General features: G+C 60.8%; 38 protein-coding genes and 1 pseudogene (1 of these 39 only partly in view). 27 read left to right on the top strand and 12 right to left on the bottom strand.

What is annotated here, in order from left to right:
• Positions 1-371: the beginning of a M48 family metalloprotease gene (locus KUV41_RS06450; RefSeq protein WP_224851853.1), read on the bottom strand. The gene continues 1,141 nt to the left of window position 1, outside the view; 371 of the gene's 1,512 nt are visible here — the first part of the coding sequence; its start codon is at positions 369-371; its stop codon lies beyond the left edge, outside the window.
• Between the two features lie 161 nt (positions 372-532).
• Between KUV41_RS06450 and KUV41_RS06455 the strand changes: the two genes are divergently transcribed.
• Together KUV41_RS06455 and KUV41_RS06460 are read left to right on the top strand one after the other, a co-directional pair.
• Entirely contained in the window at positions 533-775 is a 243-nt protein-coding gene (locus KUV41_RS06455; protein ID WP_206940041.1) for a sulfurtransferase TusA family protein, read from the top strand.
• Positions 772-1,875 (top strand): AI-2E family transporter, encoded by a 1,104-nt coding sequence (locus KUV41_RS06460; protein WP_206940039.1) that lies wholly within the window; start codon positions 772-774, stop codon positions 1,873-1,875. Before KUV41_RS06455 ends, KUV41_RS06460 begins: the two co-directional genes overlap by 4 nt.
• Before the next feature lie 68 nt (positions 1,876-1,943).
• Here KUV41_RS06460 and KUV41_RS06465 read toward each other — a convergent pair whose 3' ends face one another.
• Entirely contained in the window at positions 1,944-2,420 is a 477-nt protein-coding gene (locus KUV41_RS06465; RefSeq protein ID WP_222161649.1) for a peroxiredoxin, read from the bottom strand.
• A 213-nt stretch (positions 2,421-2,633) separates the two neighbouring features.
• Here KUV41_RS06465 and dapA point away from each other — a divergent pair, with 213 nt between their 5' ends.
• The 8 genes and pseudogenes from dapA to KUV41_RS06500 all read left to right on the top strand — a co-directional run bounded on the left by dapA (position 2,634) and on the right by KUV41_RS06500 (position 24,009).
• Positions 2,634-3,518 (top strand): 4-hydroxy-tetrahydrodipicolinate synthase, encoded by an 885-nt coding sequence (gene dapA / locus KUV41_RS06470; RefSeq protein WP_206940035.1) that lies wholly within the window; start codon positions 2,634-2,636, stop codon positions 3,516-3,518.
• A 60-nt stretch (positions 3,519-3,578) separates the two neighbouring features.
• Entirely contained in the window at positions 3,579-4,544 is a 966-nt protein-coding gene (locus KUV41_RS06475) for a lipoprotein-34 (RefSeq protein WP_222161650.1), read from the top strand.
• Positions 4,544-5,344 (top strand): MBL fold metallo-hydrolase, encoded by an 801-nt coding sequence (locus KUV41_RS06480; protein WP_222161651.1) that lies wholly within the window; start codon positions 4,544-4,546, stop codon positions 5,342-5,344. Before KUV41_RS06475 ends, KUV41_RS06480 begins: the two co-directional genes overlap by 1 nt.
• A 55-nt stretch (positions 5,345-5,399) precedes the next feature.
• Positions 5,400-6,113 carry a phosphoribosylaminoimidazolesuccinocarboxamide synthase gene (purC, locus tag KUV41_RS06485; protein WP_206940029.1) on the top strand — a complete coding sequence of 238 codons (714 nt, stop codon included), beginning with the start codon at positions 5,400-5,402 and terminating at the stop codon, positions 6,111-6,113.
• 565 nt (positions 6,114-6,678) lie between these two features.
• The gene (locus tag KUV41_RS06490; RefSeq protein ID WP_222485051.1) at positions 6,679-11,745 is read left to right on the top strand and encodes an Ig-like domain-containing protein; all 5,067 of its coding nucleotides are present in this window, start codon (positions 6,679-6,681) and stop codon (positions 11,743-11,745) included.
• Between the two features lie 1,640 nt (positions 11,746-13,385).
• Positions 13,386-13,520 (top strand): annotated as a pseudogene (locus KUV41_RS19695) (hypothetical protein); the annotation flags it as partial.
• Positions 13,521-13,559: 39 nt separating this feature from the next.
• A complete protein-coding gene (locus tag KUV41_RS06495) occupies positions 13,560-23,228 on the top strand; it encodes a hypothetical protein (RefSeq protein ID WP_222485053.1) in 9,669 nt (3,222 codons plus the stop codon).
• A 67-nt stretch (positions 23,229-23,295) separates the two neighbouring features.
• A complete protein-coding gene (locus KUV41_RS06500; RefSeq protein WP_222485056.1) occupies positions 23,296-24,009 on the top strand; it encodes an SH3 domain-containing protein in 714 nt (237 codons plus the stop codon).
• A gap of 93 nt (positions 24,010-24,102) precedes the next feature.
• Here the strand turns inward: KUV41_RS06500 and tsaA are convergent, their stop codons facing one another.
• A complete protein-coding gene (tsaA, locus tag KUV41_RS06505) occupies positions 24,103-24,822 on the bottom strand; it encodes a tRNA (N6-threonylcarbamoyladenosine(37)-N6)-methyltransferase TrmO (RefSeq protein ID WP_222485057.1) in 720 nt (239 codons plus the stop codon).
• A gap of 234 nt (positions 24,823-25,056) precedes the next feature.
• Here tsaA and KUV41_RS06510 point away from each other — a divergent pair, with 234 nt between their 5' ends.
• Positions 25,057-25,578, top strand: coding sequence for a GNAT family N-acetyltransferase (locus KUV41_RS06510; RefSeq protein ID WP_222485059.1), 522 nt, complete (start codon positions 25,057-25,059; stop codon positions 25,576-25,578).
• A gap of 157 nt (positions 25,579-25,735) precedes the next feature.
• Here the strand turns inward: KUV41_RS06510 and nadC are convergent, their stop codons facing one another.
• Positions 25,736-26,593 carry a carboxylating nicotinate-nucleotide diphosphorylase gene (gene nadC, locus KUV41_RS06515; RefSeq protein WP_222485061.1) on the bottom strand — a complete coding sequence of 286 codons (858 nt, stop codon included), beginning with the start codon at positions 26,591-26,593 and terminating at the stop codon, positions 25,736-25,738.
• A 102-nt stretch (positions 26,594-26,695) separates the two neighbouring features.
• On the opposite strand from nadC, the gene ampD reads away from it, so the two are divergent.
• From ampD to KUV41_RS06545, 6 genes are all read left to right on the top strand, one after another.
• Entirely contained in the window at positions 26,696-27,265 is a 570-nt protein-coding gene (gene ampD, locus KUV41_RS06520; RefSeq protein ID WP_315900560.1) for a 1,6-anhydro-N-acetylmuramyl-L-alanine amidase AmpD, read from the top strand.
• Between the two features lie 343 nt (positions 27,266-27,608).
• Positions 27,609-30,281: a pyruvate dehydrogenase (acetyl-transferring), homodimeric type gene (aceE, locus tag KUV41_RS06525; protein ID WP_222485065.1), complete on the top strand. Its 2,673-nt coding sequence runs from the start codon at positions 27,609-27,611 to the stop codon at positions 30,279-30,281.
• A gap of 74 nt (positions 30,282-30,355) precedes the next feature.
• Entirely contained in the window at positions 30,356-32,395 is a 2,040-nt protein-coding gene (gene aceF, locus KUV41_RS06530; protein WP_222485067.1) for a pyruvate dehydrogenase complex dihydrolipoyllysine-residue acetyltransferase, read from the top strand.
• Positions 32,396-32,708: 313 nt separating this feature from the next.
• Complete coding sequence (gene adk / locus KUV41_RS06535; protein WP_222161672.1) at positions 32,709-33,365, top strand: adenylate kinase; 657 nt, start codon at positions 32,709-32,711, stop codon at positions 33,363-33,365.
• A 195-nt stretch (positions 33,366-33,560) separates the two neighbouring features.
• The gene (gene tsaB / locus KUV41_RS06540; protein ID WP_222485069.1) at positions 33,561-34,280 is read left to right on the top strand and encodes a tRNA (adenosine(37)-N6)-threonylcarbamoyltransferase complex dimerization subunit type 1 TsaB; all 720 of its coding nucleotides are present in this window, start codon (positions 33,561-33,563) and stop codon (positions 34,278-34,280) included.
• A complete protein-coding gene (locus tag KUV41_RS06545) occupies positions 34,277-35,023 on the top strand; it encodes a class I SAM-dependent methyltransferase (RefSeq protein WP_374107033.1) in 747 nt (248 codons plus the stop codon). Before tsaB ends, KUV41_RS06545 begins: the two co-directional genes overlap by 4 nt.
• Here the strand turns inward: KUV41_RS06545 and plsB are convergent.
• A complete protein-coding gene (gene plsB, locus KUV41_RS06550) occupies positions 35,007-37,442 on the bottom strand; it encodes a glycerol-3-phosphate 1-O-acyltransferase PlsB (protein WP_261395933.1) in 2,436 nt (811 codons plus the stop codon). The genes KUV41_RS06545 and plsB overlap by 17 nt on opposite strands.
• Positions 37,443-37,678: 236 nt before the next feature.
• On the opposite strand from plsB, the gene KUV41_RS06555 reads away from it, so the two are divergent.
• Positions 37,679-38,803 (top strand): phospholipase D-like domain-containing protein, encoded by a 1,125-nt coding sequence (locus KUV41_RS06555; protein ID WP_222237139.1) that lies wholly within the window; start codon positions 37,679-37,681, stop codon positions 38,801-38,803.
• A gap of 110 nt (positions 38,804-38,913) precedes the next feature.
• Here KUV41_RS06555 and KUV41_RS06560 read toward each other — a convergent pair whose 3' ends face one another.
• Complete coding sequence (locus tag KUV41_RS06560; RefSeq protein ID WP_222485071.1) at positions 38,914-39,615, bottom strand: YecA family protein; 702 nt, start codon at positions 39,613-39,615, stop codon at positions 38,914-38,916.
• 96 nt (positions 39,616-39,711) lie between these two features.
• Between KUV41_RS06560 and KUV41_RS06565 the strand changes: the two genes are divergently transcribed.
• From KUV41_RS06565 to KUV41_RS06575, 3 genes are all read left to right on the top strand, one after another.
• Positions 39,712-40,296, top strand: a complete 585-nt coding sequence (locus tag KUV41_RS06565) for a SprT-like domain-containing protein (protein WP_222485073.1) — start codon at positions 39,712-39,714, stop codon at positions 40,294-40,296.
• Between the two features lie 166 nt (positions 40,297-40,462).
• Complete coding sequence (gene acs / locus KUV41_RS06570) at positions 40,463-42,412, top strand: acetate--CoA ligase (RefSeq protein WP_222237142.1); 1,950 nt, start codon at positions 40,463-40,465, stop codon at positions 42,410-42,412.
• A 258-nt stretch (positions 42,413-42,670) separates the two neighbouring features.
• On the top strand, positions 42,671-43,333 hold the full coding sequence (locus KUV41_RS06575) for a LuxR C-terminal-related transcriptional regulator (RefSeq protein WP_206939996.1): 663 nt from the start codon (positions 42,671-42,673) through the stop codon (positions 43,331-43,333).
• Positions 43,334-43,531: 198 nt separating this feature from the next.
• On the opposite strand, the gene KUV41_RS06580 is transcribed toward KUV41_RS06575, so the two are convergent.
• A complete protein-coding gene (locus KUV41_RS06580) occupies positions 43,532-44,497 on the bottom strand; it encodes a LysR family transcriptional regulator (protein ID WP_222483472.1) in 966 nt (321 codons plus the stop codon).
• Positions 44,498-44,728: 231 nt separating this feature from the next.
• Between KUV41_RS06580 and KUV41_RS06585 the strand changes: the two genes are divergently transcribed.
• Entirely contained in the window at positions 44,729-46,228 is a 1,500-nt protein-coding gene (locus tag KUV41_RS06585) for a CoA-acylating methylmalonate-semialdehyde dehydrogenase (RefSeq protein ID WP_222485075.1), read from the top strand.
• Between the two features lie 216 nt (positions 46,229-46,444).
• Positions 46,445-47,119 (top strand): peroxidase-related enzyme, encoded by a 675-nt coding sequence (locus KUV41_RS06590; protein ID WP_222485077.1) that lies wholly within the window; start codon positions 46,445-46,447, stop codon positions 47,117-47,119.
• 96 nt (positions 47,120-47,215) lie between these two features.
• Here the strand turns inward: KUV41_RS06590 and KUV41_RS06595 are convergent, their stop codons facing one another.
• From KUV41_RS06595 to KUV41_RS06610, 4 genes are all read right to left on the bottom strand, one after another.
• A complete protein-coding gene (locus tag KUV41_RS06595; protein ID WP_222485079.1) occupies positions 47,216-47,887 on the bottom strand; it encodes a hypothetical protein in 672 nt (223 codons plus the stop codon).
• Between the two features lie 353 nt (positions 47,888-48,240).
• A complete protein-coding gene (locus KUV41_RS06600; RefSeq protein ID WP_222161679.1) occupies positions 48,241-49,386 on the bottom strand; it encodes a GGDEF domain-containing protein in 1,146 nt (381 codons plus the stop codon).
• A 335-nt stretch (positions 49,387-49,721) separates the two neighbouring features.
• On the bottom strand, positions 49,722-50,390 hold the full coding sequence (locus tag KUV41_RS06605) for a hypothetical protein (protein WP_222485081.1): 669 nt from the start codon (positions 50,388-50,390) through the stop codon (positions 49,722-49,724).
• 324 nt (positions 50,391-50,714) lie between these two features.
• Positions 50,715-51,002 (bottom strand): XRE family transcriptional regulator, encoded by a 288-nt coding sequence (locus tag KUV41_RS06610; protein ID WP_206939980.1) that lies wholly within the window; start codon positions 51,000-51,002, stop codon positions 50,715-50,717.
• A gap of 357 nt (positions 51,003-51,359) precedes the next feature.
• Between KUV41_RS06610 and KUV41_RS06615 the strand changes: the two genes are divergently transcribed.
• The 4 genes from KUV41_RS06615 to KUV41_RS06630 all read left to right on the top strand — a co-directional run bounded on the left by KUV41_RS06615 (position 51,360) and on the right by KUV41_RS06630 (position 56,820).
• Positions 51,360-52,793, top strand: coding sequence for an APC family permease (locus KUV41_RS06615; RefSeq protein WP_206939978.1), 1,434 nt, complete (start codon positions 51,360-51,362; stop codon positions 52,791-52,793).
• 290 nt (positions 52,794-53,083) lie between these two features.
• Positions 53,084-54,046, top strand: a complete 963-nt coding sequence (locus KUV41_RS06620; protein ID WP_206939977.1) for a TAXI family TRAP transporter solute-binding subunit — start codon at positions 53,084-53,086, stop codon at positions 54,044-54,046.
• A gap of 32 nt (positions 54,047-54,078) precedes the next feature.
• The gene (locus tag KUV41_RS06625; protein ID WP_206939975.1) at positions 54,079-54,657 is read left to right on the top strand and encodes a DUF1850 domain-containing protein; all 579 of its coding nucleotides are present in this window, start codon (positions 54,079-54,081) and stop codon (positions 54,655-54,657) included.
• Between the two features lie 159 nt (positions 54,658-54,816).
• Positions 54,817-56,820, top strand: coding sequence for a TRAP transporter permease (locus tag KUV41_RS06630; RefSeq protein WP_222483476.1), 2,004 nt, complete (start codon positions 54,817-54,819; stop codon positions 56,818-56,820).
• Between the two features lie 125 nt (positions 56,821-56,945).
• On the opposite strand, the gene KUV41_RS06635 is transcribed toward KUV41_RS06630, so the two are convergent.
• Complete coding sequence (locus KUV41_RS06635; RefSeq protein WP_222485084.1) at positions 56,946-57,656, bottom strand: YbaY family lipoprotein; 711 nt, start codon at positions 57,654-57,656, stop codon at positions 56,946-56,948.
• Positions 57,657-57,671: the final 15 nt, after the last annotated feature.

The following is a 57,671-nucleotide window of genomic DNA, read 5'->3' on the forward strand; positions in this document are numbered from 1 at the left end:
AAGGCATTGAGGGTCTTGTTGTCGACCAGGGTAACCGCGATATTGATCCCGCCCAGATCGCTGTAAGGCACCAGACGGCCTACCAGGGTTTCCACGTAGTGCTGGGCCAGCGGGTCCCGCCATTCCGGTACGTGGGCGCGAAACTGGCGTAGCCAGGCTCGGCCTAGGCGGGTTTCCTCACCGCTGATGGCGTTGCTGCCGGTGGACATCAGCGAGGGCAGGTCGAGCTCTCTGGGCTCATTCAGTCGAATGCCCTGGTCCAGGTACTGTGCCTGGGCGAGGGGCGCGGTCTGGGTCAGGGCCATAACGAGGATCAACCCCGCGCTGGGCAGGGGGCGAACGGTGGCGGCGAACAGCGATCGCTTGAGCATCGTGATCCTCGTCGATAGCGATGAAGGGGTTGCCTTGGGACATTGATTCGGCCGGAAAAGTGCCTTTAAATCAAAGTGCCTCAAATTTGCCAGCGGGGCTGTATGCCCATGGGGTGGCAACGCTTGGGGCGGACCAATATCGCATTCTCTCGGGAGAGATCATGGCAGTGCAACCTGACGATGTGCTAGATGCGTGCGGACTTCCCTGTCCGCTGCCGCTGCTGAAGGCGAAGCAGGCGCTTTCACGCCTGGCGCCTGGGCAGTTGCTGGAAGTCAGGGCGACCGACGCCGGCTCCTGGCGAGATTTCGAGAGCTTTGCCGAGCATAGTTCTCATGTGCTGGAAGGGCGTGAACAGCGCGACGATGTCTATGTCTATTGGCTGCGCAAGGCGGGTGACGCATGAGCCTGCGGACGGTATTCCGTAGCTGGGTAGACCACTATTTCTCGGATGAGGAAGCGGTTCTGCTGCTGGTGCTGCTGGTGGCCGGCTTTGCGGTGGTGATCTGGCTGGGCCAGATGCTGGCGCCGTTCCTCACCGCTCTGGTAGTGGCCTTTCTGTTGCAGGGCGCGGTCAACAGCCTGACGCGACGCAAGGTGCCGCATCTCGTCGCGGTAATGACCGTCTTCCTGGCCTTCGTCGGTGTGCTGCTGGCGATGGCGCTGGTGTTGCTGCCGCTGATCTGGAATCAGCTGGCGAGCCTGATACAGGAAGCACCAAGGATGTTCGCCGCCGGCCAGCAGATGCTGGATGACCTGCAGATGAGCTACCCCCAGCTGATCACTCCAGACCTGGTCCAGGACTGGATCGGGGTGCTGAGCCGTGAAGCAACGCAGTTGAGCCAGCGCGCGCTGACGCTGTCGCTGGCTTCCCTCGGCAACGTGCTGGGATTGATCATCTATCTGGTGCTGGTGCCGATTCTGGTGCTGTTCATGCTCAAGGATCGTGATCGCCTGGTGGGCTTCACGGTGTCACTGCTGCCGGCCAAGCGTGATCTGATGACGCGGGTATGGAAGGAGATGGACTGCCAGATTGCCAACTATGTGCGGGGTAAGGCGACGGAAATTGTCATCGTCGGGACGGTGACGTTTTTCACCTTCGCCTTTTTCGGTCTGCCTTACTCAGCGCTGCTGGCGGTGCTGGTGGGGTTCTCCGTGCTGGTGCCTTACATCGGCGCAGCGGTGGCGACACTGCCCGTGGCGGCAGTGGCAGGATTTCATTTCGGCCTGGGGGATCAGTTTCTGTATGTCATCGTCGCCTATGGGGTCATCCAGGCGCTGGATGGCAACGTGCTGGTGCCGGTGCTGTTTTCCGAAGCGGTCAACCTGCATCCGGTGTCGATCATTCTGGCGGTGCTGTTCTTCGGCGGCGTGTGGGGCTTCTGGGGGGTGTTCTTTGCGATCCCGCTGGCGACCCTGCTCAAGGCGCTGGTCTATGCCTGGCCACGGGGCATCAAGGAGCGCAGCATGGCCAGGCTACCGGGGAGTACCGGCACCGACGGCTGATCTCGCGCGTCGATGCCGGTCGGTCAGTGGATGCGACGGGTCGTCCCCGTCGCGGCCTGGCCCTGCTGCTAGCGCTGGGCGTTCAGTTCCTGCGCTGCTTCCAGCACTTCTTCCACATGGCCTTTCACCTTGACCTTGCGCCACTCCCTGGCCAGTCGCCCTTCAGCGTCGATCAGAAAGGTGCTGCGCTCGATACCCAGGTGTTCCTTGCCGTAAAGCTTCTTGAGCTTGATGACGTCAAATAGCTGGCAGACGGCTTCGTCCTTGTCGGAGATCAGCTCGAAGTTGAAGGACTGCTTGGCCTTGAAGTTCTCCTGGGCGCGGATGCCATCCCGAGACACGCCAACAACCAGCGTGTTGGCAGCATCAAAGTCGGCCTTGTGGTCCCGGAAGTCGCCCCCTTCGGTGGTGCAGCCGGGGGTGCTGGCCTTGGGATAGAAATAGACCACGACCTGGCGGCCACGTTGCTCGGCCAGAGAGAAGGTGGTGTCACCGGTGGCGGTGGCGCTGAAGTCGGGGACCTGTTCGCCAACAGTTACAGTCATGGGGGCTCCGAAATTGGCGTAGATGGATGTCCGATTACACGCAATGCAACACGCTATGTAAAGACGCGGCTGTACAGGGTATGGCCGCCTGAGTACCATTTGTGCTCTGGTCACGATCACGCTTCCCCGGGTCGCGACCCCCTTGGCCAACCACGCTTGCCGGAATCGCGGAAATCAGGTGTTTGGCAAGCCGACAACAGAGGAACAACGAGGATGATCACGGGCAGTATCGTCGCTCTGGCGACACCGATGAAGGCCAATGGCGATATCGACTGGGAAGTGTTGCGCAAACTGGTTAACTTTCACCTGGATAACGGTACCGATGCCATCGTGGCGGCGGGCACCACCGGTGAGCCCACGACCATGACCTTTGCCGAGCATTTCGATGTGATTCGCACGGTAGTGGAAGAGGTCAATGGCCGTATTCCCGTTATCGCAGGCACTGGCTCCAACAACACCACCGAGGCGGTGGAGCTGACCCGCTACGCCAAGGAAGTCGGTGCCGACTACTGTCTGACCGTGGCGCCTTACTACAACAAGCCGACCCAGGAAGGCTTGTACCAGCACTTCAAGGTCATCGCCGAGACCAGTGACTTGCCGGTGATCCTCTACAACGTGCCGGGCCGTACCTGCTCCGATATCTACAACGAGACGGTGCTGCGTCTGGCCGAGGTGGATAATATTATCGGCCTGAAGGACGCCACCGGTAACCTGGAGCGGGCAGAGGACCTGATCGAACGCCTCGAAGGCAGCGACTTCATGCTGTATTCCGGCGATGATGCCACGGCCTGTGACTTCATGCTGATGGGCGGCCACGGTGATATCTCGGTTACGGCCAACGTCGCACCCAAGGCCATGCACGACCTGTGTGTCGCCGCGATTGCCGGCGAGACGGAAAAAGCGCACCAGATCAACACGCGGTTGCTGCCACTGCACACCAATCTCGGCATCGAGGCCAACCCGATTCCCGTGAAGTGGGCGCTCAACCGTATGGGCATTATCGAGCCGGGGATCCGCTTGCCGCTGACCTGGCTCAGCGAGAAATACCACTCCACCATCAGCGAAGCGCTGCAGCTGGCGGGACTGATCGAGGACTGATGCTGCGGCATTCCTCTCGGTCGTGATGACGTGGACTCAATTATCAACCAAGGTGGACGCATGAATTCTGCGCTTAAAGGATTGCCGCTGGCGATGATCGCGGCACTGGCTTTGGCTGGCTGTGCCAAGGAAGGGCACTATCACGACCGCAACGAGGACTATGCTGACGCTCGGCAGGCCGCTCCTCTGACGCTGCCTGGCACCCGGGACCAGAGCCGCTACCGCGACATCATGCCGGTGCCTCAGGCGAGCGGCAGTTTCTATGCTCGCGAGGGTGACTTTGCGGCGCCCTTGCCTCAGACCTTGTCAGCCAGCACCGCGGTGGCTGCCGGTGATGTGGCGGTGCGAGAAACCGATGCAGATCGCTGGCTGGTGGTGGGTGCTGCGCCCGCGGTGGTTTGGCCAGAGCTTGAGCGCTTTGCCGAGCAGCGGGGACTCGAGATCACGCGCAGTGATAGCGCCGCTGGGGTTATCGAGACTTCCGACGCCAGCCTGTTGCTGCGTCAGGGGCTGCGCACGGGCACCAGCGAGATTCGCTGTGATACCGCAGGGCAGCTCAACCGTCTGTGCCTGAACTCGCTGCAGCGTCATTTCGAGGCTCGCAGCGCCTCCGCAAGTATCGCGTCGGCCTCGGCCCAGCAGGCGACGGATCGTCAGAGCATCCGCTTCGAGCCCCGCGGCGACGATTGGGTGATGGTGTTGCCCTTCGACATTGACCGGGCCTATGCCGAACTGGCGTTCCAGCTCGAGAATAACTTCGATATGGAAGATCGTCGCGAGCTGGTCTCTGCAGATGAAGCCAGCAAGCGGTTTGTCATCGACTACGTGACCGAAAGCGAGCGCACCCGCGGCTTCGTCGACTCGCTGATGTCCATGGACCTGACCGAGTCGATGCATCGCGTCGAGATGCGGCTGACGCCTCAGGGACAAGAGACATTGATGGAAGCTCGGGCAGTCGATGACGAGCCTCTGTCCGGTGACGACCAGCGTGAGCTGCTGCAGCGCATGGAGGGCTTGCTGCGCTGATGGGGGAAGGATCTACCAGCGAGTCGGTGCACCGAGGCCTTCGCTTTGCCTCTCTCGGGAGCGGTAGCAAGGGCAATGCGACCTTGGTGACCGACGGCGATGCGCTTTTGTTGGTTGACTGTGGTTTTGCGCTGAAGGAAGCCGAGCGACGCCTGGCTCGGCTAGGCGTTCACCCGCGGCAGATCGACGCCGTGCTGGTTACCCATGAGCACGGTGATCATGTGCGTGGTGTGGGCCCGCTGGCGCGCCGTTACGATCTGCCGGTGCACCTGACGCCCGGCACCTGGTTATCGGGAAAGCTGGGGCGCCTGCCTCGTACCCATTGGATCACTCCCCAGTCTCGGTTTGCGGTGAAGGGGCTGGAGGTCGATGCCGTCACGGTGCCTCACGATGCCAGAGAACCCGTGCAGTTCCGCATCAGCGCCAGCGATATTCGACTGGGATTGTTGACGGATCTGGGACACCCCACCGAGCACGTCCAGAGAGCGTTTCGCGGCTGCGATGCGCTCGTTCTCGAATGTAATCATGATGTCCAGATGCTCGCAGATGGCCCCTATCCGCCCAGCCTCAAACGTCGAGTGGGCGGGCATTGGGGGCACCTGGCCAATGCCCAGGCCTCGGCACTGCTGACCACACTGGGGCTGGACCGCCTTCAGCGTATCGTCTGCTCGCATCTGTCGGAGCATAATAATCGCCCCGAACTCGCTCTGGAGGCTCTGATGCCTCTGATGAGCGGCGATGAATCTCGCCTGACCGTGGCTGCCCAGGACGACGGCCTGGATTGGCAAGCGATCCATTGATTCAGGACTTCGGTCCTTTGACTAAGAACCCTTTTGATTGCCTGTGGAGGCACCCATGGAAAAGCGCGAAGAACTCTATGCCGGTAAGGCCAAGTCCGTCTACGCCACCGATGATCCTGATCGGCTGATTTTGCACTTCCGAGATGATACTAGCGCCTTCGATGGTCGCCGCATGGAATCGCTGGAGCGCAAGGGCAAGGTCAATAACCGCTTCAATGCCTTTATCATGGCGAAGCTGGAGGAAGCGGGCATTCCCACCCACGTCGAGACACTGCTGTCGGATACCGAGTGTGTGGTCAAGAAGCTCGACATGATTCCGGTGGAGTGTGTGGTGCGCAATATCGCCGCCGGTAGCCTGGTCAAGCGACTAGGGGTGGAAGAAGGTCAGGCACTCAATCCACCGACGTTTGAACTGTTTCTGAAGAATGACGAGCTGCATGACCCCATGGTCAACGAGTCGCTGGCCGAAAGCTTCGGCTGGGCAACCTCGGAGCAGCTTGCGGAAATGAAGGCACTGACCTTCAAGGTGAATGAGGTGCTGAAACAGCTGTTTGCTGATGGCGGCATGCTGCTGGTGGACTACAAGCTGGAGTTCGGTGTCTTTCACGGAAAGATTGTGCTGGGAGACGAATTCTCGCCTGATGGGTGTCGCCTTTGGGACGCCGAAACACGAGAAAAGCTCGACAAGGATCGTTTTCGTCAGGGGCTCGGCGGCGTCATCGAGGCCTATGAAGAAGTCGGTCGGCGTATCGGCATCGATTTCAGCTGATAGAGCTGCGCAGTCTCTCTTTTGCTCTGCCATATCGCGCATAGCGCCCGGACATTGGTCCGGGCGTTTTTTTTGGGTATGAATTTTTTGCGTCTTCCTAAAATCGGGGAAAGGGACTGATATTCAGGGGTAGGGCAAGGGGCAAGGGTGGGAGTCTATAAATTTATTAGCATTTTATTTTGAGATATGTCGGCATTATTAATGAGAAAGAAGTGAGATTATTCATGCTAGGCTGCAGCCTTTGTTAACTCGATTTGACATATAAACGATTCTCAATATAAGGGTTTTCTGCGTATAAAATGTCTTTCAATGTAACGGCAAAAAAATATCGTAATTATATGTTTTTAATGACTTTTAGTAATTTTTTATTGTCTGATTTGGTTCAAATGTGAGGCTTTTAAGAAATCATTATCAGCCATGTCTTAAATATTGTGCTTTTTCCATAAGTTTTCTCTTCCGAAATAAGTGTTGTGCACGTGAGTACAATGTTGTGCTGCAAAAGAGTCTCCTAGGCTGTAGGCGTGTAAAAAAATGTATCTCGTTTGTCGCTTAGGGAGCCTAACCAATGAGTTCGTCACAGAATGCAGATGCCACACAGCTTGTCAGCGCCGCCATCACGAGTAGCGACTCGGGCTTTGCTGATATCGCTCACCTCGATGAAGACGGTCTTGCTGGAGGATTGGTGGGGGGAGCCGCTGATGATGCGGGCAAGGCAGTGCTCTTTCAGGGCTCGTTGCCCTACGACTTCGGTGCGGCTGGCCCTGCCGATAGTGGCGCCTTTCAGTGGAGTGCAGATGGTCTTCCAACCCTGACGTCCCAAGGCGAGCCGCTGACTTTTCGTCGCTCGGCCGACGGTCAGGTCATTGCCGCCAAGACACCAGATAGCACACCGATCTTGCACATCACAGTGACAGACGTTGGGACAGGCGCCTACAAGGTGTACCTGCTGGGACCCTTGGATCACCCGGAATCCGGTGTGGAAGATAATCTGGTCTTCTCGGTGGGTTACACCATTACTGATAAAGACGGCAACCAAAGTTCAGCCCGTCTGGCTATTGACGTCGATGACGACTCTCCGATGAACAGGATTGACGCGCCTGACAGCGTGCAACCTGGGGATGTGGTAACCGGTACCTGGGCCGAGTCAGCTGGTGCTGATGGTATTCGTAGTAGCGTGGTGAGACTGCCCGGCGACAGTACCGAATATTCCCTTGGCAGCAACATCGAGACCGGTGCAGGCACTCTTATTGTGAACACCGATGGTACTTGGAAGTTCACGGCGAACGAGTTGGCGGCGGGTACGTTGCGTTTTGACATTGTCACCACTGATGGGGACGGAGACGGGGCAACGAGTAGCGCGACAGTAGAAATTGACTGTGGCTGTGGCGAGGGGCCGACGACGCCTGAAATTGACGATGATCCCGATTCAAAGCCGTCCCAGGCTGTTGTCGATGAGGATGGTCTGGCAGGGGGTATCGCAGGCGGTCTTCAGGACGTCCTGACCAACCAGACGGTGGCCGCGGGCAGTTTGAACTATGACTTCGGCGATGATGGAGCCGGCAGCTTTACCTGGAGCACTGACGGTTTGCCCAGCCTGACCTCGGGCGGTAGTGCGGTGAGCTGGTCGCTGTCGAGCAACGGAATGACCGTTACAGGCGTGGATGGCAACGGTGAGCAGGTCATTACCATCGAGCTGACCAACGTACTTGATGGCCTTTACCGCGTTGTATTGTCCAAGCCGCTGGATCATGTGAACCCGGCGGTGGAAGACGACGTTAAGCTCTACGTTCGCTACACCATCACTGACGCTGATGGGGAGACTGCCTCCGGCAAGCTCAAGGTGGTGATTGATGACGATCGTCCTGTGGTAGCCAATGAAACCGCCGAAACTCAAGCGGGTGAGGCGATCACCGTGAACGTGCTAGCCAACGATCGGTTTGGCGCCGATGGCGCAGGTGGTGTCCTTACCGCGTCTGTGGATGAAGGAGACCTTGTTGGCAGCGTGACGATCAATGCTGACGGTTCCTTGACCTTCCAGCCTACCGATGGCTATAGCGGCGATGCGGTGATCGACTACACCGTGGTTGACGGTGATGGAGACACGGTAGTCGGTCGCCTGTCTGTGTGGGTGGAAGGTGTTGATGGGACGCCTGTAACACCTGGTGGTGAAGGACAGCCTGGTAGCAACGTGCCTCTAGCAGTGGTAGATGAAGATGGATTGGCGGGTGGCGTAGCGGGTGGTATCAAGGATGTGCTGAAGAATAGCCCCGTGGCGACCGGGACGCTTGGCTACAGCTTCGGGGACGATGGTGCTGGCAGCTTCAGTTGGAACACCAGCGGACTTGCTAACCTGACGTCACAGGGTAAGAGCGTCAGTTGGTCGGTCAGCGCCAATGGACAAACGTTGGTGGGAAGTGCCAATGGGGCGCCGGTGCTTACGATTGAACTGACGGATCTCGCAAGCGGTGCTTACCAGGTGACCCTGGCGAAGCCGTTGGATCATGCGGTCGCAGGCATCGAAGACGACATCAAGCTGGATGTGGGTTACACCATCACGGATGCGGACGGCGATACGGCGGATGGCCAGCTGGGTGTGATCATCGACGACGACACCCCAGTGGTTCGCAATGACTCAGCAACGACCTCCGATGGCGAGTCAGTGACGGTAAATGTACTGGCCAACGACGGCACGGGGGCCGATGGTGCCCGTGTTACTGGTGCGAGTGTAGTGGGTGGCGCCAGCGTCGGGTCGGTGGTGATCAATGCCGACGGTTCTTTGACGTTCCAACCCGCTGATGGCTATAGCGGCGATGTGGTGATCGATTATACCGTAATTGACGGTGATGGAGACACGGCAGTCGGCCGCCTGTCGGTAGCCGTGGAAGGCACCGACGGCACGCCGACGACACCGGGTGGCGAGGGGAACCCCTCTGGCAAGGTACCTCTGGCGGTGGTGGACGAAGATGGGCTGGCGGGTGGCGTAGCGGGTGGTATCAAGGATGTGCTGAAGAATAGCCCGGTGGCGACCGGGACGCTTGGCTACCGCTTCGGAGACGACGGTGCCGGTAGCTTCAGCTGGAAGACTAGCGGGCTTGCGAACCTGACATCACAAGGTCAGAGCATCAGCTGGGCGGTCAGCGCCAATGGACAGACGTTGGTCGGAAGTGCCAATGGGGGGCCGGTGCTGACGATTGAACTGACGGATCTCGCAAGCGGTGCTTACGAGGTCACCCTGGCGAAGCCGTTGGATCACTCGGTGGCCGGCGTCGAAGACGACATCAAGCTGGACGTGGGTTACACCATCACGGATGCGGACGGTGATACGGCGAATGGTCAGCTGGGCGTGATCATCGATGACGACACCCCGATTGCCCGTGCTGATTCCGCCACGTCATCCGATGGTGAGCCTGTAACGGTGAATGTGCTGGCCAATGACGGTACCGGTGCCGATGGCGCTCGCATCACTGGCGCCAACGTGGTTGGTGGCGCGGGCGTGGGTTCCGTTGTCGTTAACGCTGACGGCACTTTGACCTTTACCCCAGCAGCCGGTTTTGATGGAAGTGCCCGCATTCGCTATACCCTCACCGACGGTGATGGTGATGCCGCGACCGCTGATCTTAGGGTGTATGTGACCCAGACCGCATCCAACGAACTGTTCGTGGGTGATAACAGCGACAATGGTGCGACTACCGGTGCCGGCGACGACGCTCTAGTAGGTGATCAGGGCGGCGTGATGACCACCTTGAAGCCGTCGACCAACTACAACATCTCGTTGATCGTTGATACCACTGGCAGCATGGCGGTGGGTTCAGGAACCGATGGCTTGACCAAGATACAGCTGGTGAAGCAGGCCCTGACAAAGCTCGTGGTCGACCTGGTTGGCCACGATGGCAAGGTCAATCTGCAGATCGTCGATTTCGACAGCAACGCCGTGCAGCATGTTGCGTTTGACCTGGGCTCCAGCGGTAGTGACATCAATTCAGTCATCAACTTCATCAATGGCCTGGACGCAGAAGGCGCTACCAACTACGAAGCAGGGATTCGCAAGGCCAGCGAGTGGCTGACGGCGCAGGATGCCAATCCGGCCTACAGCGACTATGAAGACCTGACCTTCTTCCTGACGGATGGTGCGCCCAACTATTGGCTCAATGACAATGGTGGCATCGTCAATGGCGGGGGGGCGGTCAACAAGAACGCCATCGTCGAGGCGGTTGAAGCCTTTGAAGAGCTTTCTTCCCTTAGCGAGGTCAACGCCGTTGGGATCGGTCGAGGCACGGTGACGGATGTCCTTCGCTTCTTCGACAACACCGACGTTCAGGGAACGGATGGGATTTCCTATACGGGTACGCTGGTCGAAACTGAGTACCTGGCCCGCTTCTTCGCCGGCTCCATGGAACCGCTGCGGGTCGAGGATTGGTTGCGCACCTCTGGTGATGGCACTAAAGCCTATCAGACCGCTGGCTTCTTCCGTATAGAAGACTGGAAGGCTGACGGTACTGCGGCTCAGGTCATTAGCCCCTCCTTTTTTGTGTCGGATACCGGCAGCGACAACCTCAAGACCGCATTGCGTTTCAGATACGGGACAGATGATATATCGCCGGAAGACTCGATCAGCTATACCATCGAAACCTTTGTTGGCGGTAGCTGGCAGTATTATTCTGGCTCGTCGCTCGGTGAGACGAGCAGTTGGGTCACCTGGGATGCGGGCTTCCTGGAGGCAGGGCAGTACCGTTTAGTCTTCGAGGTCGCGAACAATATTGGAGGTGATGATCGCCTGGATGTTGACGATATCCGGCTCGAAACTCGTTTGCTGGGCGATGACGACATGGCCAGCTACGGCCAGCTGGATATCGTCTATGACAGCGATGATCTAGACGCAGCCCTGGCAAATGGTGGCCAGATCGATGCGCTCAAGTCGTTGGGTAACGACAATCTGGAGGGCGGTGCGGGTAGCGACGTCATCTTCGGCGACACCATCAATACCGATCATCTGGTCTGGACCAATGGTGATACCGGTGAAGCCTTTACGGCCGCGGGGCATGATGGCCTAGGCTATGAAGGCCTGACCGAATACCTGAAGTGGGCGGTCAATGACGGTGTTACGGCGACAAGCGATCAGGTGAGTCAGTACATCAGTGACAACTACACCTCGCTGCTGGACTCAGCCCGCCAGGATGGTGGTAACGACACTCTGCGTGGTGGCGCCGGCGATGATGTGCTGGTGGGCGGCGGTGGCAATGATCTGCTGATCGGCGGTGCGGGCGATGACCTGCTGCTGGGGGGATTTGGTGCAGATGTGTTTGCCTTTGAGCAGGGAGATGCCAGCAGTACCGTCGCTAAGGACACCATCGCTGACTTTGGCCTGGGCAGCTTCATCGCCAGCGGCGAGGCGGACAAGCTCGACCTATCGGATCTTCTCGATGGTGCTGTCGAGAGCGATGTGTCCGACTATCTGGTGGCCAGCCAACAGGGTGCTGACACACTGATCTCGGTGAAATCCGACGGTGGTATCGCGTCTTCCGGGGCGAACGCGGATCAGACCATCCTACTGCAAGGTGTCAGCATGGGTGGGGACTCCAGCGGTGACTTCCTTAACCAACTGATTCAAAACGGTCAATTGGAGGTGCAGTGATAGTAGCCGCTCTCAAAGTATTGCTGGACTTGGATAAGGCTCGGCAGTCCAGGTAATGCTCACTTGAGATGGGCGTGTTGACGCTCATCTCGATGGTTAAGTGTATAGCGCCCGGTGAATACCGGGCGCTTTTTTTGATTCATCGTATATCTATGCGTGAGGAGGTGGGCAAGACCATTGCCTGCCGTCGTGTTGCCCCCATGTCGCGTTGCCAGTTAGCCCGCCTGCTAGGTGACTGTATGATGCAGGTGGCTGACTCTCTGTCCCGACGGCTGGCGGCAGCACCTGATGCAACCTAACTTCCTGATATCTCCTGTTGGCGACAGAGATAACCTTGTGGCCGCTCAATACCCCCATTGACTGCCTCGGTGCTCCATGCGTCTAGGAGGTTGATCTATGGCATTCTTCATTGTTTTTAATGAAGTATTATTAGGTCATGTGGCGGAGTCTTTATCCTGCGAGAATATGGTTTTTATTTGCGTTTTTCTTGATGGCTTACAAGGTCAATAGACTCAATGGGTTGCCCTACCTGCTCTTGGTGGATAATGAGTTCGCATTTTTGGGTTCAAAGTCCATATTTTTCATGCGGCCCGATTCTTTTTGTTTGATCTAATGGATCTAGTGTGCACGTTGTGATTTTAATGTTCATCTAAATGGCTGATTAACGAATCAATTATTTGGTTGATTGTCAGTAGGTATCAGCATTAGTCTTTGTGTAAGTGTTCGTATCTGCCTAATGTTACGCATTCTGTCCGCATTTTATGGTGAGCCAAGATGGTTGGTCGGTGTTGGCTTTGGCTGGCACGCAAATGTTTTTTTATGTCAGATGCATTTTAGGAGACGAATTTCGACACGCTGTGGTCGGGTGAATTAAGTGCATCTTTATTCGACGCTTGAGTGAGAATGTAGGTGACTATCTCCCTAGTGGCTTCCTGTTCCCTTGATCATGCTAGAGGCTCTTTTTCGGAGGGACGAGATCTTGTCTCAACGGAAAGATGGCGCTCGCTTATGAATACTGCTGAAGTTGGAGGATAGTGATAATGGAGTGTTATGCACTGGTTAGCGGGATTGGGCGGATACCCACGCGCTTAACACCTCTTGCGGATGCAATTAGAAGGGCAGGGCACGAGCACTCTGGCCGGACCCTTGTCACTTCACTCGGGTTAGTGGTGCTATTGAGCGCAGCTGGGCCAGTATTGGCGACCACGACGGAGACGACGACACCTTGTGAGAAGGTGGGTAGTGACGGTGTCTCTGTTGAGGTTGATGTGCTAGATGCGGAGAAAGAAAGTCTGGAGTGTGATGGCACTCAAATCTCTAGTAGTGACGACGCCGACCAAACGCAGCCCTATGCAAGTACCTTGATTTCTGCCAGTGGCGACAGTCGAACCAGCCGCCAACTGACACGGGCAACCACTACTGTCCAGGTCGGCGCTGGAGCCGTGGCAGGTGGCCCTGGATCCGTCGCAGTAGGCTATGCAGCGACGACAGGTAATAGCGCTCAGGCTAGCGTAGCAATTGGTGATCAGGCGGTCACTGATGGATCGGGTGGCGTGTCCATTGGCCGCTCCGCTTATACCAGCCATAAGAATGGCATCGCGATAGGTGGCGCCATGGCGGTATCCGGCACCATGGCTAGGATGGGGGGCGTTCAATCGCTCGCCGATAACGCAATCGCGTTGGGTGCCAATACAGATGGAGGCGCGCGCGCTACAGCGTTAAGTAGCATGGCGATGGGGGCAAGGGCTGAAGCTACGGGAAGTCAGTCTATTGCCATTGGTGCCGCTATTGACAAGCTGTTTAACGATGACACCTTGCAGACGCCTACAACGGCATCTGGCGTGGGCGCCATTGCTATGGGAAGCAATGCCGTCGCAGGAGCCCAGGCGACGGAAGACGGTGCCATCGCCTTGGGGGGAGAGTCTAGCGCCACTGGGGCGAAGGCCATCGCCATTGGCGAGGGGAGTACCTCTAGCGCTGATGGCGCGGTGAGTCTCGGCAGCGCACTGACCGCCAGCGCTGCAAATAGCGTGGTGATTGGCACGAATAGTTCTATCGGTGCCAACGCCGAGAGTGCGAACGCCATTGGTGACTCCAACACGATCAGCGACGCGTCGCAGTACTCCAGCGTTATCGGCATGAATAATGACGTGGACGGTAACGCAGTACGCGTGCTGGGCAACAACAACGATATCAGCGCAGATTTTGCAGGCGTTGCTGGATCCAGCAACACGGTGTCTTCTGCATCGAAACAGGCCAATGTTATTGGCAATAATGCCAATGTTGACGGGTTGGGAGCTACGGTTATCGGTAGCTCGGGAACCGCGAGCGCCGATCACACCATCGTGATGGGCACCAACGGTACCGCGTCTGCCCTGGAGGCTGTCGCTATTGGGCACGGGGCCAATGCCAGCGAAGCCTCGAGTGTTGCGCTGGGCAGTGGTACGACCACGGAGCAGGCCGTTGGCACGACTGATGCAACGGTAGCGGGGACCAAATACACGTTTGCCGGCACTGCGCCGAAGGGCACCGTTAGTGTTGGTTCTGCGGCGACGACAGATAGCGAAGGTAATGCCGTTGCCAGCACCGAACGTACGATTACCCATGTGGCGGCGGGTCGCCTATCCGCGACCAGCACCGATGCGGTGAACGGTAGCCAGCTCCACGCGAGTAATCTCGCCATTGATGGTAATAAGACCACCATCGATGGTCACACGGCGGCGCTTGCTGACCTTAAATCTGATGCCGACTACTATCAGGCCAACTCCACCGGCACAGCGGCGTCTGCCACCGGCGCCGACAGTCTGGCCATTGGCCCATCTGCGGTGGCGGACAAGGCCAATAGCGTGGCTATCGGCAATGGCGCCAAGGCCACGGTGGCAGACAGCGTCGCCCTGGGTAACGGTGCTACCACGTCGGCCATCGTGGATACCGCAAAAGGCACCGTGGCGGGTACCGAGCACACCTTCGCCGGTGGCGATGCCAAGGGCACCGTCAGCGTGGGCGCAGCGGGTAGCGAGCGCACTATCACCAACGTTGCGGCGGGCCAGCTATCCGCGACCAGTACCGATGCGGTGAATGGTAGTCAGTTGTTCGCTACGAATACAGAAGTGGCCAAGAACAGAGGTGATATCACCACGATCAATAGTGATATTGCCAATCTGACGACGGACGCCAAGTACTACCAGGCCAACTCCACTGGTGCCGTAGCGTCGGCCACCGGCGCTGACAGCCTGGCCATGGGCCCATCTGCGGTGGCGGACAAGGCCAATAGCGTGGCTATCGGCAATGGGGCCAAGGCCACCGTGGCAGACAGCGTAGCTCTGGGTAACGGTGCTACCACGGCTGCCATCGTCGATACCGCAAAAGGTACCGTGGCCGGTACCGAGCACACCTTTGCCGGTGGCGACGCCAAGGGCACCGTCAGCGTCGGTGCGGTGGGCAGCGAGCGCACTATCACCAACGTGGCAGCAGGACGCCTATCCGCGACCAGTACCGATGCGGTGAACGGTAGTCAGTTGTTCGCTACGAATACAGAAGTGGCCGAGAACAGGGGCGATATCACCACGATCAATAGTGATATTGCCAATCTGACGACGGACGCCAAGTACTACCAGGCCAACTCCACCGGTGCGGCAGCGTCGGCCACTGGCACCGATAGCCTGGCCATGGGTCCGGCGGCCAAGGCCAGCGCCACCAACAGTGTGGCTATAGGCAATGGGGCCAATGCCTCGGTAGCAGACAGCGTGGCCCTGGGTAGCGGTGCTACCACGGCCGCCATCGTGGATACCGCAAAAGGCACCGTGGCGGGCACCGAGCACACCTTCGCCGGTGGCGATGCCAAGGGCACCGTCAGCGTGGGCGCAGCGGGTAGTGAGCGCACCATCACCAATGTGGCGGCGGGCCAGCTGTCCGCGACCAGTACCGATGCGGTGAACGGTAGTCAGTTGTTCGCTACGAATACAGAAGTGGCCAAGAACAGAGGTGATATCACCACGATCAATAGTGATATTGCCAATCTGACGACGGACGCCAAGTACTATCAGGCCAACTCCACCGGCACGGCGGCGTCGGCCACCGGCACCGACAGTCTGGCCATGGGGCCATCTGCGGTGGCGGACAAGGCCAATAGTGTGGCTATTGGCAATGGCGCCAAGGCCTCGGTGTCCGACAGCGTGGCCCTGGGTAACGGTGCTACCACGGCTGCCATCGTGGATACTGCAAAAGGCACCGTGGCCGGTACCGAGCACACCTTTGCCGGTGGCGATGCCAAGGGCACCGTCAGCGTGGGTGCCGTCGGTAGCGAGCGCACCATCACCAATGTGGCGGCGGGACGCCTATCCGCGACCAGCACCGATGCGGTGAACGGTAGTCAGTTGTTCGCTACGAATACAGAAGTGGCCAAGAACAGAGGTGATATCACCACGATCAATAGTGATATTGCCAATCTGACGACGGACGCCAAGTACTACCAGGCCAACTCCACTGGTGCCGCAGCGTCGGCCACCGGCGCTGACAGCCTGGCCATGGGCCCATCTGCGGTGGCGGACAAGGCCAATAGCGTGGCTATCGGCAATGGCGCCAAGGCCACGGTGGCAGACAGCGTCGCCCTGGGTAACGGTGCCACCACGGCGGCAGTCGTCGATACCGCCAAGGGTACCGTGGCGGGCACCGAGCACACCTTTGCCGGTGGCGACGCCAAGGGCACCGTCAGCGTCGGTGCGGTGGGCAGCGAGCGCACTATCACCAACGTGGCAGCAGGACGCCTATCCGCGACCAGTACCGATGCGGTGAACGGTAGTCAGTTGTTCGCTACGAATACAGAAGTGGCCGAGAACAGGGGCGATATCACCACGATCAATAGTGATATTGCCAATCTGACGACGGACGCCAAGTACTACCAGGCCAACTCCACTGGTGCCGCAGCGTCGGCCACCGGCGCTGACAGCCTGGCCATGGGCCCATCTGCGGTGGCGGACAAGGCCAACAGCGTGGCTATCGGCAACGGGGCCAACGCCTCGGTGGCAGACAGCGTCGCCCTGGGTAACGGTGCTACCACGTCGGCCATCGTGGATACCGCCAAGGGCACCGTGGCGGGTACCGAGCACACCTTCGCCGGTGGCGATGCGAAGGGCACCGTCAGCGTGGGCGCAGCGGGTAGCGAGCGCACCATTACCAATGTGGCGGCGGGCCAGCTATCCGCGACCAGTACCGATGCGGTCAATGGCAGCCAGCTATACGCCACCAACCAGGCGGTGGGTGCCCTGGATGCGGGTGTGGTCAAGTACGACCTGGACGGAGACGACAATGTCGATACTGACAAGATCACCCTGGCCGGTGGGACTGATGGGACTACGCTGGCCAACGTGGCAGATGGAGGCCTGACGGCAGAGAGCAGCGATGCGGTGAATGGCAGTCAGCTCTTTGCCACTAACGAGCGAGTGAGCAAGAACGAAGGCGATATCACCAATCTGACGACGGACGCCAAGTACTACCAGGCCAACTCCACCGGCACGGCGGCATCGGCTACCGGCACCGATAGTCTGGCGATGGGGCCCTCTGCGGTGGCAGACAAGGCCAATAGTGTGGCTATCGGCAACGGCGCCAAGGCTACGGTGGCTGACAGCGTTGCCCTGGGTAACGGAGCGACCACGGCGGCTATCGTGGATACCGCCAAAGGCACCGTGGCGGGCACTGAGTACACCTTTGCCGGTGGCGATGCCAAGGGCACCGTCAGCGTAGGCACCAGCGGCGCCGAGCGCACTATTACCAACGTTGCGGCGGGCCAGATATCCGCAACCAGTACCGATGCGGTGAATGGCAGCCAGCTCTATGCCACGAATGCAGAAGTGGACAAGAACAGAGGTGATATCACCACGATTAATAGTGATATCGATGCGCTTGAGAACGGCAACAAATACTACCAGGCCAACTCGACGCTGAATGGCGCCGATGCCAGCGGCACGGATAGCCTGGCCATGGGCCCAGTGGCCAAGGCCAGCGCCACCAACAGCGTGGCTATCGGCAATGGTGCCAATGCCTCGGTAGCCGACAGCGTGGCCCTGGGTAACGGAGCGACCACGGCGGCCATCGTGGATACTGCCAAGGGCACCGTGGCGGGCTCTGAGTACGCCTTTGCCGGTGGCGATGCCAAGGGCACCGTCAGCGTAGGCACCAGCGGCGCCGAGCGCACTATAACCAACGTGGCGGCGGGCCAGATATCCGCAACCAGTACCGATGCGGTTAATGGCAGTCAGCTGTATGCCACGAATACAGAAGTGGCCGAGAACAGGGGCGATATCACCACGATCAATAGTGATATTGCCAATCTGACGACGGACGCCAAGTACTACCAGGCCAACTCCACCGGCACGGCGGCGTCGGCCACCGGCACCGATAGCCTGGCCATGGGGCCGGCGGCCAAGGCCAGCGCCACCAACAGCGTGGCTATAGGCAATGGGGCCAACGCCACGGTTGCAGACAGCGTGGCCCTGGGTAATGGGGCCACCACGGCTGCCATCGTGGATACCGCCAAGGGCACCGTGGCGGGCACCGAGCACACCTTTGCCGGTGGCGATGCCAAGGGCACCGTCAGCGTGGGCGCAGCGGGTAGTGAGCGCACCATCACCAATGTGGCGGCGGGCCAGCTGTCCGCGACCAGTACCGATGCGGTGAACGGTAGTCAGTTGTTCGCTACGAATACAGAAGTGGCCAAGAACAGAGGTGATATCACCACGATCAATAGTGATATTGCCAATCTGACGACGGACGCCAAGTACTACCAGGCCAACTCCACTGGTGCCGTAGCGTCGGCCACCGGCGCTGACAGCCTGGCCATGGGCCCATCTGCGGTGGCGGACAAGGCCAATAGCGTGGCTATCGGTAATGGGGCCAATGCCTCGGTAGCAGACAGCGTGGCCCTGGGTAACGGTGCTACCACGGCTGCCATTGTGGATACCGCCAAGGGCACCGTGGCGGGCACTGAGTACACCTTTGCCGGTGGCGATGCCAAGGGCACCGTCAGCGTGGGGGCAGTGGGCAGCGAGCGCACCGTCACCAACGTGGCGGCGGGCCAGCTGTCCGCGACCAGTACCGATGCGGTCAATGGCAGCCAGCTATACGCCACTAACCAGGCGGTGGGTGCCCTGGATGCGGGTGTGGTCAAGTACGACCTGGACGGAGACGACAATGTCGATACTGACAAGATCACCCTGGCCGGTGGGACTGATGGGACTACGCTGACCAACGTGGCAGATGGAGGCCTGACGGCAGAGAGCAGCGATGCGGTGAATGGCAGTCAGCTCTTTGCCACTAACGAGCGAGTGAGCAAGAACGAAGGCGATATCACCAATCTGACGACGGACGCCAAGTACTACCAGGCCAACTCGACTGGTGCCGCAGCGTCGGCCACCGGCGCTGACAGCCTGGCCATGGGCCCGGTGGCCAAGGCCAGCGCCACCAACAGCGTGGCCATCGGTAATGGGGCCAACGCCTCGGTGGCAGACAGCGTGGCCCTGGGTAACGGGGCGACCACGGCCGCCATCGTGGATACCGCCAAGGGTACCGTGGCGGGCACTGAGTACACCTTTGCCGGTGGCGATGCCAAGGGTACCGTCAGCGTGGGGGCAGTGGGTAGCGAGCGCACCATCACCAATGTGGCGGCGGGCCGCCTATCCGCGACCAGTACCGATGCGGTGAATGGTAGTCAGTTGTTCGCTACGAATACAGAAGTGGCCGAGAACAGGGGCGATATCACCACGATCAATAGCGATATTGCCAACCTGACGACGGACGCCAAGTACTACCAGGCCAACTCCACCGGCACGGCGGCGTCGGCCTCCGGCACCGATAGTCTGGCGGTGGGGCCCTCTGCGGTGGCAGACAAGGCCAATAGTGTGGCTATCGGCAACGGCGCCAAGGCTACGGTGGCTGACAGCGTTGCCCTGGGTAACGGAGCGACCACGGCGGCTATCGTGGATACCGCCAAGGGCACCGTGGCGGGCACCGAGTACACCTTCGCCGGAGGCGATGCCAAGGGCACCGTCAGCGTGGGGGCAGTGGGCAGTGAGCGCACCATCACCCACGTGGCAGCGGGCCAGCTATCCGCGACCAGTACCGATGCGGTGAACGGTAGTCAGTTGTTCGCTACGAATACAGAAGTGGCCAAAAACAGAGGCGATATCACCACGATCAATAGTGATATCGATGCGCTCGAGAGCGGCAACAAGTACTACCAAGCCAAGTCTACTCTTGATGGCGCCGATGCCAGCGGTACCGACAGCCTGGCCATGGGACCGGTGGCCAAGGCCAGCGCCAGTAATAGTGTGGCCATCGGCAACGGGGCCAACGCCAGCATTGCCAACAGCGTGGCGTTAGGTAACGGTGCCACCACGGCGGCAGTCGTCGATACCGCCAAGGGTACCGTGGCGGGCACCGAGTACACCTTCGCGGGTGGCGATGCCAAGGGCACCGTCAGTGTGGGTGCCGTCGGTAGCGAGCGCACCATCACCAACGTGGCAGCAGGTCGCCTATCCGCGACCAGTACCGATGCAGTGAACGGTAGTCAGTTGTTCGCTACGAATACAGAAGTGGCCAAAAACAGAGGCGATATCACCACGATCAATAGTGATATCGATGCGCTCGAGAGCGGCAACAAGTACTACCAAGCCAAGTCTACTCTTGATGGCGCCGATGCCAGCGGTACCGACAGCCTGGCCATGGGACCGGTGGCCAAGGCCAGCGCCAGTAATAGTGTGGCCATCGGCAATGGGGCCAACGCTAGCATTGCCAACAGCGTGGCGTTAGGTAACGGTGCCACCACGGCGGCAGTCGTCGATACCGCCAAGGGTACCGTGGCGGGCACCGAGTACACCTTCGCGGGTGGCGATGCCAAGGGTACCGTCAGCGTTGGCGCTGCTGGTAGCGAGCGCACTATCACCAATGTCGCGGCGGGCCAGCTATCCGCTACCAGTACCGACGCGGTCAATGGCAGCCAGCTTTACGCCACCAATCAGGCGGTGGGTGCCCTGGATGCGGGCGTGGTCAAGTATGACCTGGACAGTAACGACCATGTCGATACCGACAGTATCACCCTCGCCGGCGGAACCGATGGCACCAAGCTGACTAATGTGGCGAAAGGAAACCTGACCGCGACCAGCACCGATGCGGTGAACGGCAGCCAGCTATACGCCACCAACCAGGCGGTGGGGGGATTGGATACCCGTCTGGATACCGCCGAAGGCAACATCAGTACTAACACCGGCAATATCACCACCAATGCCGGAAAGATATTAACCAACGCCAGCAGTATTACTGCCAATGCGGGGGATATCACCAGCAACACCAATGCCATCAGCGATAACCACGATGACATTCAGGACAATATCGATGCCATCGGGGGCATAGAGGCGAACGCGCGCTACTACAAGGCCAACTCCACTGGTGACGTGTCTGTCGCCACAGGTGTGGATAGTCTGGCGATGGGGCCCTCTGCCAGCGCCATGGGTGACGACAGCCTCGCCATCGGTAAGGGAGCCACTGTCAGCGTCGCGTCCAGCGTCGCACTGGGCAGCGGGGCAAAGGCCGATCGCGTCATTGCTCCGGCTTCTGGGCAGTTTGCAGCGGGCTCAGGTGAGATCGCCTACAACACCGGTGACGGTACATTGTTGGGTGAAGTCTCCGTTGGCCGGACTGGCGAGTATCGACAGGTCACTCATGTTGCCGATGGTGTCGAGGACCATGACGCGGTGACCTTGCGTCAGCTCAAGGGGGCCATCGGCTCGCTATCGGATACCAATGCGCTGTTCTTCCATGCCAACGGCATCGTAAACGAGGACTCCGTTGCGTCAGGTGACAATGCCATGGCGGCAGGGCCTGGTGCAGTGGTCAATGCCGACGACGCCATCGGTGTCGGTTACCAAGCCAAGGTGGAAGCATCCGCAGCCGGGGCGATTGCCATCGGTGACCAGGCCCATAGTTCTCTGGCCGATGCGGTGACGATCGGCTCGTCGGCACAGGGTGGCGGGGAACAGTCCGTGGCCCTCGGTGCCGGGGCCAAGGCCACTCAGGCAGGTGCTGTTGCCCTGGGCGCGCAGTCCGTGACCGAGGATGCCGTGGCAACGAATACCGTCACCCTTCTTGGTCAGTCTCGTACAGTGGCAGGCGGTTCCCCCTTGGCGACGGTCAGTGTCGGTGCAGTGGGCAAGGAGCGCACGCTGACCCACTTGGCGGCGGGACGTGTGGCAGCGGATTCCACCGATGCCATCAATGGCAGTCAGCTCTTCGCGACCCATCAGGCGATGAACGAGCTGGTGGCCTACGACCGCATGGGCGATGGCAGCGTCAACTGGGGCCGGGTGACCCTCGGTGCCAAGACGAGGGCTGCGGGCGGAACGGTGCTGGATGGCGTGGCTGACGGCAAGATTGCCAGTGATAGCAAGGAAGCGATCAACGGCAGCCAGCTCAAGGACACCAATGACCGTGTGGCTCGGGTGGAAGGCGATGTGGATGGCATCGAGGACGTCATCGATGACATGAACGGCGATGTCGCAGCGCTGGCGGATAGCGCGGTGCAATATGACGCAGACGGTGACAAGGGTCAGATCACGCTAGGGGGCACTAGCGGTACGCTTATCACCAACGTAGCGGATGGCAGCATCAGCCAAGGCAGCAGCGAGGCCGTCAATGGCGGTCAGGTCTGGGACCTGATGGAAGACGTTGGCGATCTGCAAGTGTCGGCGCAGGACAGCAAGTACTTCCAGGCCAACTCCAGCGCTCCTGCCGCCCAGGCCAAGGGCGATGACAGTATCGCCATTGGCGGAGAGGCCGTCGCTGAGTCCAAGGGTGGCGTGGCTCTCGGCAGCGGGGCAATTGCCGATCGCAAAGGCATGAATGGCAAGCAGGAGGCTTTTTCTGACGTTGCGGTGGCATCGTCCCAGGGCGCGCTGTCGGTCGGGAGCGAAGGCAGTGAGCGCCAGATCATCCACGTGGCCGGTGGTACCGAAGACACCGATGCCGTCAATGTGCGTCAGCTCAAGTCCGTGCAGGAGGGCGCTGTCAACTATGACCGCAAGGATGACGGCAGCGTCGACTATGGATCTGTCAGTCTCGGTAAGGGTGATGAGCCTGTACAGATCCACAATGTAGCGTCAGGGACGTCGACCTACGATGCGGTCAACCTTGGCCAGCTGAATGCACTGGATAGCAAGTTCAACCACGCCTATGACCATCTCAGCGACAAGATCAATGAAGTCGAGCGTGATGCAAGCGGTGGCATCGCCGCCCTGGCCGCTATGGCGGATGCCCCTTATGTCGCGGGGAAGTTCACCTACCACATCGGTACTGGCTACCACAACGGCGAATCGGCCTTGGGTGTGAGCCTCCGGCGCACGGCAGATGACGGTCGCTGGAGTGTCGGGCTAGGGATCGGCGCATCCCATGGGGGGCCGACGGTGGGGCTGGGTGTCTCCGGGGTGATCGACTGAGAACGCATTCCCGCGTTGCATGGTGTGGGGTGTTGCATGGACACATGTTGGAAGAGGGTGTGAAGCAATGAAGCGATGGATAAGCGTAGTAGTGGGCTTGCTGCTGACGCCAGCAATGGCCCTGGCAAGCGTGCAAAGCGGCATCGATGCCTATGTCAGTGGCAACTACCCCGCCGCGTATGAACAGTGGCTGCCTCTGGCGCAACAGGGTGACAAGGACGCCCTGCATAACCTCGGCATCCTGTTTCTCGAGGGGCGAGGCGTCGAGCAGAACACCGGGCAAGCCATCTCCCTGCTGGAGCGAGCGGCAGAGCTCGGTAGCGTCTCATCAGCGCTTGAACTCGCCGGCCTCTATGAAGCGGGACGACTGGTCCCCCAGGATGCCGCCAAGGCGGCCGAGTGGTATCGCCAAGCCGCCGAGGCGGGCTCTCCGCTGGCCCAGAACAACCTTGGGTTGTTGTACCTTAAGGGGGCGGGAGTAGAGCGTGATATTGGCGAGGCCTTGAGTCGTTTCTCACGGGCGTCTTCAGCGGGTGTCGCCGTGGCCACGGAAAACCTCGAGGCCGTCCTGGCTAGGCTTGTGGTCAAGCAGATCAAGGTACGCGGAGCCAATGTGCGTGAAGGGGGCTCGACCGACTTCCCCGTGATTGAGTGGGCCGGCCAAGGTGAGCAGGTCCACGTGATCGGGGAGGTCGATGGCTGGAGTCACGTCTATGTCGATGATGATCGTGCAGTAGGCTGGGTGGCCAGTCGCCTGTTGCAGGCGGCGGATCCCAGCTGAGGGAAGCGCTCGCTGATGTCGTAGGATGTATTGGGTAGCGCAGCTCTTTAGGCAAGGCCGCAGTCACCTGAAAGCTCTGCGTTACTTATCGTGTCAGCTGTTCCGCTCCAGGGCGTCCACGCAGAAGCGCAGGGCGCCTTTTTCATGTTCATGCTCAACATGGAAGCGCACGTTGACGTCGCGCAGGCTGACGCCGTACTGGCGTTGGTCGTCATGACCTCGATAGGCCGGTCTAGGATCTTGGCTCAGGACCTGGACAATCAAGCGCCTAAGCGATGCCCCGTGTGGGTGATCATCTAGTGCAGCCTGCGCTTCGGAAGAAAAGGACACGGCATGCTGGATGGGGGCGGCGGGGGCGAACCCCGCCCTGGCATCGGGCTGGCTTTCGGTCCAGGGCAGGTATGGCTTGATGTCGACCACCGGGGTGCCATCCACCAGGTCCGCGCCCGCCAACAGCAAACTGACCCCCGCCGTGGTGTCGATGTCGAGGAGTTCGACCAAGGATAGCCCGAGTCGGTTGGGACGATGTGTGCTGCGGCTGGCGAATACGCCCATTCGGGCATTTCCGCCCAGGCGAGGCGGCCGAACCATCGGTTTCCACCGTTGCGGACTAAGGTGAAAGATGAATGTCAGCCACAGGTGGCTGAACTCATCGAGGCCTCTGACCGCCAAGGGGTCGGCAAACTCGCCCTCGAGTGTGAGCCAGGCTCTGGCGTCCTTGACCAGGCCCGGCTGCCTGGGGACACCAAACTTGTCGGGAAAGTCGCTGTGAATGGTGCCGATGGGGGTAAGCGTGAAGCTGGAGTCGGACATGCTCAGGCAGTGGCTCCGGCAAGGGGAACATGGTCGAGTGGCGTCGCAGGGAGGGCCGACGTACCGGTGATCAGCGGATGCAGGCATCGTGTCATGGCAAAGCAGTGGGGCATTATCTTCTCTCGGCTGGTATCAAGATGGAGCTGGCTATTGGACAGAGCTCGGCTTGTGGGTAGGCTTGGCGAACCTCGCCAGGCGAGGTTGATGGCTGCCAGTCCCCCAGGAGTGTCTTTCATGTCTGCCCCTCATCCAGCATCGCCCGCGCAGGAAGTCCGGCTTCCGCGTATCCGCTATCGCGAAGCCCTGGCGGATGACGCCTCGGACCAGGCGGAAGTGTTCTATCACGCGGTCATGACTGGTGCCAGCCGTCATTACAGCATCGAGCAACGTCATGCCTGGGCCTCGGCATTGCCCCGCGAGGGCGCCGCCTGGCGGGCTCGTCAGGCATTGTTTACGACCCTGGTGGCGGACTGTGACGGCCGCTGTGTCGGCTTTGTCGAGTACGACATCGCCCGTGCCAGAATCGAGACGCTTTACGTCTGGCCATCCCTGGCTGGACAGGGGATCGGCGGGCGTCTGCTCGAGCTGGCGGAGGAACGACTCAAGCAGGCGGGGGCCAGACGAATGATCATCGAGGCCAGCCTGCTGTCGGCCGAACCCTTGCTCAGGGCTGGCTGGGTATCCCATGGCGAAGAGTGGGTCGAGCGTAACGGGGAACGGCTGCCTCGCCTGTGTCTGAGCAAGGCTCTCAAATGACGCTGACATGGCTCTGACGTGGGCTCTGACGTGGGCTCTGACATTTCGCTGAGACGATGACCCGGCCGCACGCCTGCCAGCGTGCGGGGGTACGCTCTATAAGCCCTCTGTCAGCGATAGGCCCTCTATCCAGTAACGAGTCCGCCGTAAGCCTCTGTCAGCTAGCTGGGCCGTCTTCCACCATCCGCATGGACAGGTCAATCGCCTTGATGTCCTTGGTCAAGGCGCCGCTGGAAATGCAGTCGACGCCGGTGTCAGCGATCGCTTTCAGGGTGGTCTCATCGACATTGCCGGAGGCCTCCAGCGTGGCGCGACCGGCGACCTGGCGCACGGCTTCGCGCATATCGTCCAGCGAGAAGTTGTCCAGCATGATGACATCTGCACCGGCTGCCAGCGCCTGGTTGAGCTCATCAAAGGTCTCGACTTCGACCTCCACGGTGAGATCCTTGGCGATGCCGCGTGCTTCCTTCACTGCTCCGGCGATACCGCCGCAGGCCCAGATGTGATTTTCCTTGATCAGGAAGGCATCGTAGAGCCCAATCCGGTGATTGGTGCCGCCCCCGCAGGCCACCGCATATTTCTGCGCGACGCGCATGCCGGGTAGCGTCTTGCGGGTGTCCAGCAGCTTGACCCCGGTCCCTTCCAGCAGGTCCACATAGTGGCGCGTTCGGGTGGCCGTGGCAGATAGCGTTTGCAGCAGGTTCAGGGCGGCCCGCTCGCCGGTGAGCAGGCTCCTGGCGGGGCCAGTCAGCTCAAGAAACGGCACGTCGGGCGTCAGTCGATCACCGTCGGCCGCATGCCAGGCCAAGCTGACGCGTGGATCAAGGCGGCGAAACAGCTCGTCGACCCAAGCCACGCCGCACAGGATGGCCGGCTCGCGGCTGATGACTCGGGCGTGGCCCTGGTGTTTTTCGGGAATCAGCTGAGCCGTAATGTCCACCGGGCCGACATCCTCTGCCAGCAGGCGTGCGGCGCTGTTGCGGATCTCTTCGGCAAGGGCGTCCTGGAAATGCATGGATATCTCTGTATTGCGGCGCGTGGAGCCGACATTATAGGGGGGATAAGCCTCGGCGTCAGTGCCTGGGCGACAGACTCCGATACCGGCAAGGAGAGGCCAGTGACCTGTGTGAACGGATGGTTGAACGGTGCTCGCCAGGTGCCTTCACCGAACATCAATGAGCGGCCCGACCAGGAAGTGTCTGCGGTGGTGCTGCATTCCATCAGCCTGCCGCCGGGTGAGTTTGGCGGTGATCATATCGAAGCGCTGTTCTGTAACCGGCTGGTGCCAGAGGCCCATCCTTACTTTGCCAAGATAGCGGGGCTCAAGGTGTCCGCGCATCTGCTGATTCGACGAGATGGCGAGTGCGTGCAGTTTGCTCCCTTCGAGGCTCGCGCCTGGCACGCTGGGCGCTCGCGCTGGTTCGACGGGCATCGCATGCGTGACGAGCTGAATGATTTTTCCATTGGCATCGAACTCGAAGGTGATCCATCGACGCCATATCGAGAAGCACAGTACCGACGTCTGGCACAGGTGCTGCACGATCTGTTTGACGCCTATCCACTCATCACCCCCGAAAGGCTGACCAGTCATGCTCGAATCGCCCCTCTGCGCAAGGACGACCCGGGTCCGTCTTTTGACTGGGCTTATCTGCGCCGCTGTTTGCAGTGCCGTGAGTCGAGGCCATAGGCCAGCGTTCTTGCACAGTTTGGTCGCGAGCCGGGTGTCAAACGGTAGTTTGTTTACAAGTGGCTGACTTTCGTCACATAACTGGCAGAGGAGCGTGGCTAAGCCATTGTGTTGCAGTGCAATATAGCTGAATTGAAAAACATTTCCATAGCTGGTTCAATTGGCAGTGCAGGGCGATTGAGGTATCTTCTTGCCCAATCGTGCCCGGGTGGCACGGATAATCTCGTAATATTACTACATGCCTGACGCTGCGAGGCGGCCGGGGATTACTCCTCAATCCCGCTCGCTCATTGGCCTCGATCGCGGGGCAGTGGACCCCCATCGTCATTCGGAGAGACGTTCTATGAGTCTTGGTTCAAGAGAAGATCTCGATCCGGTCGAAACCCAGGAATGGTTGGATTCCCTGGAGTCAGTCCTGGATCGCGAGGGCGAGGATCGTGCCCGGTACCTGATGACACGGCTCGCCGACCGTTATCGCCAGGACGGCATGCAGGTGCCCTTCTCGGTCACCACCCCGCATCGCAACACCATTCCGGTGCACTGTGAAGCGCCGATGCCGGGCGACCTGTTCATGGAGCGTCGTATCCGCTCGGTGATCCGCTATAACGCCATTGCCCAGGTCATTCGTAATAACCGTGCCAAGCCAGGGCTCGGTGGCCACATCGCCAGTTTCATGTCCTCCGCGACGCTGTATGACGTGGGCTTCAACCACTTCTTCCGCGCCCCGAACGGAGACTTCGAAGGCGACCTGATCTATATCCAGGGCCACGTGGCGCCGGGTATCTATGCCCGTGCCTACCTTGAAGGTCGTCTGACTGAAGAGCAGATGGACAGCTATCGCCAGGAAGTGGACGGCAATGGCCTGTCCTCTTACCCGCACCCCTGGCTGATGCCGGATTTCTGGCAGTTCCCCACAGTGTCCATGGGTCTGGGCCCGATCCAGGCGATCTACCAGGCCCACGTCATGAAGTACCTGCACTCCCGCGAACTGCATGATATGCAGGACCGCAAGATCTGGTGCTTCATGGGTGACGGCGAGTGTGACGAGCCGGAATCCCTCGGTGCCATTCACCTGGCCAGCCGCGAAAAACTCGACAACCTCATCTTCGTCATCAACTGCAACCTGCAGCGTCTCGACGGCCCGGTGCGCGGTAACTCCCGCATCATCGACGAGCTCGAAGGTGTCTTCCGCGGTGCCGGCTGGAACGTGCTGAAGGTCGTCTGGGGACGCCACTGGGATCCGCTGTTCGAGAAAGACAAGAAGGGCATGCTGCAGAAGCGCATGGACGAGGCGGTCGACGGCGACTACCAGAATTACAAGGCCAACGGCGGCGCGTACACCCGGGAGCACTTCTTCGGCAAGTACCCGGAAACCGCCGACTTGGTCAAGGACATGTCCGACGAGGACATCTGGAAGCTCAACCGCGGTGGTCATGACCCGTTCAAGGTCTACGCGGCGTATCACGAGGCGACCACCAACGCCAACGGCCGTCCCACCGTGATCCTGGCGCATACCGTCAAGGGCTACGGCATGGGTGGCGGCGATGGTGAGGCGGCCAACGAAGCCCACCAGGTCAAGACCATGGAGTACGAAGCGCTCAAGCGGTTCCGTGATCGCTTCGGCATTCCCATCTCCGACGAGCAGCTCAAGGATGTGCCGTACTACAAGCCCGAAGATGACTCTCCGGAAATGAAGTACATGCACTACCGCCGCGAGCAGCTGGGTGGCTACCTGCCGAGTCGTCGTGCGGACTTTGAAGCGCTGGAAATTCCTGGTCTTGACGACAAGACCTTCGCGTCCCAGACCGCAGGGTCCAAGGGCCGTGAGGTGTCCACCACCATGGCCTTCGTGCGTGTCCTGAACGGCCTGGTCAAGGACAAGAAGATCGGCAAGCGCGTGGTGCCGATCATCCCCGACGAGGCCCGTACCTTTGGCATGGAAGGGATGTTCCGTCAGCTCGGGATCTACACCTCCGAAGGGCAGAAGTACGAGCCCGTCGACAAGGGACAGATCATGTTCTACCGCGAGGATCAGAAAGGTCAGATCCTCGAGGAAGGCATCACCGAGGCCGGCGCCATGTCGGCGTGGATTGCCGCCGCCACGTCCTACTCGAACAACAACACCACGTTGTTGCCGTTTTACATCTACTACTCGATGTTCGGCTTCCAGCGTATCGGTGATCTGGCCTGGGCCGCGGGTGACATGCAGGCGCGAGGCTTCCTGTGTGGCGGCACCGCCGGCCGTACCACGCTCAATGGTGAAGGTCTCCAGCACCAGGACGGGCACAGCCTGCTGCAGGCAGCGATGATCCCGAACTGCCGGACCTACGATCCCACTTACGCCCACGAAGTGGCCGTCATCGTGCAGGATGGTTTGAAGCGCATGTTCGCCGACAAGGAGAACTGCTTCTACTACCTGACCCTGATGAACGAAAACTACGAGCACCCGGAGCTTGCCGAGATTCCTGCCGAAGACATCATCAAGGGCATGTATCTGCTGCGCGAGACCGAGGGCAAGAAGGGACACGTCCAGCTGTTGGGGTCGGGTACCATCCTGCGCGAAGTCGAGGCAGCCGCTGAAATGCTTGCCGAGGAGTGGGGTGTTGGCTCGGATATCTGGAGCGTGACCAGCTTCAACGAGCTGCGTCGTGAGGCGCTCGGTCTTGATCGTCAGGCCTTCATCGACCCTGAGGCCAAGCCCGAGAAGCCCCATGTCACCAAGTGCCTGGAAGGGCGCAAGGGTCCGGCTATCGCGTCCACCGACTACATGAAGCTGTACGCCGACCAGGTTCGCGCCTGGGTGCCGACCGACTATCATGTACTGGGCACCGACGGCTACGGTCGCTCCGACACTCGCGAAGCGCTGCGTGCCTTCTTCGAGGTGGATCGTTACTACGTCACCGTGGCGGCGCTCAAGGCGCTGGCGGATCGCGACGAGATCGATCGCAAGGTCGTGGCCGAGGCACTCAAGAAGTACGACATCGACCCGAACAAGCCCAACCCCCTGGACGTCTGAGGCGACAAGGGAATGTTCGGTGGCATGGCGGGCCGGGAGGCCCGCCTCCGTCAAGAGTTTGAAGGAGCGCGACCTTGAGTAGCGAAATCATCAAAGTGCCCGATATCGGTGGGGACACCGATGTAGAAATCATCGAGATCGCCGTATCCGAGGGCGACGTGATCGAAGCGGAAGATACGCTGATCACCCTGGAGTCGGACAAGGCCAGCATGGATGTGCCCGCGCCCAAGGGCGGCAAGGTCATCAAGGTGCTGGTCAAGGAAGGGGATACCGTCTCCGAAGGTGACGACATCGTCGAGATCGAAGCCGAAGGCGGTGGCGATGCCGATGCAGGCAACGACGCGGCTGACGATGCCAAGGACGACGCCCCCAAGGCGGAGGCCGACAGCCAGCAGGAGGCGTCAGCGGCCAGCGACAGCAAGCCTGCTCCCAAGCAGAGCGGCGGCAGTCGTACCGTGGAGATCAAGGTTCCGGACCTCGGTGGCTCCAGCGATGTGGAGATCATCGAAGTGGCGGTGTCCGAAGGCGATGATGTCGCCGAAGAAGATACCCTGATCACCCTGGAGTCCGACAAGGCTTCCATGGATGTGCCCAGCCCCCACGCCGGCAAGTTGGTCAGCCTGAGCGTCAAGGAAGGCGACACCGTCTCCGAAGGCGATGTGATCGGCACCATGGAAGTGGCGGGTGAAGGCGGCGACGAGGATGATGGCGCGTCGGATGACGCTGCGTCCGCCAGCGCGCCTGAGGCCAGCGAGCCTGCATCCGAGGATGACGGTGACGATGATGACGCCGCCGCAGAAGGCGGTCGTCAGGAAGTGCGCGTGCCGGATCTCTCCGGTTCCAGTGACGTGCCGATCATCGAGATGGCCGTCAGTGAGGGTGATGAGGTCGATGTCGAAGACGCCCTGATCACGCTGGAGTCCGACAAGGCCTCCATGGACGTGCCAAGCCCCTTCAAGGGCAAGGTGGTCGAACTGTCGGTCAAGGAAGGCGACACCGTTTCCGAGGGCGACTTGATCGGCTATATCGAAGTGGCCGGTGCAGCGCCCAAGAAGAAGGCAGCGCCCAAGCAGGAAGCGGCTAAGCAGGCAGCGCCCAAGCAGGAAGCGTCCAAGCAGCAGGCGTTTGGCGGCGGTTCGGCGGATAGCGCGAAGGGCTCTGCCGTGGCGGACAAGCCTCGCGATGCCAAGAACGTGCACGCGGGTCCGGCGGTGCGCATGCTGGCACGTGAGCTGGGTGTCGATCTTGGCCTGGTCAAGCCCTCCGGTCCCAAGGATCGAGTGCTCAAGGAAGACGTCCAGAACTACGTCAAGCAGGCCATGGCCAATCAAGGCAAGAGCCAGGGGGCATCTGCTCCGGCCGCCGCCGCGGGTGGTTCCGGTATTCCGCCGATTCCTGATCAGGACTTTAGCCAGTTCGGTGAGATCGAAGAGAAGCCGATGGGCCGCCTGATGAAGATGGGCGCCAACAACCTGCATCGCAGCTGGGTCAACATTCCCCACGTGACGCAGTTTGACGAGGCCGACATCACCGAGCTCGAGGCCTTCCGCAAGTCGATGAAGGCGGAAGCCGAGGCTCAGGGTGCGAAGCTGACGCCGCTGCCGTTCATGATCAAGGCGTGTGCATACGCCCTGGCCAAGTACCCGCAGTTCAACGTCAGCCTCAAGGCCGACGGCGAGACCGTGGTGCACAAGAAGTATGTGCATATCGGCATCGCCGTGGATACGCCTGACGGCCTGATGGTGCCGGTGATTCGCGATGCTGACAAGAAGTCGCTGATCGACCTGGCCAAGGAGTCGGTGGAGCTGGCCAAGAAAGCCCAGTCCAAGAAACTCAAGCGCGAAGAGATGACCGGTGGCTGTTTCACCATCTCGAGCCTCGGGTCGATTGGCGGCACCGCCTTCACCCCCATTGTGAACCCGCCTGAAGTGGCGATTCTCGGGGTGTCCAAGGCGTCCATGAAGCCGGTATGGGATGGTGCGGCCTTCCAGCCACGCCTGATGATGCCGCTGTCGCTGTCCTATGATCACCGTGCGGTGAACGGGGCCGACGCGGCGCGCTTTACCGCGCTGCTGGGACAGCTGCTGACCGACGTCCGGCGTCTGCTGCTGTAAGCCTGCTCCACCTGGGAGCAACGAACGGCGCCGCAAGGCGCCGTTCGTCGTTGGCGGCCCGCTCATCAAGTGGCCCTTCACCTGATCAGAGGTGTTGGTGCAATGCTGTGCAACGTCACGCGAATCATGAACCTTTGATGACGCCTGACGAAAGTGCAATCCAGTATTTAGTTATTTGATATTACAGTTGTTTATCCTCTTTTTCCGATGCTGTGGTGGTTGTCTCAGGTTGTGTCGCCAGAGCTGCACGGGTATTGTTCGCTAACCCTATTCTTCACCCCGAATTTTTCGCTTTTTCGAAGGAGTTCTACTGATGCGTTTGATCCTCTTGGGTGCACCGGGAGCCGGCAAGGGCACCCAGGCTCAATTCATCTGCGAGCGTTATGACATTCCGCAGATTTCCACTGGCGACATGCTGCGCGCAGCGGTCAAGGAAGGCAGTGAGCTGGGGCTCAAGGTGAAGGAAATCCTGAATACCGGTGGTCTGGTGTCCGATGACATCATCATCGCGCTGGTGAAGGAGCGCATCGCTCAGCCTGACTGTGCCAATGGCTTCCTGTTCGACGGCTTCCCCCGCACCATTCCCCAGGCTGACGCCATGAAGGACGGTGGTGTGAAGATTGACCACGTGCTGGAAATTGCCGTGGCCGATGAAGAGATCGTCAATCGCCTGGCCGGACGTCGTGTCCACCCGGCATCCGGTCGCGTCTATCACGTCGTCTACAATCCGCCGAAGGAAGAAGGCAAGGATGACGTCACCGGCGAGGCGCTGATCCAGCGTGAAGACGACAGCGAGAGCACTGTGCGCAATCGCCTGTCCGTGTATCACGAACAGACCGAGCCGCTGGTGGGTTACTACCAGGAGTGGGCAGCCGAGGCGCCTGAGGCTGCACCTCGCTATCACCGTGTCGCAGGTGTCGGCAGCGTGGACGACATCACTCGTCAGGTGCTCGAGGCCCTGGAGGGCTAGTCAGGCTTCCCGCCCGTGCATCGCTGACCACGGCCCGCCATTGGCGGGCCGTGGTCGTTTATCGGGCATAGCCTGTCAAATCAGCCCGTCGAGTGAGCCCGCCAAATGTCCTACGAGCTCGGGTGCCGGCTCCCCCCATTTTCCGGTCACATGCTTTATAATGCGCCGGTTTTTCCCTTGCAGGATGAGTCCAACATGACCCTGATTGTGGCCCTCGACGCTTCTTCCAGCGCCTGTTCTGCGGCCTTGCTGCGCCGTATCGACGGCCAGCCGGATGAAGTGCTGGCACGTTTTGCGCAGACCCCGCGAGAGCACACTCGGCGTTTGATGCCGATGGTGGATGAGGTATTGGCAGAGGCTGGCGTCACGGCCAATGCGTTGGATGCCGTGGCGTACGGTCGTGGGCCAGGCTCGTTCACTGGACTGCGAATCGCGGCGGGAGTGGCTCAGGGGCTTGCCTATGGTCTGGGACGACCGCTGATCGGCGTGTCGACGCTGCAAGCGCTGGCTCTGAGCGGTTATCGCAGCCATCGTTATCGTTACATGGTGACGGCTCTGGACGCTCGTATGGGTGAAGTCTATGCCGCTGCCTGGCGTATCGATGATGGCCTCCCGGTAGCGTTGGTGGACGAAGCGGTGGTGCCACCGGAGCGGCTGCTACTGCCTCGAGAGCATGAGGATCATGACTGGGTCGGGCTTGGGTCTGGCTGGGCCCTGTGGGATCAGATGCCGGCAGAGCTCCAGGCCAACCTGAATCTGACAGTGGTGGACATCGATCCGGCTGCCGAAGACATGGCGCGACTTGCCGTGGAGGTGTTCGACGCTGGCGGCGGTCAGCGGCCCCATGACGCTCAGCCTGTCTATCTTCGAGACCAGGTGGCCTGGAAGAAGACGGAAAGGAAGCGTGCTCAGTGAGCGTACGCTTGGCCCCAGGGCTCGCCTTGCCCTTCACGCTGGAGCATTGCCCCGAAGCCGGGCTTTTGCTTGAGCGAGATGAGCAGGGACGGCTAGTGCTGGCAGGAGATGAGGCGCTCTACGGCAAGCCGCTGTGGGTCGACTTTATCGGTGGTCGTGATGGTCATCGCCGACGCTTCGGTGGAGGACGCGGTCAGCTGGTGGCCAGAGCCTGTGGCCTGGCAAAGGGCATTACGCCCCAGGTGGTCGATGCCACCGCTGGGCTTGGGCGTGACGCCTTCGTCCTGGCGAGCCTGGGTGCCGATGTGCTGCTGATCGAGCGGGTGGCCGCCATTGCCGCGCTGCTCGACGATGGCCTGCAACGTGCACGTGGCTGCGAGGAAACCCGTGACGCGGCGCAGCGCATGACCCTATGTCACGGCGACAGCAGCCGTGATCTCGCCGAGCTGGTGGCGGACCATCACAAGGCACCCGAAGTGATCCATCTCGATCCCATGTTTCCTCATCGGGACAAGTCAGCGCTGGTCAAGAAGGAGATGCGGGTTTTCCGGGAGTTGGCCGGTGATGATGCTGACGCGCCGCGCTTGCTGGAGGCGGCGCTTGATGTGGCGACTCACCGGGTGGTGGTCAAGCGCCCGCGCAAGGCTCCGCCGATCGATGGGCCCGAGCCAAGGCACCGGCTGGAAGAGAAAACCAGCCGCTACGATATCTACGTGCATCGCTCGCTCAAGGCTCAGGGTTGAGCGCGGACTGGCGGTCGCGCACGTCACTGTTTTCGCGGTAGCGGGTGATCAGCGCCAGGCGTCTGCGCAGTGATGCATCGAGCAAGCGAGAGGCACGCTGGGCGGCTTGTCTGAGACACTCATCGAAGTGGACCTGCTGCTGCTCAAGCCAGATCCAGCCTTCCTGCCCCAGGGTGTCGATCAAGGTCTCGAACAGTTTGGGATCAAAGAATTCCGGTGCCTCGCGGCCGCTGAGCAGGCCTAGCCGTTCGGCCAGGTCGCGGGAGCGCTCGGTCAATTCCTGCCGGGTCAGGGTGCCGCTGCCCGCGTGCAGCAGAACTTCGATCAGCAGCGCGTTGCGTTCTAGCGACGGTTGAATCATGCGCCCGACCAGCTGCAGCCGCTCCCGCGCCGCCAGGCTGTCCTTCGGGGTGAAGCTCGCGCCGTAGCGTTCCAGCAGGTCGAGATCACACAGGCTGGTCAGGATGGCATCGATACGCTCTCCAAGATCGGCATCATCGCTGATGCAGAATTCATGTGCCAAGGGTGGCCATAGAGGACGCAGCAGGTCGTGCAGCTCTGCTGGGCTGCGCTGAGTTCGGCTACGGAAGGCAAAGGCCACCAGGGCCGGCAGAGCAAACAGGTGCAGCACATTGTTGCGATACCAGGCCAGTTGCGCGGCCTGGGCGGGGGAGGCACTGACGATATCACCCAGGCGGTGATGGTGGCGTTCGACCAGCTCCAGCGCGACGGCTTTGGTCACACAGTCCTCTGGCGATTCGGCCGGTAAGCTGGGCGTCTGCGCGCAGGCCGGACTGCGGGCAAGCCGGCTCAGCAGCGCCAACTGGTCACACAGCGTCGCGTGTTCCAATGCGCGATAAGGTGACGCCAGCAGGGCAAGGCCGGTCAGGTTGGCAGCATTCAGCGCGGCGACCTCATTGATACGCTGCGTCAGCAGGTGGCCAAGACCCGTGACCGTGGGTTTCAACCAGGGGTGATCATCGGCCCCGCTAGTGCGCCACTCCGGGGCGGACCGATCAAGGAAGTCGGCGATGGGCAGCGGTTCCCCGATATTGACGGCGACCCGGCCGTAGGGCTCTCGCAGCCGGCCGATCACCCGCAACAGACCCAGCGGCGATTCCTTGCGCTTCTTGCCGCCGCTCAGTTCGCGCTGATAGCTCGAGTTCTCGAGAATGCGCTCATAGCCAATGTAGACAGGCACGAACACCATCGGGCGGTCGTCGCCGCGTTGACAGCGCATGAATGAGGTCAGGGTCATGGCCAGCATGCCGGGACGCGGAGACAGCATGCGGCCACTTCGCGAACGCCCGCCTTCGATGAAGTACTCCATCGGGTAGCCACCGGCCAGCAAGCGATGCAGGTACTCGTTGAAGACGGCGCCATAGAGCCGGTTGTCGCGGAAGCTGCGGCGCAGGAAGAAGGCCCCGCCGCGCCTCAACAGGGGGCCGACGATCGGCATGTTGAGGTTCTTGCCCGCCGCGATGTGCGGCGGCATCAGCCCCTCTCGGTAAAGCACGTAGGACAGCAGCAGGTAGTCGATATGACTGCGGTGGCAGGGCACGTAGATCAGGGTGTGATCGCCTGCCAGGGACTTGACCTTGTCCAGGCCGGTCACATCGACGCCATCGTACAGGCGGTTCCACAACCGCCGCAGGGCACCGGCAAGGAAGCGCAGCACCGGATAGGTCATGTTTGCCGCAATCTCATGTCCGTAACGGCGTGCACGTCGCTTTAGCCGCGAGGGCGACATCCCCTGGTCGACCTGCTGTCCGATGGCGTGGCGTACCGCATCGCTGGCCACGACGCCCTGGATCATGGTGCTGCGGTGAGACAGATCCGGGCCCAGCACCCGTGTGCGCACGCGGCGAAAATGCACGCGAAGCAGGCGAGCGGCCTTGCGGTTGGTGAGCGATGGGTCTCCATTGTGCAGCTCCTCGAGGTGCAGAGGCGCGCCGAACTGCAGCTCCACATCGCGGCCGTTGATCAACACCGTCAAGGCCCGTCGAACTCGCCCGGTTAGTTGCCAGCTATCTGCTGCCAGCAGGTGCCAGAAGCCGAAATTCTTGCCCGGGGCGCGACCCCAGAACACGCTGACCGGTACTAGCTGGACCTGGATACCGTTGGCGACAAGCTGGGTAAATGGAGCAACGCTGGTCGCGCGGCCGCGCCACAGGCGCGAGCCACGAGCCGGAAGCGCCACGCAGCGTGGCAGTGAAAGCTCCGCCAACTTGCCGTGGGCGGGAGGCAGTCCATGCTCCCGACAGTAGGCATCCAGCAGCAGCACATCGCTGAGTGCTGGCCTTGGCAGCACATACAACGTCGGCAGGTCGGGATTGAGCTGCAGCGGAGCCGGCTCGGCCAGGCGGACCTCTGTCCATAGTTTGATCAGTCGTCGCAGCGGCGCGTGAAACATAGCCATCCCGTTGTCCATGCCGCGAGCAGTCCGGGCTCGGCGGTCATCCATGTGTGCCGTCAGTATAACGATCGGACACGCAAACTTGGGATTAATTGCGAAGAAGGCTGGCGTCAGGCCACCTTCTCTCGCGACTTTTCTGTGCCCTTTGATTAGGGTATTCAGGAGTCACGATGGTGGCGGGTGTGACGCTGCCGTGGCCAGGCAACGACCCGCATGCAATGGCATGGAGGCCAGGCGAGATGAGTACCCAATGGCGTGAGCACAACGCGGTGGAACTGCTGCCAGAGGCAGATCGATTTCTGCCGGCCTTGTTCGAGGCGGTGGCTCAGGCACAGGAATCTGTGCTGGTAGAGCTGTATCTGATGGAATCGGGCGAGCTGGCCAACCGAGTCATCGAGGCGTTGGCCGATGCGGCCGCCAGGGGGGTGGCGGTCTATCTGCTGCTGGATGGATTTGGCGCGATGGGGCTGTCACGCGCTGATCGACAGCGGCTGACGGCAGGCGGAGTCTGGTTGCGTGACTTCAACCCGCTGGGCTGGCATTCGCTGGCCCGCAACGTCAGCCGCGATCACCGCAAGCTGGTGGTGGTCGACCAGCGGCTTGCCTTCACCGGCGGATTTGGTGCGGTGGATGACTTCCTGTCGGCCTGGTTCGAGGTGGCAGTGCGGGTGCGGGGGCCGGTCGTCAACGACTGGGTCGCGCTGTTTGCCCAGGTGTGGAATTCACCGCTGGCCAGAGGCGCCGACCAGGCGCCGGCGCTACCTCGCGTACGCGCTGCAGCCGCCACCGCTGACGCGGCGGATGGCAAGATGCGGGCCAGGGTCATGTGGGGGCGTGGCTATCGCTTTCAGGCGATCCGTCATTCATTGCAGCAGCGTATCGATACCAGTCAGGGTCGGTTGTGGCTATGTACGCCCTACTTCGTGCCGACATTGGGTACGCGACTGAGGCTGCAGCGAGCGGCACGCAAAGGGGTGGATGTGCGCCTGTTGCTGCCAGGGCAGGACCATGATCATCCCGGTATTCGATATGCCGGACAGCGCTTCTACTCGCGCCTGCTGCGCGCCGGCGTGCGCATCTACGAATTTCAGCCGAGCTTTATCCATGCCAAATTCGTCATGGTGGACGACTGGGTCAGTCTAGGGTCGTGCAACTTTGATCACTGGAGCCTGCAATGGAACCTGGAGGCCAACCAGGAAGTGGAAGATGCTGGCTTGGCGCAGGAGGTGGCGACGCTGTTCCAGCGCAATTTTGCCGTCAGCAAGGAAATCTCGCATGAGCATTGGAGCCGCCGCTCACTGTGGGCAAAGTTGAGAACCTGGCTGTATGGCACTCTCGATGGCTGGATGACGCGCTTGCGCTGATGGACGGTGGATACCGCCTCGTCCAGCGCGGGCTCGACGACGCCAGGCCTCGCCGAACCCGATGACAGTGCCGGTCGCAGCGCCGGTGGCAGCGCTAGTGGCAGTAAGGCTCAGCGCTTGCCCTTGCCTTTGGCGCCGCCCTTGCCGCCTGCTCCCTTCTTGGCGGAAGGTGGCGCGCCCTTGCCCCGTGCGGGGGACTTGCCTCTTGGCTTGGGCTTGGGGGTATCCGGCGGCACCCGGAAGTGCAGATACAGATCCAGCACCAGTTCAGGCAATTGGTTGACCAGCTCCTCCAGACGTTTCGCATCGCCGGCCAGGTCCGCCATGTCGGGTTCATCGGCAAACAGCCCCGATAGTGCCATGAAGGGCAGCAGCAAGGTGGCGACGCTTTCTTCGTCGCCCTCGAACCAGGGGGCCTCGTCCAGGAAGACGCCCTCCATGAAACCGGCACACCAGTCCCCGATGGGAGTCTCTTCCGCTGCCATGCCATCCAGCGTCAGCTCGAAGGGCAGCTCTGGCAGCCCCCCACTTTCCAGCACATTGATGGCGTTGGACCTGAGCTGCTCGAACAGCCCCAGGATGATCTCACGCTCCTGCTCTGACTCGAACTCCGGTGAGCCGTGGAACAGCTCGGCCACCCAAGTGGCAGCATCGGTTTCCCGTGGCGCCACTGCCAGGGCGACCAGAAAGCCGTGCGCGCCAATCAGGTCTAGCGCATCAGCGCCGGCCCTTTCCTCGAGAAAGTCATCGAGCAGGTCCAGGGCATCATCTTCGAGCAGCGGTTGCGGGAGCGGCGTTTCGGCGTCGGACATGGAGCGCTCACTTGGTCGGGGGTGGAATGGGGGCGGTCTTTACCGCCCTGGTTCGAGGCGGCATTCTAGCATTCCTTGAGGGAGACTGATGATTAAATGAGTGAGACGCGACGCAGACCGCATGCTGCTTTGGCAGGCACCGCCCCGGTACTTCCCGCGGTGGACGGAGAGTGGCTGGAAGCGCTCGGGGCCAAGGCCCTGCATGCGGCGGTGAATGCCAGAGTGAAAGCGGCGGTGGCCCTGTGTCGCGACGTTCACCCGCATCTGCCGGAACCCGCTGTGTGGTGTGATCTGCGGGGGAAGGGCGCTGGTCAGGCGCATTTCGGCCGAGGAGGGCTGCGCTTCAATCCCAGGCTGCTGGAGGAGAACCGCCAGGCCTTCTTTGATGAGGTGATTCCCCATGAGGTAGCCCACTGGTTGGTCTGGCACCTTGAGGATGGTCCTTCCTTTCGTCCGCACGGGCGGGAGTGGCAGACCGTCATGGTGCGCCTGTTTGGCCTGTCACCCAGGGTGACACATCGCTTTGACACCAGCCGGTCCAGTCCTGCACCGTTTCGCTATCGCTGCCACTGTCGTGACCACCATTTTTCTGCTCGCCGCCACGCCAATGCGAAGGCCGGTCAAGAGTATCGCTGTCGCCACTGTCGTGGGCGGCTTTGCTACATCGATCGGGTCGACTGAAAAAATGGCATAACTCTTTGTTTGTAAAAACAAAAATAGTCATACCAATGTCTAAGGGGAAAGCCTGGGCTGGCAACGTTATGCTGGCTAGCAGGTTATTCGCGCCGGACACGCCTCTGTTGGCGGCTGGCTCTCCACTTCAATGGGTATCCAAGGACAGAGCACCATGAGCGATCACAAGCACGTCTATCCGGTCTCCGATACGTTCGCCAAGACCGCCTGGGCCGACAAGGCCACCTATGACAAGCTCTATCGGCAGTCGGTGGAAGACCCTGAAGCTTTCTGGAAAGAGCAGGCCGCTCGCCTCGACTGGATCAAGGCCCCCAACACCATCAAGTCGGTCTCCTACGCCAGTGACAATGTGGATATCCGCTGGTTCGAGGACGGCACCCTGAATGTCGCCGCCAACTGCCTGGACCGTCACCTCGAGACCCGTGGCGACAAGCCGGCCATCATCTGGGAAGGTGACGATCCCGGCGAGTCGTCGATCATCACCTACCGCGAGCTGTACGAGCGTACCTGTCAGTTGGCCAACGGATTGAAATCGCTTGGCGTTGGCAAGGGCGACACGGTGACGCTCTACATGCCGATGATTCCCGAGGCCGCCATGGCCATGCTGGCCTGTGCGCGTATCGGCGCGGTGCACTCGGTCGTGTTCGGCGGTTTCTCCCCTGACGCGCTGGCACAGCGGGTCAAGGACGCTGCTTCTCGCATCATCATCACGGCGGACGAGTCGGTTCGTGGCGGCAAGCACGTGCCGCTGAAGGACAACGTGGATGCGGCGCTGACTCGCGATGGCACCGATGTGGCGGAGAAGGTGCTGGTGGTCAAGCGCACCGGTGGGGATATCGAGTGGCACCAGGATCGTGATGTCTGGTACCACGACCTGGTGGCAGGACAGGACACTGACTGCCCCGCGGAAGAGATGGGCGCTGAAGACCCGCTGTTCATTCTGTATACCTCTGGTTCTACCGGTACCCCCAAGGGGCTCAAGCACACCACCGGTGGCTACCTGACCTACGCCAGCCTGACCCATCAGTACGTGTTCGACTACCACGAGGACGAGGTCTACTGGTGCACCGCGGACGTGGGCTGGGTCACCGGACACAGTTATATCGTCTACGGGCCCCTGGCCAATGGCGCCGTTACCCTGATGTTTGAAGGGGTGCCCAGCTACCCCACTCACGGCCGCATGGGCGAGATCGTCGACAAGCACAAGGTCAACATTCTCTATACCGCCCCGACGGCAGTGCGCGCCCTGATGGCCCATGGTGACCATGTCATGGATTCCAGCTCGCGCAGCAGCCTGCGTCTGCTGGGGTCTGTCGGGGAGCCGATCAATCCGGAAGCCTGGGAGTGGTTCCACCGAGTCATCGGCAACGGCCAGTGCCCAATCGTGGACACCTGGTGGCAGACCGAGACCGGCGGCATCATGATTACCCCGCTCCCCGGTGCCATTGCGCAGAAGCCGGGTTCGGCGACGTTGCCTTTCTTCGGGGTGCAGCCCGCACTGGTGGACAACGAAGGCAAGCGACTTGACGGCGCGACCGAGGGCAACCTGGTCATCCTCGATTCCTGGCCGGGGCAGGCACGTTCCATCTGGAACAACCATGAGCGCTTCGTGCAGACCTATTTCTCGACCTATGAAGGAACCTACTTCACCGGCGATGGTTGTCGTCGCGACGAGGACGGCTATTACTGGATTACCGGCCGGGTAGATGATGTGCTAAATGTCTCGGGCCACCGCATGGGGACGGCCGAGATCGAGTCATCGCTGGTGGCTCACTCCGCCGTCGCGGAGGCCGCGGTGGTGGGCTTCCCGCACGATATCAAGGGGCAGGGCATCTATATTTACGTGACCCTTAACGATGAGGCGGAGCCCAGCGATGAACTGCGCAAGGAATTGACCCAGTGGGTGCGCAAGGACATCGGCCCCATCGCATCGCCTGACCATATCCAGTGGGCGCCGGGGCTTCCCAAGACGCGCTCTGGCAAGATCATGCGGCGTATCTTGCGCAAGATCGCGGCCAACGAATGCGATGGACTGGGTGATACCAGCACGCTGGCCGATCCCACGGTGGTGGAAGACCTGATCGAGCACCGCGCCATCAAGTAACAGCGGGTTGGCAGACGCTCGACATGGCATGAATCATGCCGAAACGCCGGTGGCGGCGATGCCCGCCACCGGCGTCTTTTCGTCTGGAGTGCACCGAATGGTGCGGACTTGATGGGCATCTTGTGGCCGACGTTGATGAAGGGAGTGCAAGGGTGCTTGGGAAAGCCGGTGGCCATGGGGTAACATGCTGGTCAAACAAGCGTCTTGCGTTGTGGCGTCAGGGCCTGACACGCCGCAGCGGAATCCGGAGGAGAATCCATGGCCTTTGCCCAGAAATTCATCGTTGCCGATGATCATCCGCTGTTCCGTGCTGCCTTGACGCAGGCGCTGCGCCAATTGGCACCTCAGGCCGAGATCATTGAAGCGGATACCATGGAAGCCACTTCCGACGTGGTGATCCGGCATCCTGATGCCGATCTGATTCTGCTCGACCTGCACATGCCTGGCGCTCACGGCTTCTCTGGGCTGATCCAGTTGCGTGGACAGACCCCGGACGTGCCGGTGGCGGTAGTGTCCGGCAGTGATGAGCTGCACGTGGTTCGTCGAGCCATCGACTACGGTGCGTCCGGCTTCATTCCCAAGTCTTCTTCGCTGGCGTTGATTGCTGAAGCCGTGGGGGAGATTCTCGATGGTGAGGTGTGGCTACCGGAAGACATGGCGGACGCCCTCGGTGAAGCCGATGAAGAAGAAGCCCGTTTCGCTGAGGCGATCGCCTCGCTGACACCCCAGCAGTTCCGCGTGCTGAACATGCTGACGGAAGGGCTTCTCAACAAGCAGATTGCCTACGAGTTGAATGTGTCTGAGGCCACCATCAAAGCCCACGTCACGGCGATTCTGCGCAAGCTTGGGGTGCATTCACGCACCCAGGCGGTGATCGCCGCGCAGAAGCTTGAGGTCGAGCCGCCCAAGGTCGAGTCCTGAACGGACCTGGTCCAGCGCTGCAGAGCAACACAGCAACACCCCGCCATCCGGCGGGGTGTTGTGTTTTGGGGCGCCCGGCTAGGGGTGCCCGGCGAGGGGCGCCCGGCTAGGGGTGCCCGGCGAGGGGCGCCCGGCTAGGGGTGCCCGGCGAGGGGCTCCCGACGAGGAGTGCTTAGCGAGGGGGCCCGGCAGGGGGCATCAGGGCGAGGCCTGATCGCTGCCGGGGTCGTCGTCCGGCATGACCAGCTGCGCCTGCCTTCCCATCAGGAAGTCCTGGTTGAGCGCGAGAGCCTCCCGCAGGTAGTCCCACAGCAAGCGGATGCGCGTCAGCTGCCGCTGTTCCTGCCGCGCGGTGACCCAGAACTGCCTGTCGATTGATACGTCGTGGTCGAGCACTGTCCTCAGCTCGGCACGCCCGGCAGCCATGAAACATGGCAGCACGCCAAGACCGGCACCGCTTTCGGTTGCCATCATTTGTGTCGTGACACTGGTGCTGCGTAGTGAAAAGTGGGCCTTGGTGTCCTCGCGGCGATGTGCCAGCAGAGGGTCCAGATAATTGAGCTGCTCGCTGAACAGCAAGTCATCCACGTAGCCGATCAGCGGGTGCTGGCTGAGTTCCGAGCGGTGCAGGGGGGCACCGTGCTGTCGCAGGTAGCGATCCGCGGCGTAAAGCTTCAAGCGGTAATCGCACAGCCGGGATGTGACCAGGCCCTGATTGGCCGGCCGTTCGATGGTAATCGCCAGGTCGGCCTCATGACGGCTCAAGTTGACGACTCTAGGGAGTGCCAGCAGGTCTAGAGTGAGGCCTGGATGTCGGCGACAGAAAGCGCTGAGCAGGGGCGCTATCACCCAGGTGCCAAAGCCCTCGGTGACACCCAGTCGAATCTGTCCTTCCAGCCTCAGGTTGTGGTCGACCAGACCGTCAGTGGCGTCGTCTGCATGGCGTGCCATGAGCTCTGCGTGCACCTTCAATCGCTCGCCGGCTGGCGTAAGACGATAGCCATGAGTACTGCGTTCAAACAGCTGAGTGTTGAGGCGCTGTTCAAACCGGCGTGTTCGACGAGATAGGGTGGAATGATCGACCCCCAGGCGCCGCGCGGCATCGGCCAGGCGAGGGTGTCTGGCCACTTCAAGAAAGACCTGCAGATCCTGCCAGTCGAGCACGTTTGCCTCCGGTTGTCCGCCGACATCGCTTTTGCAAAATTGCACAAGCAATGTGCCTCGCTGAACATTGTTTGGCTATCCGACCTGTGGCTAGACTGACCCTCTTTGCTTGCGTGTGTAGCCTCACGCTGGGCGTTGGTGGATCGCCCTGCACCACGCGAGCCGCTGGTGTTGACAGCGACACGATACGGCAACAACGCGATACGACAACGACAAGAGTAGGAGCACGCCATGACAGTCCGCGATATTCCGATGATCATCGATGGCCAGGCCGTCCCCTCGCAGTCCAGTGAATGGCGCGACGTGACCAACCCGGCCACCCAGGAGGTGGTAGCCAGGGTCCCCTTCTGTACCCTCGAAGAGGTCGACAAGGCGGTCGCCAACGCCCACCAGGCCTTCTCCAGCTGGCGCAAGGTGCCGCTCGGCAAGCGCATGAGGATCATGCTGAAGCTGCAAGCTCTGATCCGTGAACACACCCCTGAGCTTGCGGCCTTGATCAGCGAGGAGCATGGCAAGACGTTGCCTGATGCAGAAGGAGAGGTGGGGCGTGGGCTCGAGGTGGTGGAGCATGCCTGCTCGATTACCTCGTTGCAGCTCGGCGAAGTGGCGGAAAATGCGGCCAGTGAGGTGGATGTCTATACCCTCAACCAGCCCCTTGGCGTGGGCGCCGGGATCACCGCTTTCAACTTCCCCATCATGTTGCCATGCTTCATGTTTCCGCTGGCGATCGCCACGGGCAATACCTTCGTCCTCAAGCCCTCCGAGCAGGATCCCAGCTCGACCATGCGGCTGGTCGAACTGGCCCTTGAAGCCGGTGTCCCGCCTGGCGTGCTGAATGTCGTGCACGGTGGCCCAGATGTGGCCAACCGTCTGTGCGAGCACCCGGATATCAAGGCCATGTCCTTTATCGGCTCGACCCATGTCGGTACCCAGCTCTACCGCCGGGCCAGCGAGTCCGGCAAGCGTGCCCAGGCCATGATGGGAGCCAAGAATCACTGTGTGGTCATGCCCGATGCCAATCGCAGCCAGGCTATCAACAATCTGCTGGGTTCCGCCTTTGGCGCTGCTGGTCAGCGCTGCATGGCGAACTCCGTCGTGGTGCTGGTCGGCCAGGCGCGGGAATGGCTGGACGATATCGTGGAAGGTGCACGCAACATGAGAGTGGGGCCAGGCACCGACCGTCAGGCGGATCTCGGCCCACTGGTGTCTCCGGCGGCCAAGGACCGGGTTGAACGCCTGATCGTCCAGGGTGAGCAGGAGGGCGCCAGGCTGCTGGTCGATGGGCGTGGCTGTCAGGTGGAAGGTTATCCCCAGGGCAACTTTGTGGGGCCTACACTGTTTGCGGGTGTTACCGCCGAGATGGACATCTACCGGGAAGAGATTTTCGGCCCAGTGCTGTGCGTGGTGGAAGTGGACACGCTGGATGAGGCAATCGCCTTCATCAATGCCAATCCTAACGGTAACGGCACCTCGATCTTTACCAACTCGGGATGGGTGGCGCGGCGCTTCGAGACGGATATCGATGTGGGGCAGGTAGGCATCAATGTGCCGATCCCGGTACCGGTCGCCTATTTCAGCTTCACCGGCTCACGGGCATCCAAGCTGGGCGACCTGGGCCCCAACGGCAAGCAGGCGATCAGTTTCTGGACCCAGACCAAGACGGTGACTGCGCGCTGGTTTGAGCCTGAAAATGTCTCCTCTGGCATTAACAGCACGATCTCGCTGAGCTGAGCTGAGCTGAGCTGAGCTGAGCTGTGAACTGAACTGAACTGAACTGAACTGAACTGAAGGACGCCAGAACCCGCGACAATGCCCCGGCAACGGGGCATTGTCGTAGGTAGACAGGTGGGGCGTGTTCGATCAAAGGACAAGAGTGAGAGCGCTTGCTTTACGTTAACGTAAAGTCAGTGTTCCGAGAGCCACCTCACTCAATGCTGGAGTCCGCCCATGTCGTCTCGCTCGTCATCCGTTTCTCCTCCTCTCTCGTCTTCGTTATCTTCTTCCCTGTCATCGTCGGCACCGTCGTCCGATGATCCCTCCCTGAGTCGCTTTCCCATTCCAGCGTCTCTTGACGAGTTGCCCGACGATATTCGTGACAGCATTCTTGCCGTTCAACACAAGGCGGGTTTTATCCCCAATGTGTTCTTGATGTTGGCCCATCGGCCCGCTGAGTTTCGCGCCTTCTTTGCCTACCACGATGCTCTGATGGAGCGGGAGTCAGATACCCTGACCAAGGCCGAAAAGGAGATGATCGTGGTCGCCACCAGCGCGCGTAACCGCTGCCTGTACTGTGTGGTGGCCCATGGCGCCTTGGTGAGGCTCTACAGCAAGGATCCATTGTTGGCGGATCGCGTGGCGATCAATCACCATAGCGCGGACCTAAGCGAGCGGCATCGTGTGATGCTGGACGCCGCGATTCACTGCGGCATCGACGTAGGTGAGTTGACCGAGGAGTGGATGACGCGACTCGAGGCAGTGGGCTTTACCCAAGACGACATTTGGGACATTGGCGCCATCTGTGCCTTCTTTGGCCTGTCTAATCGATTGGTCACCTTGACCGGCACGCCACCGAATCCAGAGTTCTACCTGATGGGGCGGGTGCCCCGCGAGTCCAACCCTTAGGTTCGCAAGGCAAGCGAGCTCGAGGAAACACGGCATGCCTGCCTGCGCGGACGAGTCGCTGCGTCGCGGGCGCCTGGTGTCGCTTGGCTGGTGACCTCAGCTCAGCAGGGAGAGCAGCGGCTTTTCGGCCAGCTCGATCAGCCATCGTGCAAGCAGCTGGCGCTGGGAGCCATGTGCAACCAGGCCCACGGTATCGTCGCTGCCGTCCTTGGCATCGGCGTGTGGCAGGCTGATGGCAAAATCACCCTCCTGCAGGTGGAACTCGTGGATTTCCCGCAAGCCGGCAGGTGTCTCGCAGCGTATCGAACGATAGCTGTCGTCTTCTCCATAAATCAGACGATGGCACACCTTGTAGCGCGTATAGAGCGAGAGCCCACCCGCAAAAGCAGGCCATCTGGCGGGGGTGTGGCGAATATCATCGGGAAGGCCAACATCGTCTTCCAGGGCCTGGGAAAGAGACTCTTCCAGGGTGGTGGAAAGCAGCGGGCGCCATGGCATCGCGGGGGAGGCCGTGGCCAAGTCCTCGGGCCGACGGATATCGATATCCTGATAGACCAGCGTATGAGGCTGGCAGTCGCCATTCTGCCAGCCATCGAGCAGTCTCAAGGTCAGTCTGCCCTGCTCAAGAGGGCCGAACAGCAGCGTCTGCAATGCCAGTAACAGATGCAGCTGGCGCTCGTTGGCCTGATTGTCGAATGCAGTATAGGGCGAGGTGAACAGGCGATGCAGACGGCAGGGCGCGTGTTCCTTGGCTTCGCTGTATGGCATGGCGACATGTCCTCGAGAGCCGGGCGAATAGTGTCATTTGCTTAGCTTAATAAGTTAATCCTGTTTCTTTAAGCATGGCAACGGCTGTCTTGCTGGACGGTCTTGTTGACTGTCTGAGTTACGGCCTTATCTATGGTTGCGCAGATATCTTCGTGGGGTTCCCGGTGCCAGGAAAACATTGCATCAATATCTGCGCCGACGATTCACCGCGTTGCGCGCTCTCGAGTTCAACAGCGATACCGCATAGGCTCCGAACGCTGTGTTTCGGTTGCCTGGCATCGCGTTGTGCTCGGCTGATGTGTTCAGCGCTTGACTAGGGCGTCAGGCCAGATGATCGATCAGCTGCTCGGTGCCTAGCGTTCATCGTTGTGGGCCGTGGTGGGCTGAGCAGCCTGCTTGTCCGTTACTTGCGCGTCGTCAGTGGGGGAGGGCTTGGCGGCCTTATTGCTGCGGCCTCGCTTTCTGGCTTCCTTGTTGCGATACATCATGGCATCTGCCGCACGCAGCAATTCCTCCTCGCGCAGGTACTCGCGGTCGCCAGTCTCGGCCACCCCCAGGCTAATGGAGAAGTCCGGGTACTTGTCCTGAAAGGCCAGTTCGATCTTGCTGCCAATGGTACCCGCACTCTTGACGTCGCAGTCAGGCAGGATGCAGCAGAACTCGTCGCCGCCAAGGCGACAGCAGATGTCGCTGGACCTCACGGTCTCACGCATGATCTGGCCAAAGGTGATCAGTATCTCGTCACCCTTGTGATGGCCATAGGTATCGTTGATCTGCTTGAAGTCATCGATGTCGCAGTAGATCAGGCTGACCAGCGAGTGCCGCCTTTCTGCCATGCGGATTTCGCGACTCAAGGCCTCGCTCATGCCGCGTTGATTGAACAGTCCCGTCAGCGCGTCCTTCTCGGCGTAGGTGGCAAGCTCCTTCGTCTTTTCCTCGAGATTGCGGGCATAGATTTCCATTCGCCGCTTGGCGCTGTGCACTTCATTGAGCAGGGTGTCGATATAGGTATCGAAGACCAGCGTGATATCGAAGTACATCAACTTGTCGAGGTTATCCTTGGCCGAGGTAAGACTGTGTTGATCGGTCAGGTTCTCGTCGATCACCCGAAACAGGATTTCCTTGAGGGTTCTCATGGCGGCAAGGAACAGCTTGGGCTCCACCCCGATACGCTTGTGTACCAGTCCGATGCGCAGCCGGCTGTTGACGTATTCCGCATCGTAGTAACCGGTGAACAGATCAAGCACGTACTGGCGCTGAGCGGAACGCAGCCGCTGAAGGGTTTCCGAGTCGCCGATCAGCAGGCTGATTTCATCGATTTCGGTCTGGCGCTCGTAGAACTCTTCGACAATGATTTCGATATGTTCATTAATGATGGGCTTTAGCGCAGCCAGATCAGCCAGACCTGCCTCATCAAGATTCAGGAACTCCTTGCGGCGCTGAATCTCTACCTCGCTGATATGCATCTGCTCGAGCAGGGATTTGTCGATCGGCCTCATGGCGACTCTCACCGGATTGATGCGCCGCTCGCGGATTGACAAAAACCCCCGGCGCCGACATTAAGAAGAAGTGTGTCTTCAACATATATCGCGTTACGGCCGGGCTTGCACCGCATTTTGGCGATTGTGCACGCCATTGACACACGAGGATTCCACGCAGTGCGCAAATGAGTACATGTTGGCTGGCGAGAAGGTCGTCAGCACCAGTGTACAAGGGGGGAAGGGCGTGGCGCCGAGAGGCAGGGGGAGAGATTGGAGGGTGACGCGAAATAGCGGGTGTTACGCGCCTGCGCCGTCATGCCAGGATGACGGCGCAGCCGTATGAGTCGACGTCTTTACTGGATCACTGAGCGGAGCAGGTCGGAGACGTTGCCACCTTGCGCGGGAAGGGTTAAAGCGGCGGCATCAGGAGGAGTGGAGGTCAGTTGGGAGACCTGGAACTTGTCACCGAAACGCAGGATACCAAGTCCACGCTGTTCCAGTTGGGCGGCCACTGGATCCGGTTGTCCCGTCATGATGCGCTGATAGCGGTCGACCACCTGCAGTAATTCTCGGACCTCGCCGCGCTGGCTGAGTACCAGTGAGTCCTGGCGACGATCGCCGTCACGATTGATCCAGTCGAGGCGGTATACGTCTCCTTCGATACCCGCAACGCTCTCCGTTGAGCCAGTGGGCTCTAGGGCCAGCACCTGCTGAGCCTGATAGCTGCCCAGTTGCGACATGTCCTGTCCGCCGAGCTGCCCGGCAATCGACTGCAGGTCACGGATACCCAGAACCACCGGCTGTCCGCCGAAGTTGGTCACCGCATACCCTTTGCCATCGCGAAGTAGCAAGTAGCCCTTGGCGGCGTGACGAGGGAAGTCCAGGCGAAGCTGGTCTCCTATCCAACGTGCCGTCACTGCGCTATCGGGATCGCCACTGCCGTCTACCAGGGTGGCCTGGCCGTCGGCCAGCACCATGGGGGACATGCACAGAAGGCAGGCTGCCAGAAGGGAACGGCGCATGGGGATTTCCTCTACATAGGGGTAAAGAAGGGGGAAAGAAGCACAAAGGGTGAAGACGCGTGATGCAGAGATACGTGGAAAGTGAGAGTTCGGCAGTCAGCGAAGGTTCCATGGCATCGCCAGAACGGCCTAGCGGCCACGTCAGTGTAACCCCGAGCGGTGCCCGCGACGACTGGCGAAGGTAAGGGCACAGCGCCCCGTGCTTGGCAACACTGAGCCAGGCGCGATCGGGAAACACGGAAGCTGACGTCATCGCCTGCGGGCGACGTCGTCAGCGTGAGCTATTCAGTGATTCGGCTCAGAGGTTCTGTTCCGAGGTTCAGTTCAGTGATTCAGTGATAGGTGGCCATCGTCGATGATTCGGCGGATGGCCTGCAATTCATCGCAGGTGAAGTGCTCCAGCCTTCCAGACAATAGATCACTGATCTTTTGCATGGGTAGGCCTGCGCGGCGGGCGATCTCACGGCTTCCGAGATCGGATACGGCAATCAGCCGTGTGACGATGCGCATCAGTCGTGTGCGCTGTTCCAGGTCCCTGACGTCGAGGTCAGGGCATCGTCGAGGAGGCGGTTCTGAGGCGTCTGCTCGAGACAAGGAATCTGCGGTGCTCATGGTGCTCCAATGGGCGTTTGCGACCCCTACAGCATGCAACCTTTTTTGCTCCCTTGCCAGTCCAAAATCGGCAAACGGCTAGTGTCATTGACGGGGCCGTCAGGGGAAAGCGCAGGGAGGCCCGCTGCGCCCGGGTGCATGGGCGAATGGAGGTATGCTGCGCCGATGTAAACTTAGACGAAAGAGGTATCAACCAGTGCTGCTGACGGCAGAGTAGCGCGTGATAGTTTTCTCGCTCGAGGGATACATTCAACAAGAAAGGCTCTGGCATGAGAGCTTTCCCCCCGCCTGACCTGTTCTGACCTGTTGTCCCTTCGCGGGTAGCCAGGGCGGGGGAGTCACAACGAGCGATAGATTATGCAAGCGAACAGCAGTGAAGGAGCACAGCTAAGTCGAGTGCTCGCGCGCAAGGATGTGCTGGCCCTGGCGTTTGGTGCCATGGTGGGCTGGGGCTGGATTGTCCTCACCGGAGGCTTTATCACCTCAGCCGGGAGCCTGGGTGCCATTCTGGCCTTTTTGCTCGGTGGAGCGGTCATCGTGCTAGTGGGCCTGACCTACGCCGAGCTGGCGTCGGCGATGCCACAGGTGGGCGGGGAGCACGTCTACAGCTATCGCGCCATGGGGCACTTCGCCTCATTTTTGTGTACATGGGCCATCGTGCTGGGCTATCTGAGCGTGGTGGCGTTCGAGGCGGTGGCGCTGCCCACCGTCGTCGAACACCTGTTCCCTTCCTATGCGGTCGGGCATCTTTGGACGCTGGCCGGATGGGACGTCAAGGCGACCTGGGTCGCCGTGGGCATGGCCGGTTCGATCGTCATGATGATCATCAACTACGTCGGCGTGCGCACCGCTGCGCTGGTGCAGAAGCTGGTGACCTTGCTGATCCTGGCGGTGGGCGTGATGTTCATTACTGGCGCCTTGTTCGAGGGCGGCAGCGCCAATCTGACACCGCTGTTCAACACCGAGAGCGGGGTGCTTGGGGGAATCACCATGGTGCTGATCATGGTGCCGTTCCTGTTCGTCGGCTTTGATGTCATCCCCCAGGCTGCGGAGGAGATCGACCTGCCGTTTCGCGATATCGGACGCGTGTTGATGCTGTCCGTGGTGCTGGCCGTGTTCTGGTACGCCTTCATCGTGCTGGGGACCGCGCTGATGCTGTCTCCCGCTGAACTCGAGAACAGCTCCCTCGCGGTACCGGATGCGATGCGGGCGGTGTTCAACACTCCCTGGGCCGCCAATCTGATGGTGCTGGCAGGTATCGCGGGCATCCTGACCAGTTGGAATGCCTTCTATGTGGGAGGCTCCCGGGCCATCTATGCCCTGGCGCATTGCGGCATGTTGCCGGCCTTCCTGGCCAAGCTGCATCCCCGTCATCGGACGCCGGTCAACGCCATTCTGCTGATGGGACTTGTGTCCAGTCTGGCTCCGCTGCTGGGTCGCCAGGCTATGGTCTGGCTGGTCGTGGCGGGCGGACTGGGCATCGTCATTGCCTACCTGTTTGTGTCCATTTCCTTCCTGATACTGCGGCGTAAGGAGCCGGAGCTCGAACGTCCTTTCCGGGTCAAGCATGCCAGGCTGGTGGGCTGGCTGGCGGTCGTGATGTCGCTGGGCCTGATTGCGCTGTACCTGCCCGGCAGTCCTTCGGCGCTGTCTGCGATCGAGTGGGGACTGTTCGCCGGCTGGATGGGACTTGGACTGGGGCTGTATGTGTGGTCCCGCCAGCGCTACGGCACCGACTACAGCGAGCGCCAGATGAAGCGTGAGCTGGCGGGGGCTGGGCAGGACGTCTGAGTCCGCCGCGTCGCCGGCCGATCCATCATGAACCGTTATTCAACGCTAGCGGGTGAGCGGCGCGGAGCCTCGCGCCCGCAGCCAGGCCGCGGCAGCGGCCTGGTGAATAGCGTTGACGCCATGAATCAGCAGCGATGCATCTAAGACCTTGTGAGAATTGCAGACAAAGACAAAAAACGTCGAAATGTTGGCATTGGCGAAGTCGCTAGGCACTTGCTAGTTTGCTTAGCGCATCTCGAATCGATCAACAACAACGTCACGATGGTTCCCACGAGGAACGGAGGAAGATCATGCGAGCACTGACATTCGCCCTGACGGCGTCCCTGCTGGTTGCCAGCCACACCGCGGTGGCCCAGAGCCAGCTGTCGATTGCCACTGGCGGCACCGGCGGCACCTATTACCCCTATGGCGGGGGCCTGGCGGAGCTGATCAAGAAGCATGTTGATGGCTATGATGCCGTGGCAGAGGTCACTGGTGCCTCGGTAGAGAATATGGGGCTGGTGTGGCGCGGCGACTCGGACCTTGCCTTGGCGCTGGCGGATACGGTGTACCAGGGGGCGACCGGCACCGGCGATTTCGAGGGGCGCAAGCTCGAAAACATTCGTGCTATTGCGTCGATCTACCCCAACGCGGTGCAGATCGTCACCATGGCGGACTCCGGTATCGACTCGCTGGATGACCTGGAAGGTAAGGTGGTATCGGTGGGCGCCCCGGGTAGCGGTACCGAACTTAACGCTCGTGCCATCCTTGAGGCCAACGGCCTCAGCTATGACGATTTCGACGCACGGCGCCTCAACTTCAACGAAACCGCTGATGCCTTGCGTGACGGCGATATCGATGTCGGCTTCTGGAGTGTCGGTCCGCCCACCAGCTCGATTCTGAATCTGGCGACCACCAGCGACGTGCGCCTGATCGGTCTCAGCGACGAGGAAGTCGCCAACGCCCAAGAAGACGAGCCGGTGTTCGCCGCCTACGAGCTCAAGCAAGGCCTTTATGAAGGCATGGACGCCGCGGTGCAGACCCTGGGCGTACCCAATGTGCTGATTGCCAGCAGCGAGATGGATGACGAGCTGGCCTACCAGATCACCAAGACGTTGTTCGAGCAGACCGATGAACTGATCGCCATTCATCCTGCCGCCAATGACACCACGGTTGAGTTTTCGGTGGAGTCCACGCCCATTGCCTTCCATCCGGGTGCCCTGCGTTACTACGAGGAAGTCGGTGCTGAGGTGCAGGACAAGCAGCGTCCCTGATGGTCATGGGGACACGCTTCACAAGGCGAGCCATGGGGCTCGCCTTGTGCGTGCTATGGCTGGGTGTGGCGCCGATGAACGCAGTGGCTGCGGAGCTGACGTCGAGCTGTGACGATCAACTGACGGTTCGCGATAGTGAGGGCAGGCTGCTGGTGGCAATCCCGATGCCGCCTGGCGCAGGGTGGTGCATGGCCTGGAACCATTCCGTGGAAGGGTTCGAGGTGCTCGACTGCTACCGTCACGTAGAAGGTCAAATGGTGCTGGAGCGCAGCCACTTGCCCGACTTTGCCGCCGGCCTTGACCATGTGCCGGGCCGCGGGCGGCAGGTCAGTGATGGGCAGGGAGGCTACTGGATCAACGATATCGACGAGGCGGTACCGGGTAATCACTACCGGTTGCGGGTTGGCGCCAAGCGCGTTGATCACCGCCTGGTCAGCCGTGGAAAGCCCACGCTGGAAAGGTTGGTCGCTGCGGGACGGTCGTGTGCAGCCGCCTGGGCGGAAGCGTTGCCCGCGCAGGCTACCCCGATCAGCTTAAGCGATATCGCGGCCGGGCGTTTGGTCAGCGTTGGCCTGGAGGGGCGCGGCGTGGATGACCATGGTCCAGGCTAGGCTTGAGCACCCCCAAGGCTGGCACGACCAGCCATTGTCTAACGTACATGCAAGGCGAAATTCGCCGATAAGGCAGGGAGCGACCGTCGCTGTTGCGCCATTTGATGGCGCAAGGCTGACACCAGCATGCCCCTGACTGACACTCCCAGGAAGATAACGATGAGCGAATCGCCAGCTTCTCCCGTGGTGCCTGGCAGCCAGGCCAACCACTCGAAAATCGTACTGTGGCTGATCTCTCTGGTAGCGATCGGCCTGTCACTGTTTCAGCTCTATTCGGCTGGCATCCAGCCGCTCGGCTTGTTCTATCAGCGCAGCATCCACCTGGCGCTGGTCATGATGCTGGCGTTTTTGATGTTCCCCGTGTTCGGCCCGTCCAGAGGGCGAGGCCCGGTGGGAGCGCTCATCGACCTGGTGTTCTTCTGTGGCGCCGTCGTCACCGGCGGTTATATGGCGCTGTATCTTGACGAGATCATCAATCGCGCAGGATTCTGGAGCCAGACCGATATCTGGGTGGGCATCATCGCCACCGTGACTGTGCTGGAGGCCAGTCGGCGAGCGGTGGGGCTTGGCATGACCATCATCGGCATGATCGCCATTCTCTACGCTTTTGCCGGCCCCCGGGGCGAGTTGCCCTGGCTCGGGCAGTTCCTGCCGGGCATCCTGGAACACCGCGGCTACAATCTGGATCGCCTGGTGGGCCAGCTGTACCTGGGCCAGGAAGGCATTTTTGGTCTGCCCATGGGGGTAGCCGCCACCTACATCTTCATCTTTGTCCTGTTTGGTGCCTTTCTCGAGATCACTGGCGCAGGCAAGTTCTTCATCGATCTGGCGTATGCCGCCACCGGGCGCCAGCGCGGAGGGCCCGCCAAGGCTGCAGTGATTGCCTCTGCCGGGATGGGGTCGATCTCAGGGAGTGCCATCGCCAACGTGGTGACCACCGGCGCCTTTACCATTCCTCTGATGAAGCGTCTTGGCTACAAGCCGCATCAGGCGGGGGGCATCGAGGCGGCGGCCTCTACCGGGGGGCAGATCATGCCGCCATTGATGGGGGCTGGGGCATTTCTGATTGCGGAATACACCCGGCTGCCTTACCTCGAGGTGGTCAAGGTCAGCATTCTTCCGGCCTTCATGTACTTTGGCACGGTCTACCTTTTCGTCCACATCATCGCCCTGAAAGAGGGCATGCAAGGCATGGCCAAGGAAGAGTTGCCGCAGATGAGCGACGTGCTCAAGCATGGCTGGCACTTCCTGCTGCCGCTGGCGGTGCTGGTGTGGCTGTTGGTGATGAACATGTCGCCGATGCGGGTAGGGTATTACGCCATCGTCTGCATGCTGGTGGTGGCCGTGTTGCGCTTCGCCGTCTGGTTCTTGTTCGTTGCGCCAAAGGAGGGGCAGCCGGTCAATGCCCAGCGCCTGGGCCTGGCCTGTCGCAATGGCCTGATGAAGCTGCTTGAGGGGCTGGAGCTTGGGGCACGCAACGCGGTGGCGGTGACCATGGCCTGTGCGGTGGCCGGTATCATCGTTGGCGTGGTTGGTTTGACCGGCCTCGGCCTCAAGTTCTCGGCCATGATGCTGGCCTTCTCCAACGGCCACTTGCTGCTGGCGCTGATCATGGTGCTGCTGGCCAGTCTGGTCCTGGGCATGGGCCTGCCGGTAACGGCGAGCTATATCGTGCTGATCGTGCTGGTCGGTCCGGCACTCTCCAATGAGTTTGGCGTACCGCTGCTGATCGCTCACCTGGTGGTGTTCTGGTACTCCCAGGATTCCAACGTGACGCCACCTATTGCACTGGCAGGCTTTGCAGGTGCTGCCATTGCGGGTGCCAAGCCGATGGAGACCAGCTTCCAGTCCTGGAAGTTCGCCAAGGGCCTGTATCTGGTGCCGCTGTTCATGGTCTACAACCCCGAAATCATTATCGGTGGGCCGGTCTGGCTGTTGATCTGGAAGGGCGTGACGGGCCTGCTGGCGTTGGGTGCCTTTGCGGCGACGCTGGAGGGCTACCTGTTCACCCGGATTCCGCTGTGGCAGCGGCTGCTGCTGTTGCCGGCAATCGTGGGCGTGTTCCTGCCGTCGATGATGTTCGACGTTGCCGGGGCCGCGGTGATGGCAGCGATCATTGGTTTCAACTATTGGGAGTCGCGCAGGGTGGCAACGCCCGCCTAGTTGGTCGAGTGACAGGTTTTCCCAGCGTGACGACAGCGCCGTGCCTCAGGGCACGGCGCTGTCGTTGTGTCGTGGCACACGCTGTGTTGTGGAACCGCTAGGCCAGATCCGTACGGGGGCCCGCGTTACTGGGCTTGAGCGCTGTCGCTGCCTTCAGTAGGGGCTGTCGCATCAGGGGCTGTCGCATTGCCGCCGCCGGCGGCCGCTGCTCCCTGGCTGGGTTCCTGCATGCCAGCTGCTTGCTCGGCCACCGCGTCGGCCTGCTCAGCGGCCTGCTTCTCCGCGGCGGTGGGCTCATCACCGCTCGACAGCAAGGCCTCCTGGGCTTGCTGCATGCTTTCACTCTGCGCGTTGCCATCGGCTCCCACCGGGTGGAGCACGATGGACACCGGAGGCTGGTCGGCGTCTGGGCCGACCTCGACCGGGTTGGCTTGGGTGCTGGTCCAGATCAGCTGGCCGTCGTCGCCCCGGATTTCCCCTCGCAGGCTGTGGGTGTGACGTTCGCTGACATCGTCGGCGTCATAGCTCAAAGAGAAATCGGTGGGCGCCTGACGGTCGATCGAGACCGTGGTCTCGGCAATGGTCTTGGCCGGAGCATCGGCCAGGGCCACATCGTTAAGAAGGACCTTCACGTCAGCGCCCTGTGGCAGTGTCTGCCCAGTTTCGGCAAAGCTGACGGTACCCTTGAGGGTCATCTGTGTGGCCTGCTCGGCGCTGGCCTGCTGGCTGGTCTCGGCACTGCCCTGGGAGCTGCTGGCGTTGCTCTGGCTATCGTCGCAACCGGCCAGCGCCAGGCCAGATGTTAAGGCGGCGATAAGCAGCAGGGTCGGTTTCATGGCTCTCTCCTTGGT

This window comes from Halomonas sp. DP8Y7-1 (assembly GCF_019801685.1).
GTDB classification, from domain to species: domain Bacteria; phylum Pseudomonadota; class Gammaproteobacteria; order Pseudomonadales; family Halomonadaceae; genus Halomonas; species Halomonas litopenaei_A.

Coding starts and splice junctions, on each gene's coding strand:
- KUV41_RS06455 (WP_206940041.1), top strand. CDS start 533: ATGGCAGTGCAACCTGACGATGTGCTAGATGCGTGCGGACTTCCCTGT.
- KUV41_RS06460 (WP_206940039.1), top strand. CDS start 772: ATGAGCCTGCGGACGGTATTCCGTAGCTGGGTAGACCACTATTTCTCG.
- KUV41_RS06465 (WP_222161649.1), bottom strand. CDS start 2,420: ATGACTGTAACTGTTGGCGAACAGGTCCCCGACTTCAGCGCCACCGCC.
- dapA (WP_206940035.1), top strand. CDS start 2,634: ATGATCACGGGCAGTATCGTCGCTCTGGCGACACCGATGAAGGCCAAT.
- KUV41_RS06475 (WP_222161650.1), top strand. CDS start 3,579: ATGAATTCTGCGCTTAAAGGATTGCCGCTGGCGATGATCGCGGCACTG.
- KUV41_RS06480 (WP_222161651.1), top strand. CDS start 4,544: ATGGGGGAAGGATCTACCAGCGAGTCGGTGCACCGAGGCCTTCGCTTT.
- purC (WP_206940029.1), top strand. CDS start 5,400: ATGGAAAAGCGCGAAGAACTCTATGCCGGTAAGGCCAAGTCCGTCTAC.
- KUV41_RS06490 (WP_222485051.1), top strand. CDS start 6,679: ATGAGTTCGTCACAGAATGCAGATGCCACACAGCTTGTCAGCGCCGCC.
- KUV41_RS06500 (WP_222485056.1), top strand. CDS start 23,296: ATGAAGCGATGGATAAGCGTAGTAGTGGGCTTGCTGCTGACGCCAGCA.
- tsaA (WP_222485057.1), bottom strand. CDS start 24,822: ATGTCCGACTCCAGCTTCACGCTTACCCCCATCGGCACCATTCACAGC.
- KUV41_RS06510 (WP_222485059.1), top strand. CDS start 25,057: ATGTCTGCCCCTCATCCAGCATCGCCCGCGCAGGAAGTCCGGCTTCCG.
- nadC (WP_222485061.1), bottom strand. CDS start 26,593: ATGCATTTCCAGGACGCCCTTGCCGAAGAGATCCGCAACAGCGCCGCA.
- aceE (WP_222485065.1), top strand. CDS start 27,609: ATGAGTCTTGGTTCAAGAGAAGATCTCGATCCGGTCGAAACCCAGGAA.
- adk (WP_222161672.1), top strand. CDS start 32,709: ATGCGTTTGATCCTCTTGGGTGCACCGGGAGCCGGCAAGGGCACCCAG.
- tsaB (WP_222485069.1), top strand. CDS start 33,561: ATGACCCTGATTGTGGCCCTCGACGCTTCTTCCAGCGCCTGTTCTGCG.
- plsB (WP_261395933.1), bottom strand. CDS start 37,442: ATGGCTATGTTTCACGCGCCGCTGCGACGACTGATCAAACTATGGACA.
- KUV41_RS06555 (WP_222237139.1), top strand. CDS start 37,679: ATGAGTACCCAATGGCGTGAGCACAACGCGGTGGAACTGCTGCCAGAG.
- KUV41_RS06560 (WP_222485071.1), bottom strand. CDS start 39,615: ATGTCCGACGCCGAAACGCCGCTCCCGCAACCGCTGCTCGAAGATGAT.
- KUV41_RS06565 (WP_222485073.1), top strand. CDS start 39,712: ATGAGTGAGACGCGACGCAGACCGCATGCTGCTTTGGCAGGCACCGCC.
- acs (WP_222237142.1), top strand. CDS start 40,463: ATGAGCGATCACAAGCACGTCTATCCGGTCTCCGATACGTTCGCCAAG.
- KUV41_RS06575 (WP_206939996.1), top strand. CDS start 42,671: ATGGCCTTTGCCCAGAAATTCATCGTTGCCGATGATCATCCGCTGTTC.
- KUV41_RS06585 (WP_222485075.1), top strand. CDS start 44,729: ATGACAGTCCGCGATATTCCGATGATCATCGATGGCCAGGCCGTCCCC.
- KUV41_RS06590 (WP_222485077.1), top strand. CDS start 46,445: ATGTCGTCTCGCTCGTCATCCGTTTCTCCTCCTCTCTCGTCTTCGTTA.
- KUV41_RS06595 (WP_222485079.1), bottom strand. CDS start 47,887: ATGCCATACAGCGAAGCCAAGGAACACGCGCCCTGCCGTCTGCATCGC.
- KUV41_RS06600 (WP_222161679.1), bottom strand. CDS start 49,386: ATGAGGCCGATCGACAAATCCCTGCTCGAGCAGATGCATATCAGCGAG.
- KUV41_RS06605 (WP_222485081.1), bottom strand. CDS start 50,390: ATGCGCCGTTCCCTTCTGGCAGCCTGCCTTCTGTGCATGTCCCCCATG.
- KUV41_RS06610 (WP_206939980.1), bottom strand. CDS start 51,002: ATGAGCACCGCAGATTCCTTGTCTCGAGCAGACGCCTCAGAACCGCCT.
- KUV41_RS06615 (WP_206939978.1), top strand. CDS start 51,360: ATGCAAGCGAACAGCAGTGAAGGAGCACAGCTAAGTCGAGTGCTCGCG.
- KUV41_RS06620 (WP_206939977.1), top strand. CDS start 53,084: ATGCGAGCACTGACATTCGCCCTGACGGCGTCCCTGCTGGTTGCCAGC.
- KUV41_RS06625 (WP_206939975.1), top strand. CDS start 54,079: ATGGGGCTCGCCTTGTGCGTGCTATGGCTGGGTGTGGCGCCGATGAAC.
- KUV41_RS06630 (WP_222483476.1), top strand. CDS start 54,817: ATGAGCGAATCGCCAGCTTCTCCCGTGGTGCCTGGCAGCCAGGCCAAC.
- KUV41_RS06635 (WP_222485084.1), bottom strand. CDS start 57,656: ATGAAACCGACCCTGCTGCTTATCGCCGCCTTAACATCTGGCCTGGCG.